At 35.1% G+C, this 57671-nt stretch carries 49 protein-coding genes (1 of these 49 running past the window's edge); 36 read left to right on the top strand and 13 right to left on the bottom strand.

All coding sequences use genetic code 11. The features are described 5' to 3' along the window. On the top strand, positions 1–404 hold the 3' portion of the coding sequence (locus AC3HD6_RS20515) for a lipocalin family protein (RefSeq protein ID WP_488898016.1). The gene continues 31 nt to the left of window position 1, outside the view; the window shows 404 of its 435 coding nt (coding positions 32–435); its start codon lies off the left edge, out of view; its stop codon occupies positions 402–404. A gap of 103 nt (positions 405–507) precedes the next feature. Here the strand turns inward: AC3HD6_RS20515 and AC3HD6_RS20510 are convergent, their stop codons facing one another. The 4 genes from AC3HD6_RS20510 to AC3HD6_RS20495 are packed head-to-tail and all read right to left on the bottom strand — an operon-like array spanning position 508 to position 3763. Beyond that, on the bottom strand, positions 508–1845 hold the full coding sequence (locus AC3HD6_RS20510; protein WP_488898015.1) for a UDP-N-acetylmuramate--L-alanine ligase: 1338 nt from the start codon (positions 1843–1845) through the stop codon (positions 508–510). 6 nt (positions 1846–1851) lie between these two features. After that, complete coding sequence (locus AC3HD6_RS20505; RefSeq protein WP_488898014.1) at positions 1852–2289, bottom strand: hypothetical protein; 438 nt, start codon at positions 2287–2289, stop codon at positions 1852–1854. 10 nt (positions 2290–2299) lie between these two features. Further along, positions 2300–3106: a lysophospholipid acyltransferase family protein gene (locus AC3HD6_RS20500; protein WP_068939518.1), complete on the bottom strand. Its 807-nt coding sequence runs from the start codon at positions 3104–3106 to the stop codon at positions 2300–2302. Between the two features lie 27 nt (positions 3107–3133). Then, complete coding sequence (locus AC3HD6_RS20495) at positions 3134–3763, bottom strand: NUDIX hydrolase (RefSeq protein ID WP_488898013.1); 630 nt, start codon at positions 3761–3763, stop codon at positions 3134–3136. 327 nt (positions 3764–4090) lie between these two features. Here AC3HD6_RS20495 and AC3HD6_RS20490 point away from each other — a divergent pair, with 327 nt between their 5' ends. The 6 genes from AC3HD6_RS20490 (at position 4091) to AC3HD6_RS20465 (ending at position 9552) form a co-directional block, all read left to right on the top strand. Further along, positions 4091–4909, top strand: coding sequence for a hypothetical protein (locus tag AC3HD6_RS20490; protein ID WP_488898012.1), 819 nt, complete (start codon positions 4091–4093; stop codon positions 4907–4909). Between the two features lie 155 nt (positions 4910–5064). Next, the gene (locus AC3HD6_RS20485) at positions 5065–5466 is read left to right on the top strand and encodes a hypothetical protein (RefSeq protein ID WP_488898011.1); all 402 of its coding nucleotides are present in this window, start codon (positions 5065–5067) and stop codon (positions 5464–5466) included. A gap of 12 nt (positions 5467–5478) precedes the next feature. Further along, complete coding sequence (gene csgH / locus AC3HD6_RS20480) at positions 5479–6213, top strand: curli-like amyloid fiber formation chaperone CsgH (RefSeq protein WP_488898010.1); 735 nt, start codon at positions 5479–5481, stop codon at positions 6211–6213. An 11-nt stretch (positions 6214–6224) separates the two neighbouring features. Continuing rightward, on the top strand, positions 6225–6635 hold the full coding sequence (locus AC3HD6_RS20475; protein WP_068939510.1) for a curli production assembly/transport component CsgF: 411 nt from the start codon (positions 6225–6227) through the stop codon (positions 6633–6635). A 26-nt stretch (positions 6636–6661) separates the two neighbouring features. Next, entirely contained in the window at positions 6662–8029 is a 1368-nt protein-coding gene (locus AC3HD6_RS20470) for a CsgG/HfaB family protein (protein ID WP_488898009.1), read from the top strand. Between the two features lie 11 nt (positions 8030–8040). Further along, positions 8041–9552 carry a carboxypeptidase-like regulatory domain-containing protein gene (locus AC3HD6_RS20465; protein WP_488898008.1) on the top strand — a complete coding sequence of 504 codons (1512 nt, stop codon included), beginning with the start codon at positions 8041–8043 and terminating at the stop codon, positions 9550–9552. A gap of 252 nt (positions 9553–9804) precedes the next feature. On the opposite strand, the gene AC3HD6_RS20460 is transcribed toward AC3HD6_RS20465, so the two are convergent. From AC3HD6_RS20460 to AC3HD6_RS20435, 6 genes are all read right to left on the bottom strand, one after another. Continuing rightward, positions 9805–10452, bottom strand: coding sequence for a response regulator transcription factor (locus AC3HD6_RS20460; RefSeq protein ID WP_488898007.1), 648 nt, complete (start codon positions 10450–10452; stop codon positions 9805–9807). Between the two features lie 228 nt (positions 10453–10680). Next, positions 10681–11148, bottom strand: coding sequence for an OsmC family protein (locus tag AC3HD6_RS20455; protein ID WP_488898006.1), 468 nt, complete (start codon positions 11146–11148; stop codon positions 10681–10683). Between the two features lie 168 nt (positions 11149–11316). Then, positions 11317–12720: a T9SS type A sorting domain-containing protein gene (locus AC3HD6_RS20450; protein WP_488898005.1), complete on the bottom strand. Its 1404-nt coding sequence runs from the start codon at positions 12718–12720 to the stop codon at positions 11317–11319. Between the two features lie 77 nt (positions 12721–12797). After that, complete coding sequence (locus tag AC3HD6_RS20445) at positions 12798–14357, bottom strand: Rne/Rng family ribonuclease (RefSeq protein WP_488898004.1); 1560 nt, start codon at positions 14355–14357, stop codon at positions 12798–12800. Between the two features lie 368 nt (positions 14358–14725). Beyond that, the gene (locus AC3HD6_RS20440; protein WP_002984212.1) at positions 14726–15016 is read right to left on the bottom strand and encodes an HU family DNA-binding protein; all 291 of its coding nucleotides are present in this window, start codon (positions 15014–15016) and stop codon (positions 14726–14728) included. 261 nt (positions 15017–15277) lie between these two features. Then, complete coding sequence (locus AC3HD6_RS20435; RefSeq protein ID WP_488898003.1) at positions 15278–15949, bottom strand: LuxR C-terminal-related transcriptional regulator; 672 nt, start codon at positions 15947–15949, stop codon at positions 15278–15280. Between the two features lie 180 nt (positions 15950–16129). Between AC3HD6_RS20435 and tssO the strand changes: the two genes are divergently transcribed. The 25 genes from tssO (at position 16130) to polA (ending at position 47098) form a co-directional block, all read left to right on the top strand. Then, positions 16130–16663 (top strand): type VI secretion system TssO, encoded by a 534-nt coding sequence (gene tssO / locus AC3HD6_RS20430; RefSeq protein WP_488898002.1) that lies wholly within the window; start codon positions 16130–16132, stop codon positions 16661–16663. 12 nt (positions 16664–16675) lie between these two features. Then, positions 16676–17203: a type VI secretion system transmembrane protein TssO gene (locus tag AC3HD6_RS20425; RefSeq protein WP_488898001.1), complete on the top strand. Its 528-nt coding sequence runs from the start codon at positions 16676–16678 to the stop codon at positions 17201–17203. 51 nt (positions 17204–17254) lie between these two features. After that, positions 17255–18166 (top strand): PKD domain-containing protein, encoded by a 912-nt coding sequence (locus AC3HD6_RS20420; protein ID WP_488898000.1) that lies wholly within the window; start codon positions 17255–17257, stop codon positions 18164–18166. Positions 18167–18213: 47 nt separating this feature from the next. Continuing rightward, complete coding sequence (gene tssR / locus AC3HD6_RS20415) at positions 18214–20619, top strand: type VI secretion system protein TssR domain-containing protein (protein WP_488897999.1); 2406 nt, start codon at positions 18214–18216, stop codon at positions 20617–20619. A 416-nt stretch (positions 20620–21035) separates the two neighbouring features. Next, positions 21036–21443 carry a type VI secretion system tube protein TssD gene (gene tssD / locus AC3HD6_RS20410; protein ID WP_488897998.1) on the top strand — a complete coding sequence of 136 codons (408 nt, stop codon included), beginning with the start codon at positions 21036–21038 and terminating at the stop codon, positions 21441–21443. 171 nt (positions 21444–21614) lie between these two features. After that, positions 21615–23546 (top strand): type VI secretion system Vgr family protein, encoded by a 1932-nt coding sequence (locus tag AC3HD6_RS20405; RefSeq protein WP_488897997.1) that lies wholly within the window; start codon positions 21615–21617, stop codon positions 23544–23546. Positions 23547–23549: 3 nt separating this feature from the next. Beyond that, complete coding sequence (locus AC3HD6_RS20400) at positions 23550–24914, top strand: zinc metalloprotease (protein WP_488897996.1); 1365 nt, start codon at positions 23550–23552, stop codon at positions 24912–24914. Then, positions 24914–25591, top strand: coding sequence for a hypothetical protein (locus AC3HD6_RS20395; protein ID WP_488897995.1), 678 nt, complete (start codon positions 24914–24916; stop codon positions 25589–25591). The genes AC3HD6_RS20400 and AC3HD6_RS20395 overlap by 1 nt, the downstream gene beginning before the upstream one ends. Positions 25592–25630: 39 nt before the next feature. Further along, positions 25631–27403: a hypothetical protein gene (locus tag AC3HD6_RS20390; RefSeq protein WP_488897994.1), complete on the top strand. Its 1773-nt coding sequence runs from the start codon at positions 25631–25633 to the stop codon at positions 27401–27403. Between the two features lie 363 nt (positions 27404–27766). Beyond that, the gene (locus tag AC3HD6_RS20385) at positions 27767–28108 is read left to right on the top strand and encodes a hypothetical protein (protein WP_488897993.1); all 342 of its coding nucleotides are present in this window, start codon (positions 27767–27769) and stop codon (positions 28106–28108) included. Positions 28109–28735: 627 nt separating this feature from the next. Then, positions 28736–29344, top strand: a complete 609-nt coding sequence (locus tag AC3HD6_RS20380; RefSeq protein WP_488897992.1) for a hypothetical protein — start codon at positions 28736–28738, stop codon at positions 29342–29344. A gap of 192 nt (positions 29345–29536) precedes the next feature. Next, positions 29537–30805 (top strand): hypothetical protein, encoded by a 1269-nt coding sequence (locus tag AC3HD6_RS20375; protein ID WP_488897991.1) that lies wholly within the window; start codon positions 29537–29539, stop codon positions 30803–30805. 114 nt (positions 30806–30919) lie between these two features. Further along, positions 30920–31591 carry a hypothetical protein gene (locus AC3HD6_RS20370; RefSeq protein ID WP_488897990.1) on the top strand — a complete coding sequence of 224 codons (672 nt, stop codon included), beginning with the start codon at positions 30920–30922 and terminating at the stop codon, positions 31589–31591. 277 nt (positions 31592–31868) lie between these two features. Further along, the gene (locus AC3HD6_RS20365; protein ID WP_488897989.1) at positions 31869–34364 is read left to right on the top strand and encodes an ATP-dependent Clp protease ATP-binding subunit; all 2496 of its coding nucleotides are present in this window, start codon (positions 31869–31871) and stop codon (positions 34362–34364) included. A gap of 67 nt (positions 34365–34431) precedes the next feature. Beyond that, entirely contained in the window at positions 34432–35310 is an 879-nt protein-coding gene (locus AC3HD6_RS20360; protein ID WP_488897988.1) for a lytic transglycosylase domain-containing protein, read from the top strand. Between the two features lie 491 nt (positions 35311–35801). Continuing rightward, positions 35802–36215, top strand: a complete 414-nt coding sequence (gene tssD, locus AC3HD6_RS20355; RefSeq protein ID WP_488897980.1) for a type VI secretion system tube protein TssD — start codon at positions 35802–35804, stop codon at positions 36213–36215. Between the two features lie 204 nt (positions 36216–36419). Then, positions 36420–38588 (top strand): type VI secretion system Vgr family protein, encoded by a 2169-nt coding sequence (locus AC3HD6_RS20350; protein ID WP_488897987.1) that lies wholly within the window; start codon positions 36420–36422, stop codon positions 38586–38588. Positions 38589–38596: 8 nt separating this feature from the next. Beyond that, positions 38597–39628 carry a hypothetical protein gene (locus AC3HD6_RS20345; protein WP_488897986.1) on the top strand — a complete coding sequence of 344 codons (1032 nt, stop codon included), beginning with the start codon at positions 38597–38599 and terminating at the stop codon, positions 39626–39628. Then, positions 39625–40572, top strand: a complete 948-nt coding sequence (locus AC3HD6_RS20340; protein WP_488897985.1) for a hypothetical protein — start codon at positions 39625–39627, stop codon at positions 40570–40572. Before AC3HD6_RS20345 ends, AC3HD6_RS20340 begins: the two co-directional genes overlap by 4 nt. Beyond that, positions 40553–41053, top strand: a complete 501-nt coding sequence (locus tag AC3HD6_RS20335; RefSeq protein ID WP_488897984.1) for a DUF8188 family protein — start codon at positions 40553–40555, stop codon at positions 41051–41053. The genes AC3HD6_RS20340 and AC3HD6_RS20335 overlap by 20 nt, the downstream gene beginning before the upstream one ends. A 337-nt stretch (positions 41054–41390) precedes the next feature. After that, entirely contained in the window at positions 41391–41990 is a 600-nt protein-coding gene (locus AC3HD6_RS20330; RefSeq protein ID WP_488897983.1) for a hypothetical protein, read from the top strand. 66 nt (positions 41991–42056) lie between these two features. Further along, positions 42057–42743: a hypothetical protein gene (locus AC3HD6_RS20325; protein ID WP_488897982.1), complete on the top strand. Its 687-nt coding sequence runs from the start codon at positions 42057–42059 to the stop codon at positions 42741–42743. 42 nt (positions 42744–42785) lie between these two features. After that, positions 42786–43313, top strand: coding sequence for a hypothetical protein (locus tag AC3HD6_RS20320; RefSeq protein WP_488897981.1), 528 nt, complete (start codon positions 42786–42788; stop codon positions 43311–43313). A gap of 355 nt (positions 43314–43668) precedes the next feature. Further along, positions 43669–44082: a type VI secretion system tube protein TssD gene (gene tssD / locus AC3HD6_RS20315; protein ID WP_488897980.1), complete on the top strand. Its 414-nt coding sequence runs from the start codon at positions 43669–43671 to the stop codon at positions 44080–44082. A 181-nt stretch (positions 44083–44263) separates the two neighbouring features. After that, complete coding sequence (gene polA, locus AC3HD6_RS20310; protein WP_488897979.1) at positions 44264–47098, top strand: DNA polymerase I; 2835 nt, start codon at positions 44264–44266, stop codon at positions 47096–47098. Positions 47099–47216: 118 nt separating this feature from the next. Here the strand turns inward: polA and AC3HD6_RS20305 are convergent, their stop codons facing one another. Further along, positions 47217–47615 carry an immunity 22 family protein gene (locus tag AC3HD6_RS20305; RefSeq protein ID WP_488897978.1) on the bottom strand — a complete coding sequence of 133 codons (399 nt, stop codon included), beginning with the start codon at positions 47613–47615 and terminating at the stop codon, positions 47217–47219. A 265-nt stretch (positions 47616–47880) separates the two neighbouring features. On the opposite strand from AC3HD6_RS20305, the gene AC3HD6_RS20300 reads away from it, so the two are divergent. Continuing rightward, the gene (locus AC3HD6_RS20300; RefSeq protein ID WP_488897977.1) at positions 47881–48528 is read left to right on the top strand and encodes an MgtC/SapB family protein; all 648 of its coding nucleotides are present in this window, start codon (positions 47881–47883) and stop codon (positions 48526–48528) included. 36 nt (positions 48529–48564) lie between these two features. Here AC3HD6_RS20300 and AC3HD6_RS20295 read toward each other — a convergent pair whose 3' ends face one another. Continuing rightward, positions 48565–49053 (bottom strand): copper resistance protein NlpE, encoded by a 489-nt coding sequence (locus AC3HD6_RS20295; RefSeq protein ID WP_488897976.1) that lies wholly within the window; start codon positions 49051–49053, stop codon positions 48565–48567. A gap of 286 nt (positions 49054–49339) precedes the next feature. Here AC3HD6_RS20295 and AC3HD6_RS20290 point away from each other — a divergent pair, with 286 nt between their 5' ends. The 3 genes from AC3HD6_RS20290 to AC3HD6_RS20280 all read left to right on the top strand — a co-directional run bounded on the left by AC3HD6_RS20290 (position 49340) and on the right by AC3HD6_RS20280 (position 53629). After that, positions 49340–51478, top strand: coding sequence for a S46 family peptidase (locus AC3HD6_RS20290; RefSeq protein WP_488897975.1), 2139 nt, complete (start codon positions 49340–49342; stop codon positions 51476–51478). Positions 51479–51545: 67 nt separating this feature from the next. Next, a complete protein-coding gene (locus AC3HD6_RS20285) occupies positions 51546–52547 on the top strand; it encodes a polysaccharide deacetylase family protein (protein ID WP_488897974.1) in 1002 nt (333 codons plus the stop codon). Further along, positions 52544–53629 carry a GNAT family N-acetyltransferase gene (locus AC3HD6_RS20280; protein ID WP_488897973.1) on the top strand — a complete coding sequence of 362 codons (1086 nt, stop codon included), beginning with the start codon at positions 52544–52546 and terminating at the stop codon, positions 53627–53629. Before AC3HD6_RS20285 ends, AC3HD6_RS20280 begins: the two co-directional genes overlap by 4 nt. Positions 53630–53695: 66 nt before the next feature. Here the strand turns inward: AC3HD6_RS20280 and AC3HD6_RS20275 are convergent, their stop codons facing one another. Continuing rightward, positions 53696–56575 carry a M16 family metallopeptidase gene (locus tag AC3HD6_RS20275; protein WP_488897972.1) on the bottom strand — a complete coding sequence of 960 codons (2880 nt, stop codon included), beginning with the start codon at positions 56573–56575 and terminating at the stop codon, positions 53696–53698. Positions 56576–57671: the final 1096 nt, after the last annotated feature.

Raw genomic sequence — 57671 nt, 5'->3', positions numbered from 1 at the left:
TTTCTGCCATAGTTTCTTGTAGTGATGATGATGTTGTTCCAGAACCAACCATTGTTGGAACATGGAAAATTGGAAAGTCAATAACCTATCAAACCAGTACAGGGAAAACGATAACTCAGGAACCAAACGGTTGTAGTGTGCTTAATACGATAGACTTCAGAGAATATGATGCAAGAGTAGTAAATTACAGTGCCCAAGATGAAAAATGTGTTGAAGCAGCTGCGGCTACCATGAAGTATACCTATAATCCCCAGACAAAGATAATGATGCTTGAGGATGATGTGAATATTCCTCATATTGTTGTAGAGTTAACCAAGGCAAGTATGGTTATTGAAAGTCGAATGAATATAGATATGGATGGCGTTCCTGACGTTATCAAGACCTATTTTACGAGGGTTAAATAAAATAAAAATTCCTTTCAGCTTGTGAAAGGAATTTTATTTTATACAGAAATCTGAGATATTCTTTATTTTCAAATTCTCAAATTAACTCATTTCTAAATTGAATTTACTTCGTCAGATCCAGTCCTCCAAAGTTTCCTGAGCTCATCATCAGATAAACTCCGTTGGTTTTATCCAAAGTATCCCAATAAGCGTGAAGATCTTCAGCATTGGTAAAAACTCTTAGTTTTTCATTCTTGAATTTTTCTTTAATAAATTCCGGAGAGATAGGTTCCATTCTTTTGATTTTTAAAGCATCTTCAGAGTAGAAAACAATGGCTTCTTCCAATCCGTCCATGGCGTGGTCGTACTGCTCTAAGAAGTCAGGATTTAAGCTAGAGTAGGTATGAAGTTCAAGGAAACCATATTTCTTTTCGTTTTTAAACTGTTCTTTAAAAGCTTTTACGGCAGCCTTTACCTTGCTTGGTGCATGGGCAAAGTCCTTATATAATGTTCCTTTATCTTCTCTTTCTACCTTTTCAAGGCGTTTGGATGCTCCTTTAAAACTCATAATGGCTTCGTAGAAGTCTTCATCCATAATTCCCAGCTGCTGGCAGATATGTCTTGCGCCTTCCATATTCAACAGGTTGTGTGCTCCGAAAACAGAAAGCGGAACATCACCCATTTCCGTTTTTAGATATACTTTCCCGTTGTTGATTTCATATTCCGGGGTTTTGTAGGGAATCTTTCTGAAATAATTTTCAGCATTTTCCACTACTTTTACTACTTCAGGATCCTCTTCATTATAAACCAGAATGCCACCAGGAGTAATGCTTGCTACAAATTTTCTGAACTGCTCGATATAATCATCAAAGGTCTTGAAAACATTAATATGATCCCATGCAATACCACTCATAAGGGCGATATTCGGTTGATATAATAAAAATTTAGAACGGAGATCTATAGGGGAAGAAAGGTATTCGTCACCTTCTAATACCATGAAATCATTATCCTGAGTCAGTTTTACCATACAGTCGAAGCCTTCCAGCTGAGCGCCTACCATGAAGTCTACATCCTTCTGATGAAAATTCAGAACATGAAGAATCATTGAGGTGATGGTTGTTTTTCCGTGAGAACCGGCAATAACCACTCTGGTTTTATTTTTAGACTGTTCGTATAAAAACTCCGGGTAGGAGTATATTTTTAACCCTAATTCTTTTGCCTTTGCCAGTTCAGGATTATCCTGATGAGCATGCATACCAAGGATGACAGCATCAATATTCGGAGTGATTTTTTCCGGGAACCAGCCCATTTCCTGAGGTAATATTCCCTTTTTCTCCAATCTGGATTTTGATGGTTCAAAAATAGCATCATCTGAACCGGTAACCTGGTATCCTTTATCTTTTAATGCGATGGCAAGATTGTGCATGGCGCTTCCGCCAATAGCAATGAAGTGGGTTTTCAATTGTATTTACTGTTTTTTAACATTAGTATTAATGATCTGCTGGAAAGCCTCAAGGATGTTGTTCCAGTTCGTCTGATAATTGGGAATAATCATACTGGCATCCGACTTACTGCCTTCGTTAGGCCCTTTTTTGATATTGATCGAAGTAGAAATATTATCGTACAATTTTTTACGATCTTCCTGTATTCTTCTAAAATTGTTCTGAGAAAGAACCTGATCCAGCTTTTTCAGATCTTCATTGGAAATTTTAAAATCCTGTTTGTATTTTTTTCCCTGACCTTCAAAAGAGTAATGTACATTATTTCCTTTGATAAGCAAATTTTCATATACAGGAGCAAAGCCGCCACTCTTCGAATAACTGATATCAAAATCCGAATATACTTTCTGGCTGTTGCACGAAATTAATACTATGACGGCGAATAAAATTCCGATTATTCTGTTCATAATTTTTACTTTAATTATTTGAGTCCTTTTGTTCTAATTTTTTAGCTTTAAGTTCTTCATCATAATTGTGTAATAGATTGAAGTCTTCTGTCTGCTCAATGGCAGTCATGATCTTCAATAGGATTTCTGGTGCTTTTTCATTATCATAATCGATATCCAGAGGAGCCTTGAATTCCATGGTAGGTTTTACACCGGTAACCTTTACACGAAGTCCTTTTTTATCAAATGCTCTTCTGAATCCGTTGATTTTGATCGGGATCACAATAGGACGCTGATTTTTGACCAATTTGGCGGTTCCTCTACGTCCCTGGGCAAAGGCAGATGTTGTTCCCTGAGGGAAGGTAGCTACCCAGCCATTGTCTAATGCTTTCATGATATTGTCTACCTCACTCATGTCTACCATTCTGTTGACATTTTTACCCTCTGCTCTCCAGGTTCTTTTTACTGTTACTGCACCGGCAATCTTGAAGATTTTAGGAAGAATACCTTTATTCATGGTTTCTTCTGCCGCCACATAGTAAAAATCGATCTTTGGATTCAGCAGGTAGATCGGATTCTTAATCGTATTTAAATATCCATTATTTACAGCGCAGAAAGCATGGTACATTGCCGCTACATCAGCAAAATAGGTCTGATGGTTAGATACAAACAATACATTGGAATCCGGAAGATCCACAAGGTGCTCTGTTCCGGTTATTTTTAACTTATTAAAGCCATTGAACCTTCTGTAGGATACGACTCCTAAAATAAAAATAATAAACCTTTTTAAAAAATAAGGTGTTCCGAATGCATCGGTGAATATATTTTTCTTCGCCATTTTTTAATTAAACACGGTAGTGCAAAGTTACATTTTTTTCAGCAACTGGCTGAATTCACTTAATATCATTGCTGTAGCACCCCAGATAATATATCCGTTGAAATTGATAACAGGAACTTCTTGTCCGCCGGCAGTTGGAAGTGCCATAATTTCAGGGGTGTCTGACAGGTTTAAAAAAGAAGTGATCGGAAATTCAATAGTTTCCACCACTTCAGTCTGCTGGAGAACGAAGAGAGGGTTCTTTTTAGTATACGAAATATAGGGATATACATAAAAATTACTAGGTGGAATATAGATCGGAGACATTTCTCTTATAATTCTCACATAATGCTTGTCTATACCAATTTCCTCGGAAGTTTCACGAACTGCAGTTTCTGCAAAATCCTGATCCATCTCTTCGCGTTTTCCACCGGGTAATGAGATCTGTCCGCTATGTCTGTCATGTTCATTAATGGTTCTTTGGATCAAAGGAAAATACCACTCATTGTTTTTAAGATACAATACAATGTTAACGGCTGCAAACTTGGGATTTTTTGCCAATACTTCATCATATGTAAAAACCGGGCGGTAGGGAGGAGAGAATATTCCATGGGCTGGTTCGCCGGGAAGCTCTACACTTTTTATTTTCCTTAATAAATCTTTTCCAAAATTTTCCATAGCTCAAATTTAACAATATATTCCTGAAGAAATAAGCGCCTTAACATTAATTAACCAATGCCGTGGGCAATAGTCAATTTTACTTCGAAAGTGAATGATGAAAGTGGCTGACTATAAAAATTGACAAGCACAGCGAATTGACTATTCACCATTGATATTCTATACCGTATTTCTACGTAACTGAAATCCGTGATATGTTGAATACCAAAAACCGTTAGCTTAGAAACTGTAAATAGTGACTTTTACAATTTACACTTTGATGGTGGTTTTTCACTTAGGTGTAGCGTATACCTTTGTCTTACTATTAACCAATTAATTTTTACTAAGATGAAAAATTTACTTGCAGGTGTGTTTACACTAATCGCCATGAGTTTCGGTTTCGCTCAGTCTAATATTGATGTGACTACCCAAATAGGAAACTTGAACGTTGCTACTGTAGACCAGACAGGTCTTTTGAACATGAATTCTTTAACACAGAATGGGAACCGTAATACCGCAGATATTGATCAGGTAGGTATCATCAATATGAATACTGCAGTGAGTAATGGAAACAGAAACTCGATAGATGTAGATCAAATTGGTATCGGAAACTCAAATAATGTGAGCCAGACAGGGAACAGAAATGATGCTTCAACCTGGCAGTTAGGTCTTTTTAATTCAACTCAACAAATTCAGCTTGGAAGAAGAAACGATGCTTCATCAGTACAATTAGGTCTTGGTAATGGAGTATTTCAATATCAGGACGGTAGAAGAAATGATGCTTCAGCCATTCAGGTAGGTAGTGGTAATATGGCTTACCAAGTTCAAGTAGGAAGAAGAAATGAAGCTGACGCGCTTCAGTTAGGTGCTAATAATATGCTTGTTCAATATCAGGCTGGTGATGATAACACAGCTAACCACTCTCAATTAGGCAGCAGTAATATCGCCATTGCAGCTCAGGTAGGTGATGATAACACAGCTGTTGGATTACAGGTAGGTAATGCCAACCAGTTATATCAAGTTCAATTAGGAGATTCTAATACAGCTGTTGATTTTCAGGCAGGTAATGGAAACTTTACTTGGGTAACTCAAACGGGTGATGCTCATGTTCATATTGGTACTCAGGTGGGTAACGGAAACTCAATGATTGTAAATCAATCGAACTAAGTTATTTTTTATAATACTGTAATCTTTAAATTGGAAAGGAGGAGCTACAGGTGTGGGTTCTCCTTTTTGATCTAAAGATTGAAGATCCAGGAACATCATAGGTATATTGATTGCTGCCGGATATAAAAATGCTCTTTAATTTAAATATCAATGCCATGTTCACCTTAAAATGGAGTGTTTTAGCTCTTTGTATGGTATTGCCACTGCAGGCTCAGGAAATCGACTGGGATAAGATCAACAGTAATACAGTCTTTAATCTTATTACCAGACAGAATATGGAGATGAATACCGGTTACTCTTCCAATATTGTTCAGATGGGTGACTATAACAATGCAGAACTTTCTCTTAACAACAAAACCATTATTACTGTAAGTCAGCTAGGTGACTATAACGCTCTTTATTTTATCAATTCATTCACAGATAAGGAAACCAAAGCTGCCATTATTACGCAAGGAAGTAATAATATCATTGATGTTACGGGAAGCAATAGCATTTCAGACGGAATTCAGATCAACGTAAGGGGAGATAACAGAACCGTTTTTATGCGAAATTATTAAAAAACACAAATAATGAGACCCCTATCTATCCTGAGTTTACATACTTTTTTTGTCTTCCTGTTTATATTGGGTTATGGGCAGGAGGATAAAAAAGTAACGGCAAGAATTGAGAGCACTACACTTGAAAACCAGATCAAAATAAAGGCTGTAGTTGTGAATAATACAGCTGTCTATAAAGAACTAAATTATCTTTTAGTCTCTATAAAAAAAGGAAATGGAGGAAACCTTTCCAACAATCAGCAAAGTGGTAAGTTTTCCGTAAACCCTAATGAAGTAAAGGTCTTATCTGAGATCAGTGTAAATCTTGAATCAAAAGATGCTTTGAAAGCTTTCCTTTATATCAGAGATGAAGAATCCAAAACTTTAGTAGCAAAAGACAGTCTTGAACTCAATAGTGATCTTTTTAGAAAGAAGACGGCAGCTAAAATAGAAGATGATGCTGTTTATGAACTTAAAGGACTTACCATTGATGAAACCAAAACCAAGGTAGGAAAGGACTTTTATGATATGTTCTACATTCAATACAGCCAGCTTCCGGATAAGAGTACAAGTGCTGTTACGATTTCTGAACTTCCTCTTCGTGGAACAAGCGGTCAGATTAATATCCAGATAGATGATAAAGTTATTTACAGTTTTATGACCAATCCCGGAGAAGATTATCTAAAAGAACAATTAGCTTTCAGCTTAAAATATATCAAAGAATTTACAGCAAAGAAAAACCTTATAAAAAATGAATTTATCTATTAAAAACGTCCGTCATGAAAACTTTTGTTATTCTATTAATGTGTGTTGCGGGTATTTTCTTAGGGAAGTCACAGCAACTCGTTTATAAGCCAGTAAATCCCGCTTTTGGAGGAGATACTTTTAATTATCAATGGCTTTTAAGTTCAGCCAATGCACAGAATCCGTTTGATGAAAAAAACGATTACAGCAACCTGCTTGATAAGGTGAATTCCCTTGATAGTTTTACTCAGAGTCTCAACAGACAAATCCTTAGTGAGCTTTCAAGAAAACTCTTTGATGAGCAGTTTGGAGATGGAAATATAAAACCCGGTAACTACCTTTTTGGATCACTTTACCTTCAGATTACCAATACGAATCAGGGACTTTTGATTAATATTTTAGATACCGGTACAGGCGATCAGTCCGAGATCGTAATTCCAAAATAAAATAAAAAACTTAAACCAAACTTATCATGAGAACTTACACTTACAACAGAATCTTTTTCTGTAGTTTCATGCTATGTGTCTTACAGGCTTGTAGTTCAATATTCGGCTTACCTTCAGATCCCGAAAAGCCTACAATGGGAGAGGTAACCGCTTCCACTGCAGAACTAAAGAAGCTCCCTCCGCCTAAAGAAAAAATAGTGGTAGGAGTTTATAAATTCAGAGACCAGACCGGCCAGTACAAACCTTCTGAAAATGGTAACAACTGGAGTACCGCAGTTCCCCAGGGTACAACAACCATTCTTATTAAAGCACTTGAAGATAGCCGCTGGTTTATTCCTATTGAAAGAGAAAATATCGCCAATCTGCTCAATGAAAGACAAATTATCCGTTCCACACGTCAGGAATATATAAAAGATGCAGATAAAAATACTCAGTCACTTCCTCCGCTTCTATACGCCGGAATTCTTCTGGAAGGAGGAGTCATTTCCTATGACAGCAATATCCTTACAGGCGGTCTTGGAGCCCGTTATTTTGGAATTGGGGCTTCCACACAATATCGTCAGGATAGAATTACCATTTATCTACGAGCCGTTTCCACTCTTAATGGAGAAATTCTTAAAACGGTTTATATTTCCAAAACTATTCTTTCCACCAGTGTAAACGGCAGTGTGTTCAGATATGTAGATACAGAAAGGCTGCTGGAGGGTGAAGTTGGATTTACTCAAAACGAACCCATCCAATTGGCCGTAACCGAAGCTATCGAAAAAGCCGTAAAATCTCTTATTATTGAAGGGATTCAGGATAAAATATGGGGAAAAGCTATAGACGATAGTACAGCCGGTTATCAGACTTTAATTAATGAATATAATAAAGAGCAGGACAATAATAATGGCAGGGTCATTGGTAACAGGTACCCTGAAAATTACAGACAAAAAGTTTCTGTGTTTGCCCAGGTGGAGGCTCAGAAGGTTAAAGATGATTATGTAAACCCTAAAATGAATGTAGGAGGAAAGGTAGGGTTCAAATATTTTCTGAACCCCAATTTTAATGTTGAGGTAAATGGGAATTATTTTACCCTTGAAAATGAAAATATTATCAAAAGAAACTACTTCGGTCCTGAAGTGAACCTGGAATACATTCTTTTTCCGAAATACAGATTCAGTCCATACGTGTATGGTGGGGGCGGAGCCTTGTACTCTAAATATAAACCTCAATACAAAGGGCAGTTCGGAGGCGGGATTGAATATATGATCAATCATAATTTTTCATTGAGAGCCTCTGCACAGTATGATCTTGGATTTAAAGATGATTGGGAAGGACTTGTTAACGGAAAAAGAAAAGATCAGGCCTTGCGTTTTGGATTGGGAATCAACTTTTACCTTGGAAACAAATAAAAACATGAATTATGAAAACCTTAATCAAAATATTCAGCATATTCCTCCTATTTTTTTGTCTGTTTTCATGTAATGAAGACCTTGTAGAACAAGCTCAGACAGGAATGCTAAAAGGAAAAGTAGTGAAAAGAGGGAGCAATGTACCTCTCGCTAATGTAAAGATCTTTACCAATCCCACAACGCAAACAGTGTTCAGTGGTACTGACGGGTCTTTCGAAATTGCAGCAATGCCGGTAGGTAATTATTCTGTGAAAGCTGAACTTTCAGGATATATTACAAGTTTTCAGTCTGTAAACATGCAGAATCAAAATCAGGTGGTCACTGTAGTATTTGAAATGGATGATGATACTTCATTAAATTCACCGCCTACTGCACCGCAGCTTCTTAGTCCGATAGATAATGCGGTCAATCAGCCATTAAATGTTGAACTTACCTGGAGTGCAACAGATCCGGATACAGCAGATGTATTAAAATATAGTTTAACAATTAAAAATAATCTTGACACTAATGTGATTCAGGTTAATGATTTGAAAGTGAATCATTATACACTTTCAAATCTGAAGTTTGGTGTAAGTTACTTCTGGCAGGTGTCTGTTTCGGACGGCATTCACCAGCCAGTTTTAAGCCAAGCCAGTAAGTTTACAACCAATACGGTTCCGGCCAACCGATATCATTATGTGAGAAAACTGAATGGTAACTTTGTCATCATGTCAAGTGATGAGCAGGGAAATAATTTTCAGTTCACAGATTCTTCTTATAACAGCTGGCGGCCACGGAAAAATAATAATGCAGGTCTCATTGCCTTTCTCAGAACTGAAGGTGGTAGTACCCATATTTACACTGCCAATCCAGATGGATCCAATCCTTTTAAAGTCACCACGGTTCCCGTTGCCGGCTTCAATGCCTATGAAATGGATTTTGCCTGGAGTACCAATGGTAAGGAAATTATTTACTCCAACTTTAATAAATTATATAGGATCAATAAAGACGGAAGCGGCCTGACGCTTGTCTATACAACTCCGGATGGAAGCATGATTTCAGAATGTGACTGGAGCTACGACGGAAGTAAAATAGCCATAAAAACCAATGACTATAACGGCTATAATACAAATATATATGTCATAGATATGATGGGAAATATTCTTAAAACGGTGTTGTCCGGTGCTGCCGGAGCCAGTGGAGGCCTTAATTTTTCTGTAGATGGGCAGCTTCTTCTCTTTACCCGGGATCTGTCAGGATACCAGGATGGAAGTGGAAACTATCGCCAGCTGGATTCTCATATCTTCATTTATAATTTAACAGATAATACTGTAAATGATATTTCCGCTGAAAGTGATAAAGTCATGGGAACCAATGATCTGGATCCAAGATTTTCCCCCAACAATGCCCAGGTCATCTTTATGAATACCTCCAATGATAATATCTCACAAAGAAACGTAATGGTAATAGATCTGAATAGTAGTTTGACAGACCTTTCACGATCTACGCTGTTCAGTAACGGCGAAATGCCGGATTATGAGTAGGGTAAAAGAGGCTTTACTTTAAAGCATAGAAAAGTCAATGGTGAATTTTGCTTCGCAAGTGAATTAAGAAGTCTCATGGTATATAAAAAATTGACAAGCGAAGCGAATTGACCATTCGCTATTGACTTCTTTCAATATTAATAATCAGTTGTTTGCCGAACTTTTTATTAATAGGAATTGGGGAGCAGGCAAAAAAAAATTCCAGATCTTAGGGTCTGGAATTTTTCAGGTTAATCATTTGGCGAAATTCAATCAGTCTACAATATGATTTTCAATAGCATATTTTACGACGCCCGCAGTGTTTTTTACATTCAGTTTCAAAAGAATTTTTTTTCGATGTGTTTCTACCGTATTGATACTTATAAATAGTTTTTCAGAGATGTCTTTGCTGCTGAATCCCTCACAGATTAGCTGGAGTATTTCCATTTCACGACGGGTAAGAGGATCTCTGATGTGGAAATTTCGTTTGCCCTGTTCATTACTAATGAAACTCAGCATTCTTTCCTTGGCATGGTCACAAATATAAATTTCGTTCAATAATAAAGCATTAATAGCTTTTAGAAATTCATCATATTTGCAGTTTTTATCCAGATAGCTTTTAATACCTTTATTGAAAAGCTTTCTGATATCTATTACATCATAGCAGCTGCCAATGATGATAATTTTGATATGATGATACTCTGTGATGATATTTTCTACAGATTTGCATATCTCAGTAAGCATGAGGATGTTGGAACTCATGACAAGCATTTCAGGAGGCTTGTCTTTTAATTGTTTGTAGAGCATTTCTAAGGAATTACAGATATCTATTGTATTGAAAATTTTGCTCTGCATTAGTAATCTTGATAAGCCCTCTGTATATAACATAGGTTCATCAAAAATGGTTAATCTTGGTTTCATCATGGTCTGTTTTGTTTATATAAAAATATGAAAAAAACTTAACATAATGAATAAATTTGATAAATAATTTAGATTTTATATGAATATTATGGTAATAAAATATTATTTTTATTGATTATTTGTTAAATAAGTCTCTTTTTGTTGAATTTTGATCCTTAAACTTAGAGTTATTGTAGCTCGATGTTTAATATTAAAGGCGTTTTGGAGTATTTTTATAAAAATATTTTTTTATTTAACTAACACTTTGGGGATATGTTTTACCATACAGTTAACCGAATTGGCAATGAAACAAAATTCATTGGCTTTATGATGAAGTTCTTGGGCTTTTTCCATCATAGATGGTTCAGAAACTGTGACAATAGGGTATAATGTTACCTCTGTGAAATGTCCGCTGCCATTCGCTGTTTCTTCCATAATCCCAGTAGCTTCATCTATATAATTGGTAACAATAATACCTTCCGCAGAACAAAAATGAAGATACCAAAGCATATGACATGAAGAAAGTGAAGAAAGAAAGAGCTCTTCAGGATTGTGCTTTGTTTTATCTCCTCGAAATGCCGGATCAGATGAACCTTCAATAACAACTTTATTGTCTGCTGAAATGGTGTGACTTCTCTCATAATCTCTATAGCCGCTGGTTCCGGTTCCTTTGTTTCCCGTCCATTGAATGGTGGTTTTGTAATGGTGATTTTTCATAATTAAAACTAAAAGATGTTATGTTTATATTCAATAGAGGTGGGCTTTAGTCCGCCTTATAACATAAAACAAATCCTATGGCTTTAGCCTAAACCTTAGCATCGAATAGCTACTTTACTGTGGTACTAAGATAATAAAAAACCTCCGGTAAAATCCGGAGGTTAAGTTTTAATTTTTAATAAGTTTTTTAGTGGTAATGCTTCCGTTTTCAAAAGTGACTGTAGCTATATAAATTCCTTTAGGCAAGTCTGAAACAGAAGTGTTGGATTCTTTGGTGACTTTTAGGAGCTTCCCGCTCGCAGAAAAGATTTCAATTTTAGCTACTTTATCCGGGGTTTTATAAACCAGGTTTTGGCTTACAGGATTTTCAAACGAAATTCCAGTTTTGCTTGCTTTAGAAAAATCTGCGGTAGCCAAAGTAGTGTTGTTATTTAACAGAAATTTAAAAATCTGGTTTCCTCTTGTTGCAATAATACTTCCATCATTGATAATCATGTTTCCTATAAATAAAGTACCTACTGCATTTTCTGAATAATAATTAAAAGCAGGATCTACAGAGCCTGTTGGAGTAAGTTTGGAAATTACAAAGGTTTCTCCACTTGGACCTGTAATCCCGGAAATATAATAATTTCCATTTCTCTCAAAAAGAGAAAGTGATAAATCTCCATCGTTAAAAGGCGGTTGTGTATTATCAAATATAAAAGAATTATCGCGGCTGCCATTGGGATTGAGTCTGAAAATCTCTTTGTTTATATTAGCACATACAATATAATTATTACTGTCCAAAAAAGCGGAATTGATGGCTCCAGGGCTTGATGGGAATGCTGCAACACCATTGTTTCCAAAAGATGAAAACACCTGTCCGTTGGGATCATATTTTTCTAAGGCCCCATAAGGATATGAATTGCTGCTGCCGGTAAGGCTTATAATATTGGATTGATTATCCAGAAAAACATATTTTGCTTTGGTATTGATAGAGCCGTTATTTCCAAAAGTTTGATCTATAGAACCATTTTCATGTAATCTGTAAACCAGAGAATAATCTAAAATATGATAATTATTGTCGAAAGCATTGCCATAGACAATGATTTTGTTGTTTTGTATGTAGAATCCAAAGCTATCTACATTTAGGCTCATTCCGATATAAGGAATTTTAGCCGTTCCATTGGTTCCAAAAGTAGAATCTATCTGCCCATTGGGAAGAATTCTTGTGATAGCGGTTCCATCTTCATAGAAACCTAGCATAACAAGTTTGCCGTCAGCCTGTTTTTTAAGAGTAGAAGGGTATCCGGAAGAAGTATAGGGAATACTTACTACTCCATTGGTCCCGAAAGAAGTATCAATGGTACCATTAGGATTTAGCTTTGATAAAACAACGGCTGTAGTGGCATTTTCTTTTATATAAGTGAAGTAAATGCTTCCGTCTGAATGTTGAAGAATGTTTGTGTAATAAGAGTTAGAAGCCTCTGCAATGGTATATTTTCCGTTAGAGGCGAAACTGTTGTCATAAGATGTAATTTGAGCGGAAATACTCTGAGCTACCAGGGTAACCAGTAATAGATTTTTTTTCATTGTGTTTGAGTTTTATGTAGTTTTTTACAAATGTAACAAAAAAACCTTCAGTAATTACTGAAGGTTTAAATTTTGTCTTAATTAGAGAATTCTATCAATTCTTCCTTTTTGGAATTGTAAATTCTGTATTCTAAATATTTAAAAGAATCCCTTGGTACAATGGTTACCCATTTTTTATACTTCATGAACCATTTCATTTGGATGCTTTTAATGCCTTTTGTAAGGTAGGCTTCCACAAATGGGTGTACATGCAGGTAGATTTTTCCTTTTTCTTTCTGCAGGATGTTTCTCAGCGTTTCACCCATTCTTTCCACGATCACAATAGGAGCTACAATTTCTCCATCTTTGTTCGGGTTTTCTTCTTTGGTTTCGATCTGTTTTTCCGGACGGTTTCTTTGTCTGGTAATCTGGATCAGACCGAATTTACTTGGAGGAAGGATTTTGTGGCGGGCTTTGTCGCGCTTCATTTCCTCTTTCAGGTGTTCATAGAGCTCTCTTCTGTGCTCTGAGTTGGGCATGTCGATAAAATCGATCACAATGATACCTCCCATATCGCGGAGGCGAAGCTGTCTGGCAATCTCTGTGGCTGCCATTTTGTTGACTTTAAGAGCGTGTTCTTTATTAACAGCGGTTCCGGTAGTAATATTATTTCCGGAGTTAACGTCTACGACGTGCAGGGCTTCTGTGTGTTCAATAACAAGATAAGCACCTTTGGAGCTTGGTATGTTTACATGTTTTCCGAAGCTCTGTTTAAGCTGTTTTTCAACATTGTAATATTCCAGAAGTGGAATATGAGAATCATAAAACTGGACAATGTTTTTCTTTTCAGGGGCAATTACTTCAACGTAATTGGTCATTTCATTTACCATTTGCTCGTCGTCGCAGATGATATTCACGAAATCCTGATTGAAATTGTCTCTTAAAATAGCTGAAGCTTTATCTTCTTCGCTTAAAACTTTAGACGGAACTTTATTTCTCTGGATATTTTTAAAAGTGCTTTCCCATTTCTGAATCAGCTGATTCATGTCATTATGAAGGTCGGCTACCTTTTTTCCTTCGGCTACAGTTCTGATAATGACTCCAAAACCTTCAGGCTTAATGCTGTCGATTAGAGTTCTTAATCTTTCTTTTTCCTCAGAACTTTTAATCTTTTTGGAAATGGAAACTTTATTGTCGAATGGAATTAAAACCAAAAAACGTCCTGTCAGTGAAACCTGGGTAGAAATCCTTGGCCCTTTTGTAGAAATAGGCTCCTTAGTAATTTGTAAAAGAACAAGATCGTCTTTTGCAATGACTTTGTCTACCGTTCCGTTTTTATCTATTTCGGGCTGTATCTCGAAATTTTTTAAGCTTGAAGAGTTTTGTTTTTTAGAGATCGTATCTTTTAAAAACTTTCTGTAGGTAAGATATTGTGGTCCCAGATCCTGATAATGCAGGAATGCATCCTTGTCATATCCTATATTGACGAATGCCGCATTAAGGTTAGGGGCCAGCTTTTTTACTCTTCCAATAAACAGATCTCCAACTATAAAATCGCTTTTGTCCTCTTGCTCATGAAGTTCACATAGTCTTCCGTCTTCCAGCAGTGCAATCTTTGTAAGATCATCTTCATGCGAAACTATTAGTTCTTTCTTCATTTTGTTATCAGATAAAAATTGTTAAGATTTTAGGAAATTGGTATTGTTCTAGATTAATTCATCTATTAAATATAAGGATTTAGAATGAAAACCATTATATTTTTATTAAAATAATATTTGAAACCATCCGTTTTCCGCGGAATCTTATAGTTGCAAACAAAAATATAGTCGGTGAACTTTAAAAATTTAAAACCACCAACTATATTATTATATTGTAAATCTCGAGAAAAAGAGATTATTTTTTCTTATGTCTGTTTGCTCTTCTTCTTTTCTTTCTTTTGTGAGTCGCAACCTTGTGTCTTTTTCTTTTCTTTCCGCTTGGCATAATTTTAATTTTTTAGTAACTAGTTAATATTCAGTTAATGTTCTTATTTTACTGCAACTTTCGTTTTTACTTTCTCTACAAAAGACTTTGAAGGTTTGAAAGCAGGAATGTTATGAGCAGGAATCTCAATCGCAGTGTTTTTAGAAATATTTCTTCCTGTTTTAGCAGCTCTTGTTTTAATGATAAAAGATCCAAAACCTCTCAGATAAACGTTATCCCCATTATACATAGAAGTTCTGATCTCCTGCATAAAAGCTTCTACAACTTTCTGTGTTTCATTCTTTTCTGTTCCCAACTTATTTGAGATGGTGTTTACCAATTCTGCCTTTGTCATTTCCTTATTTTAATTTTAAATTTTAGGTGTGCAAATTTAGTTAAAAAAATTGAATACTAGCAAATTAGTGGCAAAATATTTTTATTCAAATAGTTGAGCTATTAATGTATATCCTATGTTAACGCAGGTTGATGATAATTTAATAATAAAATAATATTATAGAATTTTGATAAAAAAACACCAGAAATAGAAAAAATATGAAACACGTAACAGTAAAATTATCAGTGCTTTCTGTTATCTGTTTTCCGAATTTTTTAACTCCTACATGCTGGAGTTGTAGTATCCATTTTCTACACAGAAACGGATAAGATGAAGTTTGGTTTTTAATCCCAGCTTTTCCGTTAGACGATTGATGTAAGTATCAATCGTTCTTGTACTCAGGTTTAGTTTTTCTGCAATTTCTTTATTACTGAAACCTTCATAACAGAATCTCATCAGTTGTATCTCAGCCGGTGAAAGCTCTTCCTGCCCTTTCTTTTGCCTGTCCATATATTCCTGTACGGCAAGTGGCTGTTGTTCCCATTCTTTTGAATAGGCCTCATAATCGAACTCGTCAGAAGCGATACTCCCTTTAATGATATCTTTAATAATGGTACTGTTTTTCTGACAGTAATAGATATTAGGTATTCTCGACAGAATTTCAGCCATATCCTCCTGGTAAGTTCCGGAATAAGTAATAATAGGTGTTTCTGTGTTGTTTTTCCTTATATATTTAATCGCTTCAATTCCACTCAATACCGGCATAAACAGCTCTATGATAAATACATCTTCCTGTCTTCTGTAAATTCGGTTCACAAGCTCGTGGCCATTGTTACAGTCGTTCAACAGCATATAGAAAGGATTTTCCATAAGTGTTTTGATCATTATTTTTTTAAAATAAAAATCACTGTCTGCTATAGAAAAACGCACGGTATTAGATAATATTTTACTCATTCTTAATATCGATTTGGCAAATGATATTTAAAATTCAGAGGCCTAATTTATGAAAAACTTATTAAAGTGAAAATTAATATTAATTTAAACCGGGATTTCACGAAACCGGAGTGGGGAAAATACGTATTGTGCATAAAAAATTTTTTTTATACTTTCACAGGCCAAACAAATCGCAAATATATGTCTTCTAACAGGGAAAAAAAATTGAACAAATCTGACGTCAGAACGGGCATTTGGAAGTTTATCCTTTCATTTGTTGTTTTGTCTATGGTGTCCTTTAGCTGTTTATATCTCTTCTTCAAAAGCTATGATATACAGCGTGAAGGGATAAGTCGTGAAGCTGAAGCTTATAAAGAATTAATGCGTCGAAGTGATATGCTGAAGGAGAATGTGGATGAAATTTATGAGAAAATGACCCAGCTTGATCTGAACAAGGTGGAAAATGAGGCTTTTCTAAGAACCAATATTATGGATAACGTAGGAAATGTGAAAAGTATTATGGGAAAAGACAGTATCACAAGCTTTAAACATTACACTACATTGATGAAACAGATCGGACCTATGCTTACGTTGAAAACCAAAATTAGTGGTGTAGAATACAAAAAGAAAACAGTTCTCAGAGACCTGGATGAATGTATGGGCAAAGTGAGCCGCGCCAATAATGAGCTTAGAAAAGATCCTACAAGAAATTTTACAGGAGGTAGAAGAAGATAAAAAGATAAAGATATGCAAGGACAAATTACACTATCTAAAAAGGAAAGGCATTATCAGTTTTTTTATTTAATACTGATGCTTTTAACTGCCATGATATTTCTGGGAGTTATCTTTTTAAAAGGATTTGAATCACCGTTTTCTGACGAAGACGTAAGAGGAATTCAGAATCTAGAGCAAAAGGCTGAGTTTGAACAGCACCAGAAAATCATTCTTCCTATCATGGACAGTGCGTATACCATGATTAGTAAGCTTACTGATGAGGCTCCACAACCTTTTGTGGAAAATAATATCTTTATGGGGGTTAATGATTTGAACGATTATTTTAAGCGTCATGATAATATTGTTGATATCCGAAAAGATGCTTATCCCCAGATTGCCAAATTCTATAAGATGTACTTTGATGACAAGAAAGTAATCTCCACTACCTCAGAAGATATCAAAAGATTTGAAAAGCAGGTAGAAGAGTGCAGAATAGGATTTAAAGATAAGCAGGATAAGATTTATCAACGTCAGAGTGAGTTGAAGGCTCGTACCCAATAAACGAACAATGAATTTAGGAACTATAAATAAAACACATCACAATTATTAACTATGAATTATTTTCAAAAGAACAAAAAGAACATTATTATCGGTGTTATTGCAACATTGCTCATAGCAGCCCTGGTTGCTCTTTGGTTGCAGAAAAAAGTGATCCATTCTGCTGATGATATTGTTGGAGTAGTCTATCCATCTAATTTGTCGGTAGGAGATACCCTTTTATTTGAAGATAAAACCCAGTTTGCAAAAACCAAAAGATGGAATTTTGGAGACGGAACAACTTCTGATAAAAATAGTGGAATTCACTTCTATAATAAACCTGGATATTATCAGGTAAGTTTGATTGTTGACAACAAGTACACCAAATCATTCCCAGTAATGGTTTCTGCAAGAGGCATCAAACCAGCGAAAGACAGTACAAAATCCAAAACAACTATTGAAGCTCAGGTTCAGGCAATGCAGAATGAGAACGTACAGTTCCGTGCTATATCTGATGCAAAAGACTTTGCATGGAAATTTGGAGAGACAGGAAATACGGATGCTAAAGAGAAAATGGCAATCTACGCTTATAAAAAGCCGGGAGATTACGTGGTAACTCTTTACACTGAGCAAAGCCAGGAGCCTATCTACCATCATATCAAAATTCTTCCTGCTTACAACCCTTTGGAACAGGAAGAAGTTTCTGTAGAGGATTCCTACGCAAAAGTTGACAGTGATTTCAAATATCATTTACAGCAGATTGCCAACGGAAACAGTTTCAATATGCACTATAACTACCTGTTGAAAACTTATTTGTGTAATAATGAGAATACAGTGGTAAAAGTTAATGACAGTAAAGTCAATAACTTCTACATGTACTGTGCAGGTCTTCAGTTTGATAAAAATACGGTCATTCAGACTGTAAAGGTGAATTTAGATGATACACAGAACTGTGTAACGAAAGTAGATATAAACCAAAGCAAATAATACCATTCGGTTCACCGGATGTACCAATCATAAAAAGATAAAATAGGATGAAAAATAAATTTCCTCTAGCAGCATATTATATAGGATTATCAGTATTACTGACGAGTTGCCAGGTAAAGCTTCCGTCAAAAAAAACACCTGAACCTTCTCAATATGGACAGGTAGATAATTCAACAGTTGTCAATGGTTATCCTAAAAAATCCGTTCCATGGATCGTTATTTCAGACAGATCAAGAAATACGGCTTATTTGGATAAAGATGATGAAAAATCATATAAAGAAGTGAAGTTTCTGGAACCCTTAATGGTTCTGAAGCATAGAGACGGAATGGTAAAGGTAGCAGAATATGTACCGGATGCCTTAATGAAAAAAGTCTCCTCAAAATCTATTAAAACCTATGGCTGGATCCATGAATCTGACCTCCTTTTATGGAATCATTCCCTGAAGAGCGAAAGAACAGGATATCCTGTAAGAGTAGCAGTAGTGCCTAATAACAGTGAAGTTATCAGAAATGCTGAAAGATACTACAAAAATGACTCTATTATGGTGTTCAATTCACCAAGCCTTATTGAAGCTGCTAATGTTAAAATTCCTAACGGGCAGATGGTGTATGTTTATAAACAGGCTGAAAATAATAAAAGATTCCTGGTAGGTAAAAAACCATCTGTAGACATCGACAGCATTGGAAAAAGCCTTTACGGATGGGTGAGCTCCAACGTAATTTCTACATGGGGTGAGCGTTCAGCGATAAAGCTTAAAAATACTACAGGAATTACTGAAACAGAACTTGGAGTACGTGAAGGGTATCCAGGTGCATCAGGTTCAGATGCAGAGAACAGAACGGCTATTCTTCTTACAGATGTAAATAAGAGAAAGCCCCTGGAAAATATCTTCCCAGTAGTTCTGCCTCTTAATGAAACTCCAACTCCGGACTCTAAAACAAAGTATTTTACCAATATTCTTGATTATAGTAAAAACTATGTCTTTAATGTTTTAGGAGAGCCTATCTACTTCGACCGTTATAAAGAAATCACAGATAGAGATAAAAACATTAATATTGTTTTTGCATTGGATATAAGTGCTGGAAATGCACCTTACGCGCCTATTGTAAAATCATTATTACAGGATCTTCAGCTTAGATTTGAAAAACCATCGTATTTCAATAACGTAAAATATGGAGTGGTTTTGTATAAAAACAACCCTTGTGGTACCAATACAGCGGTTTCTAACCTAAGTGCAGATTACAGTAAGATTACGACGTTTATCGATCAGAAAACGAATGAGATGAACTGTACCAGCAATAATGGTTATCAACCGGTAGGAGAAGCTCTTACTGCAGCAGGAAATCTTCTTTCCAATGTTCCGGATGAAACCAATATTGTGGTTACTGTAGGGACCTCTGCTAACCAAAGCGGAAATATGTACAGCGTTATTGGTTCTCTTACTCAGGCGCAGGCAAGATTGATTATGTTCCAGACCAGTGCAAGATCTTCAGATACTTACAATGATTTTGTATTAATGGCTGAAAATGTGGTAACCAATACGGCTAAAAATATCGCTGAGCTTAAAAAGCAAAAGATCATCAATCAATCTGATGTTCTTACCAAAAACAACTTCAGCCTGGTAGAAGGTGATGAAGGCTTCTTCTCTTTAGCTTACCCTAAGCAAAGTATGTCTCAGGGATTTGTAATCTTCCCTAAAAAAGGAGATGTAGCAACCCCAGGATTCCTGAAGAAATCAGTAGACAGCCTTATTGCACAGGTTACTTTAGACAACCAGAGTGTTGATAAATCCCTAAATGCTTATTTCCACTCCTCTGTAGGGGCAGGAAAAACTGATGTGGATTTGAAATATAAATACTTGTATCCAGGACTTACCAATCCTGTTTCTGCAGGAATCGCAGCACAGTTGATTAATTATGGAAATCCATTCCTTGTAAAAGGGTATTTACCAAAAGAACTGAAAGAAATTACTCCGAGTATAGAAAAAGGAATTCTGATCTCTGAATCGGAATTTGATAATCTTAAAGCATTCTATTCTGAAGTATACAGAAATACAGAGCCAGATAAACCAGGTTTCAGCCAGTCAAAAGCGATCAAGGAATATGTAAGACTGTTAAAGAAATACAATCCAACGATCAAGTTCCTGGATAAGGGAGACCTTTATGAGTTGCCAATGTCTTATGCGATCGGAATGAGTACAGGATTCGATCTTTCCGAAGAAGAGATCCTGGCTAAGTATAAGCTTAAAGGATGGAAAAAATCAAAAATAGTTCGTAATGAAACAGTAAGAACTTATTTCCACCACTATAAAGACTTAGCAGAAAGAATGCTGAATCACAGAAATAATCCGGCAGTGAAGATTCAGCAAAACGGACAGACGTTCTATTGGCTGAGCGAGTTCTTTACACCAACGATGACTCAAACAGAAGCTCCGGAATATACTAAACATTAATGGTTAGTTTTATCATAACAAAAAGCAGAAGTAACCTTACTTCTGCTTTTTTGTTACAGAAATTTCTACTGAGGATTTTCATAGTATTTAAAACAGGAATTTTTCTTCTAACTTTCCGATGTGACATCTTAAGATAAAAATCTTAGACTTTTGAATATATGAGGGCTGTTATTTCTCGTTTAAGTGTAAAAGTCTGTTTTTCTCCTTAATTAGGGATAAAGCTTAAAATGCTTTATTAATGCGAGTTATGATATTGTTTATAAATCCATTGTCGTAGAATTACTACAAAAAGTCGTAGAACTACTACAATTTTTCAAATTTATGGTGAAAAGTTTTTTTTAGCCGAAAAGACCCTTTATATTTGCTACACAATCACTGAATCACAAAATATTACTAACGGTTAAAATTTACAAATCATGGCAGAAAGAAATTCGAGAGGAATCTTAAAATTCAACAACGGAGAAGGTCAGAAATTATTAAAAATGAACTACAGCGTATCAAGATCTACAGACGTATCAGGACGTGTAGCATCAGACCCTTCTAACGCATTAATCAAAGTTACAGTAGAAGCTACTGAAAAATCAGATATCTTAGAAAGTTTACTGAACGGAAAGTATAAGCCGACAGTAGGAGAAATTACTTTCAACAAATCTCACGAAGAAGGAACATTAATCACTTTGAACTGGCAAAATGGATATGTAATCCAACACCAGGTAGAATTTGATGCTGTAGACAGCAATAGTATGTATATTAGCTTCGTAGTGAGTGCTGAAACTATCAGCTATGGTAATTCTGAGTATGCTGGACTTTGGCCAACAAGCTAAAACTACTACACATTATCAACATTCATACAAAAAAAAGACTGTCCACTTTGAAGACGGTCTTTTTTTGCCTGACATTAAAAAAAAATATTGATTAATTATTCATATCTCATTGATATGATGACTATTTCATAAAATATTGCTATCTTTAATACAAAACTAAACACAAAGCATATGAAAACCGAAACAAAGACAAAGGGGTCTTCTTTCCGTCCATCACAGAATGCTGATGGAATATCTGAAAACCATCATGCAGGGATCAACCGGTTGGTAAAACTTTCGCTGGTTGTGGAGGGAAAAATTATTAAGTATTACAAACATTTCACGCTTAAGCAAAAAACGAGTAACCATCACGAATTTAGTCTTACCCTTGCTCATGATGCATTGGGTGACAGGCAAAGCCATACCCTTGAGGAAGCCAATAAATTTTTGGGAAAACGCCTTACGGCAATTATTTCCTATAAAGATATTGATAACAGTCCCGAAAGAAATTTCGTAGGGCTCATTACCAAAGTAGGATTCAGCCAGGAAAAGATGAGTCTTGGAAATATTGTCCTTTCAGGATATAGTCCAACCATTCTATTGGATGGTGCTCCGCACATCCAGAGTTTTGGAGGCGGACAGCCCGTTAATATGGGAATCATTGCTGAAGAAGTAATTAAACAGGGAATTGATAAAGGCCGCTTTGATATCAGAGTGGATACCAACGATTATTCTCAGATTATCTATAGCAGCCAATACAACGAGACCCATTATAACTATCTTGCAAGAATGGCAGAAGCCTATGGAGAACAATTTTACTATGACGGTGAAGTGCTTCATTTCGGAAAACTTCCACCTCAGAACAAACCTATAAAACTTACTTACGGAAGTAATGCTGATGACATCAGGGTAGAATTAAAGGCAGTTCATACAAAGCCACAATATTACGGCTACAACAGCAGTAAAAATGAAAAGCTGACTTCCGGTGAAACTCCGGTTAACCATTTGGGAGATCTAGCGAAAACAGCATACAGCCATAACGATAAAATATATAAAACTCCGGCGCTTCAGGTAGCTCCTATTAAAGCATCCACTCACTTAGATGTGGAGAACTCCCAGAGAAGTACTGCAGGGAGTGAAGCGGTAAGTGTATTTTCCGTTTCAGGTTCTACTACAGTGCCATTCCTTCATCCGGGATGTGTGGTTGATATCCACATGAGAAAACCTGACAGTAATGAGACTTCTTATTTTACCAAGGTGATGGTGACAGAGGTAACTCATGAAATTGATACTATTGGTCACTATAAAGGAAGTTTTGAATCTATAGCGGCAGATACAGGATTTTTACCAAAACCTGAATTTACAGTACCTATTGCACAGCCTCAGATTGCAACGGTAATTGCCAATGCAGATCCTGAAGGACAGGGAAGAGTACAGGTAAGATTCGACTGGCAAATGAACGATACTACTCATTTTGTGAGAGTAATGACCCCTGATGCAGGGGGAACCGATCAAATTACCCAAAACCGTGGGTATGTAGCCATTCCTGAAGTAGGAGATCAGGTGATGGTGAATTTTGTACACAGTCATCCGGACCGTCCATTTGTAATGGGAGGAATGTTCCATGGTGGAATTGGCCTTGGCGGAGGAGTAGATAACCGGGTAAAATCTATCCAGACAAGAAGCGGACACAGAATTGTTTTCACAGAAGATGAAAGTATCATCATCACAGATAAAAGCGGTAATCAGATCCATCTGGATACGACAGGAAGCAATATCAATATCACTGCACCGGAAACCATGACCCTGAATTGTAAAAATATGAACATCAATGTAGGTGAAAATATGACAACAACGGTAGGTATGAACAAATCAGACAGCATAGGACTGAATAATACTGAAAGTGTAGGAGCTATGAAGTTTACTTCAGTCATTGGAAATGCAAGCACGTTTATTACAGGAAAACTGACAGAGATTATTGAAGGGGATGTGCTTAGCGAAACCAAGAAAGAGAGAAATGAGGTCAGTGAAAAAGATATGAATATTCAATCCGGAAAGTTTGTTCATAAACATGCCCAGGCAGAAGTACAGAACAATAGCGGAGAGAAGTCGAAAGCACATTAACCCATGAGCAGAACGAGAATCGTAAAAGGAACTTATACCAAGATTTCTCAGGAAGGACACAGCATGTATTCTAATGAGAATATTATCACCACCGCTGGGTCTGCGATTACTGAAACCGGAGTCAAGGATGGATTAAGTTTTGGAAATCCCTCAATGCCACCTGCCGGAAAAGTGGTGGCTAAATGCATGGTGAAATTCAGGCCTCATGATAAGTATAAAGATAATCCTGATTTTGGTTTTGACTGGCTAAGAGAAGGGGATTCCGGACAGCTGGGAGACAACTGGTTCGGAGCCGTTATGGGAAAATATTATGAGCCGGATAATGTCACGGTTTTTAAAAACGGGAATAGCTGGAATACCAACTTCCACAAAGATCCTAATATGTATGATAAGAAACTGAAAAGCTATAAAAGCCTTTCTATTTCATGGAAAAAAGTGAATAAAACCCCTTACTTGTATCCTATACCTGTTTTGACATTATTAAAAGGAAAGTCAGCACTGTTAACCCTTAAAATTGAAATTAAAGAGAAACCTCAAAAACTGACTTTTGAATTTAAAGATAAAGAAGCAGAAAAATACTTATCTCTTAATCTTAAAGAAATAGGAGTGATTAAGGTAGGAAAGTATGATAAATCCAATTATCTGAAAATAACCTGTAAAGAACAGTTCTCCAAAGAACAGTTGCTGTATGTAAAAGCAGATGGTGAGATTTGTGGAGCTTTGTTTATTCATCCCAATTCTGTGGCGCATGTTAAAAAGATTTCTGCGCTTTTTATTTCCGTAAAAACAGATATTAATGACATCATTAAAGTAGGAAAACCCAAACCTGGCAGTCAGCAGTATTTTACACAATGTCTGAATCAGGCGTTGGTATCTCCAACCATTCAGAATTCCTTTTCTATTGACTGTACGGGAAACCTCATCTATAATGCCTTCAGATTCAAGTTTTGTAAAAAGATTGACGGAAAGTATTATATAGACAGCTCTAGTGGATTGAGAGACTACCTGGAAGAAAAATTCCGGGATAAATATGGTAGCCAATACGATTCGCATTTCAAAGTCTTTTTTATAGAAGATATATATCCGGGGTGGAAGAATGGTAAAATTGCTTCCTATACCAATGGCTTTTCATTTTTCAATACCACTTTTACAGTTCAGTTTTATACCCATTCAAAAGAAACAGTTGCCCATGAATTAATGCATGCGCTGGGACTTCCCCATACTTTTGATGGAAATGCTCCGGCAAAGTATACCTATGAAGCCTATAAAACAAATAATCTTATGGACTATTGTCATCATATACAAATCCCGAGAATTACTGTTTTTAAGTGGCAATGGAAAGTGTTGAACTCTAAAATTATGCTGTAATGAAAAAAATATTAATTTATTTTTCCATATTATCTTTTGTAATATGCTCCTGCCAGTCTAAAAAAGAAGAAACTCAAAAGAATCACAAAACGAGTACTATGGTTGAAAAATTTGATTTTGATTTATTTAAAAAATATCAGGAAAGCAATGGCACACTGGAGTTGAAAAATGGTCATACTGTGTTGTCTATGTCTGCTCCTGAACAGAAGGAAATGGGAACTTCTGAAGAATTACTCCCAAAACCATCATTTCTGTATATTTATAAAGAGTTTTATCCTAATGGTAGTCTGAAGAAAAAAGAAACCAGAATAAGCGAGACGGTGAAAGTTGAAAAATCCGAATACTATGATAAGGATGGCAAGCTTGAGAAAACGGTAGATGAAGAACAAAACTACGGAAAAATAAAGTATCAGGATGTATTGAATTTTCTGGATAAAAAAGGATATATTAATCTTAAAACTGGAGCCGGAAGATTAAATGATGATGGGACCAATAAATACGATATTGTATATGATCAGGATGTTCCTGTCTGGAATATTATGATTATGCAGGGAAAAAGGATTTCGGAAAAAGAACTTATGGAAATCATGAAAACTTCCCCTGGTGAACCCAGTGCCTGGAGACCTGTTGTCTATAAGATGGATGCCAATACGGGTAAAATAATTAGTGAAAAATAATATTTGAGGCCATTGCGGAAAATTTAATTTCAGTAAGCTATGAGTAGGACGAGAATTGTAAAAGGAACTTATACCAAAATATCTCAGGAGGGACACAGTATGTATTCTAAGGAAAACATTATTACCTCAGCTGGAGAATCTGTAACAGAAACTGGTGTAGAAAAAGGGGTAAAATATGGAGACCCCGAAGATTCTCCTAAAAGAAAAGGGAGAATTATTGATATTCTTATGTTTGTCGCTGGGACTACAGACCCTGGAAATACTGAAGGAACGAAACATAAGGCCAATACAAGCTATTGGAAATATATTGATGAAAAGACCAAGCAAGAAACAAAGGAAAGTTTAAATAATTTATGGAATAAAATCAAGGAACTTAAACCTCAATTTACTGATTTGCATATCGAAGGAGACTTTTTCAGCTGGTCTGGTGATAATGATACCAAGGAAAGAATCAAAGCTTCCGAGAGATTATTTGATCTGCTGTTAAGGGTATATCCCGGCTGGAAAAATCAAGAGGTACATTTGCATCTCATTGGTCATTCACATGGTGGTAACGTTATAAATCAGTTTACAGAGCTCATCTCCAGTAAGGATATGATTGCAAAATCCAGTATTTTGAAACCTCGTAAGATTACAGAATTTCCTAAAGAATGGAAAGTTAAAAGTATCACGTATTTATCAACTCCTTTTTTCCAGAAGAAACATCAGTTGAATCATGGAAAATTACATAAAGAATGTAAGATCATTAACGTTCATAATGAGTATGATCTGACCCAACAATTGATTGCAGACTTCAGTTTGACCAATTTAGAAGGCTTATTGAAGTCTTTTCAAATGGAGAAATTTAAAACGGGTATAGAGACACTGAAAGGTGTAAATAACAATACTATTTTAACTTATCTTAAGGGGATAGGTCTTCCCAGCAGCCATAAGAAAAGAGCAGTTCCGGCATGGAAAGAAATGGCAAAAGCTTTTTTGGGAATAAATATGATGACGAAAGAGTTTATCCTATATATTGATTCTCTAAAAATTGAAAATTCTAATCTGCAAAAAGAAAAAGATTCGTTTATTAGCCTTTTAAATAATCTCTTACGATGGACCTATGATGTCTATAATAATTATAATGCTGGCATAGCAAAAGGGTATGATAAAGTAACATGGGCACAAAATTTAAATCTGACACAAGGGTTGAGGGTTTTAAATATTTTGTTTGACATTAAAAGCAGTCCAAAGGATAGTTATTTACTAAGTTTATTAGCAGGTGTATTTGGAGAAAATAAAGGAATCACTGATAGTATTGACGAAACATCCTGGACACCCAAAAAGCAAACCAAAGGACTGTCCATTATAGATGTGCCTATTTTTGAAAGTGATCCCTATAATTCCAGAAATAAGAGAAAAGAATTTGGTGGTTTTTTAAAAGGAGCACAAGGTGCAGTACATGCCCGGGAGCTGGAAGATTTGTTGATGAGGTTATTCAGTCAGTTTATTAAACCCCTTGAATTGAAAAAAATTATTGGCTATATTGATGATGCTGAATATATCGTAACAGGAAATTTAGACGCACAACTTAAAATTTTAAGAGGAAATCTTAGACGATATGATACCTTTGTCACAAGATATTATGCGGGATTAGTTACTGAACAAGATGAAATAACATTTAAGGATGATATGATAAAACGACCGGGTTCGCTAGCATATTTAGCTATGGCATCTCATAGTTTAAGTCATACCCAATTGTGGGGGAAAGTTGAAGAGGGGTTAAAGAATTCTTTCAGTTCTGAAAAGAAAGCGAAATATAACAAGAAATAAATATATGGGAAATAGTAAGAAAAATATTATTATAAGTTTATTGATATTTGTTTTATGTACAATTATTTTGTCTGGCTGGTATATTTTATTACATAGATATGAAGAATTGATAAATGTAAAAAGTATTGGTAAAGTTGTTATAAATGTTGGTCTCATTGGAGCAATTATTCCTGCAGTAATATTTTCTCTCATATATTATCTATCGAAAATTATATTAAATAGGCTATTACTCACTTTCCTGATCTTTATATTGTTCATTTTTTTACTATTTTCAGTCTACTGGCTTACCGTAAATATGGTATTCTATCATATAGATGATTCTAAATCTTTTTTACAATCATTATTGGAAGTATTCTAACATATATGAAAAATATAACACAAATTATTAGTAAAGCGCTATTTGTCTTTTTACTGGCTAATTTACTGGTTATTATTTATTTTATATTTAGTTACAGCAGTATTATTGAATCTGTTAATACAGAACTCATTGAAAAAATAATAAAACAATTTGGCTTGATTATAAGTATTCCCACAACTATTTTATTTGTTCTTATAGATACTATTCTCATAAAAATAATTAAAAAAATATGGGCTTTATATTTGATTCGGGCTATTGCTTTTTTAGGATTACTTTATATAATGTGTCTGATTTTTTCTTTTTATATCATAACAAGTGCTTTAATAGATAATCCTTTGGCTAAATAGTAGAAGTTTTTTAGATAAACAACTTAAAATCTTAAGCGGAAATTGCGGAAATATTATGTGGGGTTTACTACAGAACAAGATTAAAAAAGATGTAACTATATGTTGAAATGACCTATCATACTTTGTTATGGAATCTTATACGTTTAAGTCATACCCAATTATAGGGAAGGACTGAAGAATGGGTGAAAAATTCATTTAGTTCAGTAAAAAATCCGGGATACGAAAAGAAATAGAAATGGACAACATTCGAAAGTTCATAATAGTTAGTTTATTGATATTGATATTTATTGTATTAACAATAGGAATTACATGTTGGTACATTTTATCTTTAAATTATTTAGAAAAATATGATCTAAAAAATATTATAAAAATAGTTACACAAATTGGATGCATTGGGGCAATAATTCCTTCTTTAACCATTTCATTAATGTATTATTTTATAATAAAAATAAAAAGTAAACTCTTGCTTTTATTTTTGATGATCATTTTAATTATTTTTTTAATATTTCAGGTATATTGGATTTCGCTAAATTTATTCTTTTATGATATAAAGGGTTCTGAATCTTTTTTACAATCATTATTAGGAGCATTTTAACCGCAAAGTTTATTAATCAATAAAAAATAATTATGAAAAAAATATCATCATCCATTGCTATATTCCTTCTCTTGGCCAATGTGAATTTATATTCACAAAAAGCTGCTGATAAAAACAATTATACATCTCTGATACAAGAAGAAATGGGGGATTTGAATAATGATAAACGCAATGACAGGATTATGGTAGAAATGGATGTGACAGATGATACCAGACCCGTAAGAGTACAGATATTCCTCTCCCAGCCTGATAAAAAGCTTCAACTGATCGTTTCTTCTACAAAACTTATTGAAAACGAATATCCGGCTTATAAAAATGGGAAACATAATGGTAATGTAATTCCAGATTTTTTTATTGAGGATGGTATATTAAAAATGCTTACTGATATTAATAACCGGAAAAGCAGCTATGAATTCAGACTGAATAAAAATAATTTTGAGTTGGTAAAAATATCACGGGTATTATGGGATGGAAAAGATACCACTTTTGAAACGAGAATTGACTTAATAGCCAAAACGAAAATTGAGTATGAACAGGTGACAGGTTCTGAGAAACTCTTAAACAAAAGGAAAAAAGAGATCAAAATCAATACTTTACCCAAAATACAGGATTTAAGTTTTTCCGATTTGGAAAAATTTTAAAACTTCTGAGCTAATATGTAATTTGTATTTATTTCGGAAAGCCACTGGAGTGCAATTCTTTCATTCGGGATATGTAGTTGATGTTAAAAAATACAACGCAGAGCTGTAATGGCAAAAGATGAAAAAGAATCAAGGGTATGATGAAGTGGCCGACAGCATTACCTTCCCTTCAAAAGCTTAATAAAAAACCAAATGACTATTTCCAAATTAAAAACTATTCTGTTAATAGGATTTATTTTCATATGTTTTAGCCTGGTTATCGGTTGCTATTCAGGTGATCCGAAGATGGATGAGAACAATAGAGAGGTAGAAAAATTTAATGATACAGAACTTTATCCGGATCAGAGAACGGCTTATTTTAAAAAAGGAAATACCATTCTATTTTACTCCCCAACGGCAGATCATAGCCTGTATCTAACAGCCGATCTGGACAAACATATCTTTATCCTAAAGGATCCGGAAGCAATAAATCTTGCAGGATTATTAAAAATCAGTGATTTCAAATATATTGTACCCAAAAAATATGCAGATTTTCACAAATTTGCACTCGGAGCAGTGGGAACTGGTGGTGGAAACTTTTTTACCCATATAGAATTGAATGACCTGGGGCTCATCAAAACCATGGAAATAGATGCTCCGGAAGATAAACACAAATATCTGTATCAATATAACAAATATGGACAGCTTTTGAAACTAGTCAAAGAAAGATTGTTACTAAATAAAGTTTTATTGGAAAATAGGTATGATGAAAAATCAAGATTGATTTTCAGAAAACAAAACGATGAAAATTTAAAATCAGAGATAACCTGGGTGTATGATAAAAACGGCCATATACAGAAAGAAAATACCTGGGAGAAAGAGATAGCGCCCAACGGAAATATAATCAAAGATGAAACAAAGACATTTTTCTATGAGTATAACAAACAGGGGCAACTGATAAAAAAATATACCCAAAACCGTAATGATATCGTTGATTTTACTTATAACAATGAAAATAAATTGGTTGGTATTCTTGAATATTCAGGAACAATAGATAAGGATCATCAGGAAAATGTCATGAATCATTTTGTTGAAAAAACATATACCTATCTTAAAGATGAGGTGATTGATGCGGTAAGCTATGAGTATGATATTATAAATTCTAGTGTTTTAGTCAACGGAAAATGGGAGACAATTCCCATTGAAGAACAGAAGAAGCACGCGTGGAAAAAAATGAAAGATCAGTCAGCTGTTCCTTTACGGATTTTGGAAACAAAATATATTTATCAGCCTTCGGAAATCAATATCTCACTTCATCAATATAGTATTTATAGTAACTCCAATGAACAAAACAAGCCAATCAAACAACTCGTTGATTCAGATTCAATAATATATAAATGTGATGGTAGAGGACGGTTTGTTAAAAAAGAAACGTATAATCCTGATGCTAAAGAAATGGAGGTTCAGGAAATTTTCTATTAAAAATATGGGATTAATACGGATTCTTTTACAATTAAAATATTCATTATATTGTAAACTCATAAAGTAGATTTTTTATCTACATACACAAAAACCATGTTATTAAATTAAACAGTAATGAATAAAATTACCGATCACCTGAAATATTTTTCAAAATTATCAGCTGTATTTATTTTCAGTTTATTTAAAATTTATGCCATAGGAATTCTTTCTACGGTCATTACTTTCTGTCTTGGAATTTATATCATGGCTGAAAGTTTAGGTGCATCATTAGGGCATAGCGGAGCAGTTGCATTTCTGGTGGCTACTGTTATGGCAAAACCTTTATCAGCAAGCCTCTTCTACTTGTTAATGATTGCTGCACCGTTTTGTATCGGTATTTTCTCTACAAAATATGGCATGTCAAGAATTATCAGCAGGCTTGTACAAGCCCATTCCAAAACAATTCTGGTTCCTTTTATCGATAAAATTATTAATAAAATTAAAAACAACGAGCCGGTAGTCGTCCGCAACAGTACAGATTATGCACTGGCAAAAGTAAGATTGCTGAATGAATTCAAAAACAGTTCTGAAAATAAAATCCTTAAACGTGTTTTGGGATATGCCCTGAATAAAGTGAAATTTGATGAATTGAATTTAGGCGATGAAAATGTAGATTTTTATGAAATCATGAAAAATACGTTGATAGAAAAATTACATGAACTGGCAGAACCTTCAGCTATGATTTTTTATATCTATATCGGTCTTCAGTGGTTAAGCCTGATCCTGCTTTATTTTCTGAATATATAAGAGATATTAGGCTGTGGGAGAAGAAATACGGGATTTTATAAGTAGTTTAAAAGCGACCAAAGGATAAAAAAAAACGCTTATTACTTCTCTAATTGAAGAATTAACTATCTTTATCACATTTAGAATAAAATATTTAATTTTAGCAAAATAAAAGAACCCTCTTGCTTTATGAATCACCAGTAATAAAAGTAAAGGGTTTAAAAAAAGAAAAGAACATCAAATCATCCGAAAACAATAGGTAAACAGAACGCAAATATTAATATAAGAAAAATTATAAATGGGAGTACTAGTAACCAACGAAACAGTAAAGCAGCTATTTCATATTGCTCAGTCGATAGCGAGGGAAAATTATAATGGCACTTACGGAGGCCCGCATATTTTGCAGGCGCTGATGCATAAAGATATTGGTCTTAATGAATTTTTAAAAAGCATAGATAAAGATCCCGGTTATTTCTACGAATGGGCAGATGTGCGTATTGAAGAATATCCTAAAACCAGTCATCTTCCGGATGAAGTAGGCCAGGATGAAGCCGTAGATACACTTATAGAAGAAGCAGACGATATCCGTTTAAAGCTAGGGTTGGATGAAATTACCCCAATTTGTATCCTTACTGCCATTGTAAAGCCTCAGGTTGTGTTTTCTCTTCAGCAATTGAAGTCATTACCGCTTAGAGAGCATGAAATCTTTAACCTATATAGAAAAGATACTCCATTTACCGTTTCTGAAAATGGGGATTTTGCTTCATTATTTTCCAATGGATCAGATTTTGCAGACGCATCTCTTCCATCCATTAAAAGCTACTGTGTAGACAGAACAGCACAGGCTAGAAAAGGAGACCTTGAAAATATTATCGGTAGAGACAAAGAACTGAGAATGCTGGTAGAAATCCTTTGCCGAAGAAGCAAACCGAATGTAATCATCATTGGAGAACCGGGAGTAGGTAAAACAGCATTGGTAGAAGGGTTTGCTATAGAAATTACAAAAGGAAATGTTCCGGAAATGCTGAAGAACGGAACCCTTTTAGAGTTGGACACTGGAGCTTTATTAGCCGGAACATCTTACAAAGGTGAGATAGAAGACCGTCTGAAAAAAGTAATCAATGAATGCAAAAAAATTGAAAAAGCGATTCTTTTCATTGATGAGATCCATACCCTTTTAGACCCGAAAGGAAGCATCGGAAATGTTGCTAACCTTTTGAAGCCTGAATTGGCAAGAGGGGAAATTACGGTAATCGGTGCTACCACTCAGGAAGAATACAGAAAAATCATTGAGCCGGAACAGGCTTTCAACCGTCGTTTCGAAGTATTAACGGTCAATGAACCGGATGAAAAAACTTGTGTGAAAATGATTGACGTTCTTCTGGAAGGCTATAAAAAACATCACGGAATTGAAGTGGAAAAAACAGCCCTTCCGGAATGTGTACGTCTGGCAAAAAGATATGCTAAAGGTAAAAAATTACCAGATGCAGCCATTGATTTACTAGACAGAACCATGGCAGCCATCAAAATGTTGGATGAACTTTCTGAAAAAGAACTTGACAGTTGGAAAGAAAGTTATGATGCTATCTTAAAAGAAGAATATCTTGATAATAAAGATAAGGCAGACGAACTGATCTGGACTTATAATTTATTGAGAGACAAAATAAGCCCTATTTTATGGGGATCATTGAGTGAACAGCCTGCTCTGGACAACTCAATGCCGGTAGATCAGATTCAGAAGATCATTGAAGATACCTATGCAGAGCTTTTACAGCATGCTGCGAAAAAAAGAGAAAAAGTAGACCGTTTGGAACTGGCTGCTGTAATGGCTGCTAAAACCAATATTCCAATCGGAAAAATCCAGGCACAGGAAAAAGAAAAGCTCCTGAATATGGAATCCCTTCTATTAAATAGAGTTGTAGGTCAGGATCATGCATTAAAGATCCTTTCCGATGCTATTGTTGAAAATCGAAGTGGGTTAAACAAACCAGGACAGCCCATTGGATCCTTCTTCCTTCTAGGACCTACCGGAACAGGAAAGACAGAGCTTGCCAAATCAATGGCAGAGCTATTGTTCAACGATGAGAAAGCAATGGTTCGTTTCGATATGTCGGAATTTAAAGAAGAACATTCAGCGGCATTACTTTATGGAGCGCCTCCGGGATATGTAGGATATGAAGAAGGAGGGATGTTGGTTAATAAGATTAGACAACAACCGTATACTGTGGTTTTGTTTGACGAAATTGAAAAAGCTCACCATTCCGTATTTGATGTATTCCTTCAGATCATGGACGAAGGAAAAGTACACGATAAGCTTGGTAAAGAAGGAGATTTCAGCAATGCTCTGATCTTATTTACTTCTAATATTGGAAGCGAAGAAATTGTAAAGCAGTTTGAAGAAGGGAAAATACCTGAATCGTCTTCACTGATGCAGATTATGTCTAATTCAGGAAGATTCAGACCTGAATTTTTAGCCAGAATTACAGAGATTATTCCTTTTGCCCCAATCACGGAATCTATTGCAGAAAGAATTTTTAATATTCAGTTAAAATCACTTCATACTTCATTAACCAGACTTGGAATTGCTTTAAAAATCAGTGATGATGCAGTAAGAAATCTTGCTCTTGGTGGGTTCAGCAGTAAATATGGAGCCAGACAGATTTCCGGAGTGATCCGTGCACAGCTGGCAAGGCCTATTTCCAAAATGATCGTAAGAGAAGAAGTGAAATCCGGGCAGACCATTCATGTAGACTGGAATAAGGAAGAAGAAAAACTAAGCTGGAAAGTAGATTAGTAAGAAAGTAAATAGCGAAAAGGCTAATGATATCAATTGGCCTTTTTGCTTTATAAATAACAGTAAGATGAAAACAATTGTCAGAAATATCTTTACAGGGATAATGCTTTTGGGAACTGTTGCTTTGGTAAACGGACAGTTTCTTGCTGCATCAGATACCTCAGAAAGCAGTGTGAGAAAATACCAGGGAATTATTAACTCCAATAAAGATCTTGTTGAATTTATTGAACAGCTGCTTCTGCAGAAAGGGCTTCCCAAGCATTTAAGAAACTTAGCCCTTATTGAATCCCATTTTGACAAAAATATTACCTCCGGAGCCGGAGCCGTAGGAGTATGGCAGCTGATGACAGCGCATGCCAATCAGTATGGCCTTGCAGAACATCAGCGTACAGATGTGTATAAAAGCACAAAAACAGCAGTTATTTCACTGGCAAATCTGTACAAAAAATACAATAACTGGGTGACAGTAGTAGCTGCTTACAACTGTGGTGAAGGAAATATTGCCAAAGCTATGCAGGCTGCAGGTTCCAGCCAATACCATGAATTCTACAAATATCTTCCTGCGGAAACCATTAATCATGTGAAAAAATATCTGAATGCTTGCTATGCAACAGGAGAATTGCAGAGTGTGTTAAATAATTACAATTCTGCAAGGATTAACAAGGTGTTTTTTGAAGATGGAAATAGAAAAATACCCAATGAAACATTATCAGAAACAGAAATCAATGCAGGATTTAGTCTGAATGTAATTGCTGATGAACTGGATGTGGATGTTGATAAAATTCTAGCCTGGAACCCTGGAATTACAGAAGAGCTGCATAAAAAAGGCGAAAGTACTTTTTTTCTTCCTACTGATCTGATGCCGGATTTTCTTCTCAGAAAGAATAAGATTCTCACCAGATCGATCAAAGAAAGTGCTGGAACTGGTGCAGGGGTACAACCTTAAACAAACTAACTTTATTAATATGTAACCAAACCACTTGAAGGTTTGGTTATTTTTTTTGAATTTTTGTGTCTTTTATTTTTAATTATGATACGAAATTCAGCAAGGTTTTGTATTTCCATAGTAAGGAATAAAATTCATTACAAATAAGAATCAGTTTTTAAACAAAAATTGGTGTACTTTATTACCATATATTGTGCTTTTAAGCAAAAGTTAAGAAATGTTAATTTTAACTTAAAAAATATTAATATTTCTCATTAATGTGTAAAATACTCCTTTTAGTCAGTGTTTTATGCTTTTCAAAAATGCTTTTATCTAGAGCGTTTGAGTGGAGTTATTAAATCCAATGTCGTAGAATTACTACAAAAAGTCGTAGAACTACTACAATTTTTCAGATTTATAGTTAAAAGTTTTTTTCCCGGAAAAAGACCTTCTATATTTGCTACACAATCACTGAATCACAAAATATTATTAACGATTAAAATTTACAAATCATGGCAGAAAGAAATTCGAGAGGAATCTTAAAATTCAACAACGGAGAAGGTCAGAAATTATTAAAAATGAACTACAGCGTATCAAGATCTACAGACGTATCAGGACGTGTAGCATCAGACCCTTCTAACGCATTAATCAAAGTTACAGTAGAAGCTACTGAAAAATCAGACATCCTTGAAAGCTTATTGAACGGAAAGTATAAGCCAACAGTAGGAGAAATTGTTTTCAACAAATCTCACGAAGAAGGAACTCTAATCACTTTGAAATGGGAGAACGGATACGTTATCCAGCACGAAGTAGACTTTGATGCAGTTGATAGCAATAGTATGCTAATCAGCTTCGTAATCAGTGCTGAAACTATTGACTATGGTACTTCTCAGTACGCTGGACTGTGGCCTTCGGCAGGTAAATAAGCCTATTCATCATCTTAGTAAAAATAAAATTGGTACAGGACAGTGCGCTCTAAAGAGTATGCTGTCCTGTTTTTTCATAAGGGCATTTAGATTTCGGGAATTCGGCTTTTAATAAAGAAATGTTGTAGATCTAACCTTATATTTTTTGATTCTGTTGCTGTATAATCAGCAGATTATTTAATTTTTAACTTAAACACAAGCACTATGTTTCAGGATGACAAAACAATTAAAGTAGAGAGCCCAAAGGTTGATATGAAAAGCAGCAAAGAGCAATTGAAAAATGTAAAGGAAAATGTTGCTAAAAAAGTAGAAGATAAGCTGAGCAATGCGGGCAGTAAAGTAAAGAAAGCTGTAAAAGCTGAACAGCAGGGCATGAGCACTGCACAAGGGGCCAATATGTTTATGAACCAAAATTTTGTTCCAAACACCCCTTCTATCATTGAAAATAAAGTGTGGGCTAAACAGCCGACCTCAAAAATACACAATGCCGAAGCTATTCCTCAAAGTATTATTGCCGGAATCAACCGTGTGGTAAAACTGGATGTGGTCATTGAAGGGCAAATCATCAAGCATTTCAAGCATTTTAAATTGGTACAAAGTGCTACCAAGCATCATGAATTTAGTCTTACACTGGCTCATGATACATTGGGAAGTGCAGAAAATCATAATCTTCAGGAAGCACAAAACTTTCTTGGAAAAAGAATCACTGTTGTTTTCAAATATAAAGACATCATACAAGGTGCTGAACGTAATTTTGTAGGCGTAGTCACTGAAGTTGGATTCAGTCAGGAAAAAGGCAGTCTTGGGAATATTGTTCTCAAAGGATATAGCCCCACTGTACTTTTGGACGCGGCTCCCCATATTCAAAGCTTTGGAGGAAGCCAGCCAATCAGTCTGAATAGCATTGCATATCATGTTATCAGCGAAGGACTGGGACAGAATAAATTTGATTTCAGAGTAGATGCTCAGCATGGAAACGTTTCCTACAGCTCACAATATGAAGAAACCCACTATAATTATCTGGCAAGAATGGCTGAAGCTTATGGTGAACAGTTTTACTATGACGGTGAAGTATTGCATTTTGGAAAACTTCCCCCTCAGGAAAAGCCTGTGAAACTTACCTACGGAAGCAGTGTAAGTGATATTGCGATCAAAATGAAAGCCCAACACGTAAGTCCTAGTTTTTATGGCTACAACAGCAGTAAAAACGAAAAAATGACGGGTGGAAGCTCAAAAATCACTCATACTTCGGATATTGCAAGACGTGCTTACGAAATTTCGGAAAAAACTTTTACGACTCCATCTTTAAGAGTAGCTCCCATAAAAGCTTCATCTTTCATGGATATTGATGCTTCTCAAAAAGGAACTGCCGGAAGTAAGGCCTCAGAAGTTTTTATCACTTCCGGAACTACTACCGTTCCTTTCTTATATCCGGGATGTACAGCAGATATTGAAATGCGTAAATCCGAAAGCAATGAAACTTCTTATTTCACAAAACTGATGATTATTGAAGTTACCCATGAAGTAGATGCCAGAGGATATTATGACGGTAAATTTGAAGCTATTGCCGCAGATACCGGCTATATCCCACGTCCGGAATTTGAAACACCAAGAGCAGAAGCTCAGTTTGCTAAAGTGGTATCCAATACAGATCCTCAAAACCAAGGAAGAGTTCAGGTACAGTTTGACTGGCAGAACGGACCGGATATTACAGAATTCATCCGTGTGATGTCTCCAGATGCCGGCAGCAGCGATAAAGTAAGCAAAAACAGAGGATTTATGTCTATTCCTGAAGTAGGAGACCAGGTCATCATCAACTTTGTACATCAGCATCCGGACCGCCCGTTTGTCATGGGAGGAATGTTCCATGGTGGCATTGGTGCCGGAGGAGGTACCGGGAATAATGTGATGAGCTTAAGCAGTAAGAGCGGAAATATTATCCAGTTTCATGATGGATGTGGAATTGAAATAAAAGATAGAAGTGGCAATCATGTTACTTTAAGTGGAACAGGAGATATTAAAACAGAGGTAAGTAATAATAGTGAAGAATTTATTGGAAATAATCTTACAATAAACGTTGCAAGTAATACTACAATAGATGTAGGAAAAGGAAAATCCAAAGTTACCATGGATAATGCCGGGAAAGTAAATATTACAAGTGCTAAAGAAATAAAATTTGAAACAGGAAGTAGTTCTATTACTCTGCATGAAGATGGGTGTATCATTATAGAAGGTAAAAATATTACAGTTAAAGGAACACAAAGTGTTTGCAATACTTCAGATAAGGAAGTTCATATTAAAGCATCTGGAAAGGCAGAGGCTAAGTTCAACGGAATCACTGTAATCAATGGTGATCAGGTCGATATAAATTAATACTTAAAATGGGATTAAAAGAATATAGAATTCAAAAAGGAGATAATTTAAAAAAAATAGCTGAGCATCATTACGTTTCTGTAGAGGAATTACTGAAATTCCATAATGAAAACTGTACACTGACACAACAAATTATAGGAAATGAGATCCCTCTACATATAACAAAAATTTTAGTTGAGTTTACCAATCATAAGACTGGAGAAAGGAAATTATCCGACTTTAAAAATCGCAAGGCAAGATATCGTACCAAACAGATAAATATCGTAAAAATTAATGATGTTATTAATACCCATACGAGTGTAAGATGTGAATATTTATTAGAATTAAAGAAGAATCAAGCTAAAGTAATATTACAGGATAGTGTTTATAATTTTTATGCAGAAGGGACACAGGATTTAGAACAGTTTGTAAGAACTTCAGATTCTTTGAAAAAAGAAGTCGATTATCAGTTAAATAGTAATGGTGAAATTGTAGAGATTCTTAACCTTGAAGCTTTACAGCAGGGTTGGCATCGGTTCAAAAAGCAATTACCATTGAATAGCTTAATTAAAAATAGCAAACCAGAAATTATTAAACAATTAATTGATGCCGGGAATATAGAATTTGGTTCACCGGATATTCTTTTAAAAAATTGTAAAAACAATTTATTTAATCAAATTATATTTGGTCAATACCTAAAGAGGCAATTTGATGAATTTACCAATGAGCAGTTTGAAACTTTATCCCATTTTTTTCCAGAAATTGCTTTTAAGGTTGAATGCGAAACTACAATTCGCAATACGACTGAAACTCAGACTAATTTTCTTAAAAAAGGAAGACCATTATTTGTCGATATTGATAATATGATTTTATTATATGAAAAATATTACAAACCTCAGATTCAGTTTAAATTTACAGATCATATCTATGAGTACGAAGTATTTTTTACTGTCTCAAATGAAGATGGTTTAATTGATGAAGCTACAATTCATCTGAGTGAAAGAATTAAAAACAACGTGGAATCTCAGGTAGTATATCAGCTAAAAAGAGTAGAGCTATGAAAGGTTATATAGAAGATGGAGCATGGTTGTCTTGTTCTTTTGACTTGGCAGGAACTCCAAAACAACTTAAAAGACATCTTGATAAAGAAGATAACAAGGTGCAGTATTCGAGTGGTAAAAGATTGCTTACAGTTGCAGATAAAAATACTTCAGAATGTTTTAAATGTAAATTGGCAGCAAAAAAATGGGGTGGACTTTTGTCTCTGGTAGGAGGAATTGTTGTGGGAGTTGCCCTTGTATTCTCAGGTCCTGTAGGTTGGATTGCCTTAGGAGCATTAGCGGTTGTAGCAATAGGAACAACTATAGCCGTTTTTGCACATGATTGTGCTGATCCTCAAAGCGGAGGAAATTGGATCAATTTTCACCAGACTACTTTTATTAAAGGAAAAGAAGCTATCTTGTACAATAAATCGATTTTGGAATGCAAAGATTTAGGTTTGTTGATTGCCTCAGAAACGGAAGCTCAGGCACAGGATGTCTCTGATAAAATGAAATGGCAGGCAAGAGGTGAGCTTGGCTTACAAATTTTATCTAATTCTTTAATTGGCTTTGTTACAGGATATGGAATGTTTGACAGAACACCTCAAGGATTGGATATGGATTTATCGACAGGGCCTCTAGCAGTTGCAAGTTATATTCATACTGATTTTGTACATCCTGAATATAGTTGGCAACAAAGTACTTTGGTTGGTTTAGGATATACTTCTGCTAATTTTGGGTTAGGATCAGTTCATCGTATCAACCGGATGCCAGATTGGTCAAAAAATCTTGGAACAGAAATATCTCTACAGGATTTAGGAGTTGCGGCATTAACAACGGGAATTGGTGCCGGATCTGATTATCTTGAAGGTGAGTTGGCTAATTCTTCCAATAGTGTAGTCCAGGAATTATCAGCTTCTGTTTCTGGTACTTCAGGTAAAAAGATTGTCTCATCAAATTATTAATATAGTGAAAGGTTTAAATGTGTTAAAAATTGTTGTTATTTCTATTGTAACTCTTTTAATCATGTATTTGTTGTATGGATTTATTAAGGGATTTTTTGTAAATATTGATACTTATATAAGCAATTCTAAAAAAATAGAACTTAATAATGTACATTTAATTTCAAAGCAGAGATTGGGTTATGGGTTAGGAACGGGAAGCGGAACAGGAAAACAAGTGGTGAAGATTTTTGATGGAAAAAAATATTATAATTTATGTTATTACGAAAAAAATAAAGCAGATAATCAATTTCTGAAATTTGAATATAACAATATTCCCAGTCACATATTTGTTATCGTTAATTCAGATGAAATGAAAGACAATAAAGGGACCTTAGAAAATCCTATTCCTGTATTCAATTTCTCTGTAGATCCAAAGGAGATGATTTGGGATGATCAATCGTATCAAGAAAATATCAGAAAATATTTGACTTATGAAAAATAAAAGATTGAATAATAACAAAGGAGTAAGACTTTCATCCTTCAAGTCAATGAATTAAGCAATATAATTATTTAAGATAAAATGTTTATGATTTGTTATATCCATTTTTATATCTAAAGGAGGTGAAGGTAAGCAACTGCTATTATAATAAAAAAAGCAAGTCTTCATGATGATTTTTATTTTAGTGATAACAACAAAATATTCTGTATAAGTCCTGAAATTCTAAATTCATCCAACAATATTTATCATGATTTATGCCTGATATGTTTAACAGTATTAATAGTAATAGGAACTTAGTTCTATGAAAAGGATAAACACTGCAAAATTCCATCTTTTTACATTGTATTTTGGCTTAACTTATTTTTTATATTCTTTAATCCTAACAGGCTATGATTTTTTCCATTTGAAACATGAAAATTGGCTTCAGGCTGAAAACCAAACAACAATTTACTCCAGCAGTAGAAGTACTACTGTTACTTATAATTTTGTCAAAGATGAAATAAGACTGAGCAGGAAGTATCCAGGAATTTTTGAAGGCTTTAATACATGGTTTTGGGGTATTGATAAGAAGAAAAATAAAGTGGATATTTCTTTTTATATCCGTCAAAAAGATAGTGATAGAATTAAGAATAAAGAAATAAAGCACCGGAAAGATATTTTTGGCGGAGAACTCAATGAAATAGAACCTATTCCTTATTTTGGGGTAAGAAAAATAGATTCGGAATCAAATCAATTACTTTTACTTTTAGATATTTGGAAATATAATTACTCTATTCTAGCTGCTTTTATCTTACTTATGCTGCCTTATATCATTCTTTTTATAACAAGGAAAATTCTAAAAGACTCATTAGAGGAAAATCAAGATCCGCAATTAGAACATAAAGTGGGCGGAATTATGCTTTTTTGCTACATTCTTTTGTTTATCAACTTAATCGTTTAAAAATGGGGGAAAAATATAATTTGGATAAATCCTTTTTCCAATATAACTGCTTTACATGGATACTTTATGAAAGACAGAGTATTTAGTTTCCAGGGCCTGGATTTCAAAACAGAACTGAAACTTGCACTGGTATTAATTATTCCGGGATTATGTACCATGTTGGGTGTCCTATTTGGAGGAGAGCTTCTTTTCCCCAATATTCATTTTCTGAAATCGGTTTCTTTTGCTGTTATGATGACAATTGGAGTATGCATGATCACGCTGAAGCAATTGAGCAGACTAGTGAAAGAAAAGACCTGGGCTATTCATATAAAAGATAATCATTTTCATATTAGATTCAGACATCTGAACTATCAATTCCAGACATCTGAGATTAGGATGATTAAAAACCTGGGCAATACTGGATTACGCTATCTAACAATTAAAACAGCAGATCAGACCATTAAAATAAGAGTAGGGGATACCGGCCTGGCTCCCTTTTCATCACAAAAAGATATAGATGAGGTAGATGCTTTTGTTCAGTATATGAAACCCTATATTGATAAAAACTTTAATAAGAAAGAACTCAGAAATATTCTCAATCCCTCCATCATTCCTAACTTTGGAGTGTATGTAGTAAAAGGGGAAAAAATAAAATATTCATTGATCAACAAAATGAGACCATGGCAGGTCATTATACTCATTTTAGGAATTGCAGGAGTGGTAATGACTCTTTTAATGACAGGTTTTTTTTATTGTATTGATCATAAGTAATCTTGTGTTTATAAAGCCTGTTTGGGATTTTAATGTATAGATATGGCAAGAAGAGAATTCATCTTAAAAAATGTTCTCCCGTTTCACACAGGCTGGACGGTGATGGTTATCATCCCTTGCATGGTACTATATGGAACTTTATATTATTTTTTATTGGATTTCAGTGTTTCTTTAATGGCTCTTGTAACCTTGTTGTATTTCGGAACATGTTATCTTATTTTGAAAGCTATTTCTGTAAAAGTGACTATCTGGCTTGATGATAATTATCTTTATCTGAAAAAGAATAACAGCAGATATGTAAAGTATCTTAAATCTGATATTATAGGATTTTGTTCTTATGATTATGAAGTAACAACGCCATCATTACAAAATTCAAAAATATATTTTAAATTTTATCTGAAAAATAAACAAAGCATTTATCTGAACGATATAGAATATAGAAGTCGTTATGACGAAGAAAAAGGAGCCGCACTGAAAAGACTTTTAAAAGAATTCCAAAAAAGTTTACAGTTTACAAAAATTAAAACGAAGAATAAGTTCCAAAATATATATTGGTATTCCGATCATTGAATGAATCTAATTGATTCATATGGATCATGAAAAACCACTCATTCATATCGATACAAAAACAATGAGGCTCGATGTTTTTTTAACCATCATAAAGTGGGTTTATAATGGGATATTTCTCTTTGATGTGTAATAATTAATGTTTTTCTGTTATTTCTTGATTATGGTTAAAATATTTATTAATAGCAAGTTGGGTGTTGGTTTAACTCCATTGTCGTAGAATTACTACATAAAATCGTAGAACTACTACAATTTTTCAGATTTCCATCCAAAAGCTTTTTTTTCAACTTGAAGGCCTTTATCTTTGTCTTACAATTATTGAATAACAAAATATTATTAACGATTAAAATTTACAATCATGGCAGAAAGAAACTCAAGAGGAATCTTAAAATTCAACAACGGAGAAGGTCAGAAATTATTAAAAATGAACTACAGCGTATCAAGATCTACAGATGTATCAGGACGTGTAGCATCAGACCCTTCTAACGCATTAATCAAAGTTACAGTAGAAGCTACTGAAAAATCAGACATCCTTGAAAGCTTATTGAACGGAAAGTATAAGCCAACAGTAGGAGAAATTGTTTTCAACAAATCTCACGAAGAGGGAACTCTAATCACTTTGAAATGGGAGAACGGATACGTTATCCAGCACGAAGTAGACTTTGATGCAGTCGATAGCAATAGTATGCTAATCAGCTTCGTAATCAGTGCTGAAACTATTGACTATGGTACTTCTCAGTACGCTGGTCTTTGGCCATCTGCTGGTAAATAAGCCAGAACAACACTTAAAAAAACTAATGGAACAGTATGCTCATAGAGTATACTGTTCTGTTTTTTTATCCCGAAACCATTCATTATTCTATCCCTAACCTTGCATCCCGAATCTCGAAGTTAGCATCCCAAAACTATCAACTTATCCTCCTATTTTCTTATATTTGTTCATTATAGATACTATGGACGCAACACAAGATAAAAGGCTGTTTCTCATCGATGCTTATGCGATGATTTTCAGAGGATATTACGCATTGATCAGAAATCCAAGACTAACCAGTACAGGTTTGGATACTTCCGCCATCTTTGGATTTACCAATTCTTTGATCGAATTAATCAGAAGAGAAAAACCAACCCATTTGGCCGTTGTTTTTGATGTAGGAAGAGCAAGCGTAAGAACTGATGATTTCGCTGATTATAAAGCAAACAGAAGTGAGACTCCTGAGGCCATCCAAATTGCAGTTCCATATATTCACAGGATTCTGGAAGGAATGCATATTCCCATTCTTGGAGTGGAAGGATATGAAGCGGATGACGTAATTGGTACTATTGCCTGCAAAGCAGAAAAAGAAGGCTACACCACTTTCATGGTAACTCCTGATAAGGATTTTGCACAGCTGGTTACGGATAAAATCAAAATCTATAAACCGGGACTAAAAGGCGGAGATATAGAAATTCTGGGTGTAGAAGAAGTAAAAGCTAAATATGAGATCGAAGATCCTAAACAAGTGATTGATTATTTGGCGATGATGGGAGATGCGGTAGATAATATCCCTGGATTGGAAGGAGTAGGAGAGAAAACGGCTATGAAATTCCTTAAAGAATATGGCAGTATTGAAAACCTACTGGCTAATACCGATAAACTTAAAGGTAAACTGAAAGAAAAGGTTGAAGCTTCTGCAGAACGCGGAATTATGTCTAAAAAACTAGCTACCATTATCTGTGATGCTCCTATAGAATTTCACCAGGAACAATATGATCTTGAAACTCCGGATTTTGAAAAAGTGAAAGAAGTTTTCGAAGAAATTGAGTTCAGAAGACTGTATGAAAACCTTTACAGAGCCTTTGCTCCGGCTGCTGCTGAAACAGTAGTGGTAAGTGAAGTAGAAGTAAAGCAGACCCCATCTGGAACAGAAGTAAAAGGACAAGTGATGCAGCTTGATCTTTTTGCAAATTTCGAAGAGCTGGATCAGGCAACTTCTACAAAATCGTCTATTGAACATAATGAACATTTGTATCAGTTCATAGACAACCCTAAAGCTCAAAAAAAACTGGTAGATAATTTACTGAAGCAACGTGTTGTTTGTTTTGATACGGAAACCACATCATTGAATGAGCTGGAAGCTGAATTGGTGGGAATGAGTTTCTCCTATAAAAAAGGATTAGCTTATTATATTCCTTTATCCGAAAACAGAGAAGAAGTATTACAGACTCTTGAAATTTTCAGACCGTTTTTTGAAAAAGAAGACTTGCTGAAAGTTGCCCATAATCTAAAATTCGATTACAAAATATTAAAACAGTACGACATTACTGTTAAAGGAGCAATGTTTGATACGATGATTGCCCATTATCTGCTGAATCCTGATGGAAGACACGGTATGGACTATCTTTCTGAAGTATACCTGAACTATAAACCCGTTTCCATTGAAACCATCATTGGTAAGAAAGGGAAAAAGCAAGGGACATTCAGAGATGCAGATCTTAGGACACAGACAGATTATGCAGCGGAAGATGCCGATGTAACCTTCCAACTGTATGAGTTGTTTGCTCCACAACTTAAAAAAGAAAATCTGGAAGAGCTTTTCTTCAATATTGAAATGCCTTTAATGGAAGTTTTGGCAAAAATGGAACTGGCAGGGATTTCTTTAGATGAAAAATGGCTGGCACAGGAAAGTATTGATCTTGAAAATGACCTGAGAAATCTAGAAAAAACAATTTTTGAACTTTCAGAAGAAGAATTCAATATGAATTCACCAAAACAGCTGGGAGAAATCCTGTTTGAAAAAATGCAGCTTGATCCAAAAGCCAAAAAGACAAAAACAGGACAATACGCTACTTCGGAAGATGTACTTCAGAAACTAGCTTCAAAGCATGAGATCATCAAACATATCCTGGAATACAGGACCTATCAGAAATTAAAATCAACTTATGTAGATGCATTACCATCGCAGATTGATAAGCTGGATAATAGAGTACATACCAATTTCTCTCAGACTACAGCGGCTACAGGCCGTTTGGCAAGTGTGAATCCGAACCTTCAAAATATTCCGATCAGAACATTGAGAGGGCAGCAGATTCGTGGAGCCTTTGTTTCTGGAGAAGGAAAGAAGATCATCTCTGCCGATTATTCACAAATTGAACTTCGTTTGATCGCTGAAATTTCTGGAGAAGATAATATGATTAAAGCTTTCCAGGATGGAGAAGATATTCACGCATCCACAGCAGCTAAGCTCTTTAAAATTCCTTTGGAAGAAGTTTCAAAAACTCAAAGAAGCCAGGCTAAAACGGTAAATTTCGGAATTATTTACGGACAGGGAGCTTTTGCTTTAGCTGAACAAACCGGATTATCCCGTACAGAAGCTAAGCAGATGATTGAAGCCTATTTCGAAACCTATCCGAAACTGAAGGAATATATGGCAGAACAGGTGAACAAAGCCCGTCAGATGGGATATGTTGAAACCATTCTGGGAAGAAAACGCCACTTAAAAGATATTAATTCTAATAATTTCGTAGTAAGAGGCCATGCAGAAAGAAATGCAGTAAATGCCCCTGTTCAGGGAAGTGCTGCAGATATCGTGAAGATTGCTATGATTAAAATAGACCGTGAACTGGAAGAGCAGCAACTTAAAACAAAAATGCTGCTTCAGGTACATGACGAATTGGTATTCGAAGCTCCGACAGAAGAAATTGAAGCCGCTTCAAAACTCATCAAAACCGAAATGGAAAATGCCTTGAAGACACAGGTTCCGTTATTAGTGGAAATAGGAGTAGGAGATAACTGGCTGGAAGCTCATTAATAAACAAAATTTACCTAAATAATAAAACAAAACTTCTGCTTACGGGCGGAAGTTTTATTTTAGATAGAACCCAGGCTGTAAAGAAAAATACAGTCAGGGATTATTGCTTTTATAATATTTAAACTTCAAATTCAATCTCACCAATATAATACAGTTTGTTTTCCTCTCCATCCACTGAAACAGGATTAGGGATCACAAATCTGCTGGCAAAAACAATAGCGTTTACCGGAGTATCCAGGCTCAGATCATTAAGCTTTTGTTCAAGAATAGGAAGCCATTGGTCTGCATATGAATATTCTGAAAACTTTTCAACCAGTCCTAGTCTTTCATCTTCAAAACCATATTCTATAAAATCATCATCAAACCATTTGATGTTCTGAGACTCTGCAAATTTTGAAACATACTGATCATCATTTTCCTCTTCCAGATAATAATTTTCATCCTCTTCTACGAAAGCATAGAATTCTTCTTCATTTTTAAAATACCCCAGCCAGAAGTGAGAAATTTCTTTGTCCATAATGTATTGTTTGTTGTATTATTTACTATAATTATTTAGAATAAGCTCTTTATGTTATATATTATCAATCTCTATCAAACTTTCACACGCTCATTTTCTGTTGAAAAAGTAGATTCAAACACTTACTTTTCCATTTGAAAGTGTAATATTACAAAAGTTTTCCGTTACATCTGTTTTTTTAGTAACAGTACACAAACTCTGAACATCAAAAATAGTTCCGTAAAACTTTTTTATTGTAAATTTATTCTATCATTAAATCTTGAAAATGGAATTTCTACAGGACCATTATGTGGTTAAGAATGAATTGTTGCTGATTTTTATTTCCGTAGTCCTCGGATTACTGATTGGTGCTGAGCGGGAATACCGTAACAAATCTGCTGGACTTCGTACTTTTATTCTGGTTTGCTTTGGGGCCTGTTTATTTACGATCCTTTCCATTAAAATAGGGGTTGCCAACCCGGATCGCCTGGCAGCCAATATCATTACAGGAATAGGTTTTTTGGGCGCTGGAGTTATCTTTAAAGGTGAAAATAAGATTGAAGGGATCACAACAGCTACTACTATTTGGGCAACAGCTTCTATAGGAATGGCAGTCGGTTCAGGATATGTTTATTTTTCCCTTCTGGGAACAGCTTTGGTTCTTATTATTCTGAGTGCCTTAACTTATCTGCAAAGTTTTATAGACAATTATAATAAGATCAGGGAATATAAGGTAGGTGTGACAAACTCAGCAGATTTAAAACATTGTGAGGACCTCTTTAAAAAACATCATTTAAAATATCTGCTTATCAAGCAGCAATACACACAGGGAAATATTACCGCTACATGGAGGTTAACAGGTAAGAATACCCATCATGAAGGCCTGATAAAAGACCTGGTTGATGATACTAAAATTATAGCCTACCAGTTTTAGGATAGAGCAAAAAAATAAAGGCCGAAGCCTTTATTTTTATTTTTTCTTGAATATATATAGATCCTTATTAGGTCCATCAATTTCTTTTCCTTCCATATCCAGTTGGATCAGCATATTTTCTCCAACTTTATATTTATAGTTAGCGCTTTTACCTTTTAAAGTGATAATGCTTCCTGTAGCATCCCAAGTGAAAGATCCCTTGTCTTCATTTTTTGATTTTCTCTCTAGATATTCTTCAGTGATACTGAAAGTCTTATCATTGTTCAGGGTTAATGAAGTTTTGATTCCCGGACAGTCAGCACATGGAACAACTGCTTCGTAAGTACCATTCCAATCCAAAGCATTTTCAGAAGTGTCACCTTGTGCACTTGTTACTGGGTGAGCTGTACTATCTGTAGCAGTAGGTTGGGCTGTTGCTGTAGAATCCGTAGCCGAAGTTTTGGTGTCTACCGTCTCTTTTTTAGAACAAGAAGCAAGAAATAAAGCCGCTCCGATTCCCAGGATAAGTGTTTTGTTTTTCATCATAATAATTTATTTAAGTTTATTTTTAAAACTGACAAGTTTTAATCAAAAATTGAGCCAAGGGTGAGCTGGTGAGTTTGAGGAGAAGAGAGTTTGAGAGAAGGGGAGAGATGTCAATAGTCAATTCGATTGGCAATTTTTGTAGAGTATAAATTCACCATTCACTTGCGAAGCAAAATTCACTATTGACATTTCATTTGCGGAGCAAAAACTCACTACTCACATTTTTACCCCCGTTTTATGGGTCCTATTCTTATTTTTCTTCGTAAATTCGGGCAAAATTTTGATTATGACAAAAAAGATACTTTTATCCGTATTTCTTTTGCCTGCTGCAATGGCATTTGCACAACAATATGGTGGAATGTGGATTCCTACAGAACTGAATGAAAAGGAAATGAAGGATTTGGGAATGAAAATTTCTGCAAAAGATATTTTCAACCCTCAAAAGCCTAGCATAAAGGATGCTGTGGTACAGTTTAACGGCGGATGTACCGCAGAGATCATCTCTCCGAAAGGATTGTTGCTGACTAATCACCACTGTGGATTTGGTCAGATTCAAGCCCATTCTACGGTTCAGAACGATCTTCTTTCAAATGGTTTCTGGGCTAAAAATATGAACGGCGAGCTTCCAAATCCGGGAGTAAAAGTAGATTTTATCGTAGACATAAAAGATGTGAGCTTCCAGATTTTAGAAGGAACAGACCATCTTACAGAGCCTGAACTTACTAAAAAGATCAACAATAATATTGAGGTTTATAAAAACTCTCAGAAAATAGAATCTTTCCAATCGATTATGATAAAGCCGATGTACTATGGAAACAAGTACTATGCTTATACCATCGAAACTTATAAAGATATCCGTCTTGTTGGGGCACCACCTCAAAGCATCGGAAAATTCGGAAGTGATACAGACAACTGGGTTTGGCCTAGACACACCGGGGATTTCTCCATGTTCAGAATCTATGCAGACAAAGACAATAAGCCTGCTGAGTATTCAAAAGACAACGTACCTTACGTTCCAAAACATTATCTACCGGTTTCCATCAAAGATAAAAATGAAAATGATTTCACATTTGTATTCGGATTCCCGGGAAAAACAACAGAATATCTTCCGGCAGTAGCAGTAGAAAAGATCATGAAAGATATTGATCCTGCAAGAATTGCTGTACGTGATGTAGCTTTAAAAACTTTGGACGAGAAAATGCGTGTAGACAATGAAACACGTATTAAATATGCTTCCAAATATGCATCTGTAGCTAATTACTGGAAAAAATGGATCGGTGAAGTGGAAGGATTAAAGAAATCCAATGCCGTTGAGAAAAAAGTAATGTATGAAGGTTCTTTAGTTTCTAAAAATCCTGAAGTTAAAACAACTTTAGACCAGCTGAATAAGCTTTACAATGAGCAGGCTCCTTATGCTTTAAACAACGCATATTACACAGAAGTGGTAAAAAATGCAGAAACTTTGAAGCTGGCAGGAGACTACTATGACTTTGTAACAACTGTAGAAGCTGGAAGAATGGATGAGAAGGAGCTTACAAAGCTAAAAACAAAACTAACTTCTTTCTATAAAGACTATAGCGCAGAACTTGATGCTAAAGTAACCGCAAAACTATTGGCTTTATATACTAATAAAACAGCTCCACAGTTTTTACCAGCCGGATTCAATAAGTATAAGGATGAAAATGCAAACATCCCTGTAGTGGAAGATATGTCTAAAAACTCTATTATTACAGGAAGAACAGCTGTAAACGGAGGAACATTGACTGCAGATATTGATAAGGCATTCTCTAATCAGGATAAGTTGATTAAAACGCTGAAGAAAGATCCAATTTATCAGTTATATGTTTCTATGAAAGAGACATACGCGAAAACAGCTGATCCACAATATACTTCACTTCAGGCAAAAATTGATGCTTTACAGAAGAAGTTTATGGCTCAGCAGATAGAAACCGATAAAGACAGAAAATTCTTCCCGGATGCTAACTCAACACTTCGTGTAACTTATGGTAAAATAAAAGGATCTGCTCCAAGAGACGCTGTTTCTTATGGATACCAGACTCACCTTGCCGGGGTAATGGAGAAATATATTCCTGGAGATTATGAATTCGACGTTCCTAAGAAACTGATCGAGCTTTACAATAAGAAAGACTTCGGAATCTATAAAGATAAAACAGGTGATGTTCCTGTAGGATTTACCGCAACCAACCATACTACAGGAGGAAACTCAGGAAGCCCGGCACTTGATGCGAACGGAAACCTGATAGGTCTTAACTTCGACAGACAGTGGGAAGGAACGATGAGTGATATCAACTATGATCCGCGTTTCAGCAGAAACATCATGGTAGATACAAAATATATCCTTTTCGTCGTTGAGAAATTTGCAGATGCTAAATGGCTTGTTGACGAAATGAAAGTGATAAAATAATTTTAAAAGTTATACCTTTAAAGAATCTATTTGAATTCATTTCGAATAGATTCTTTTTATTTTTAGGATGAAAGATCAGCTCATTAATCTATTTACAGCTTTTGAAACAGATGATTTCGGAAAAACTTTTCCGCTGAATTACTGTTTACCTGTTTATCATTGTGTTTCCGATGAGAATCTTCCGCATATCAGACAGGTGATTCAATACAAAAACATCAGACAGTTTGAAGAAGATATAGATTGCCTTTCAAAGCATTTTCAATGGGTAAACTGGCAGGAATTCAAAGATTTTACTTCTGGGAATTTCAAGCCTCAGAAAAAGATTGCTTTACTTACTTTTGATGACGGCTTAAGGGAATTCTATGATATTGTTGCACCCATATTAGAGCGTAAAGGAATTTATGCCTGTAATTTTATAAATCCGGCTTTCATTGATAATCATGATATCATGTTCAGATGCAAAGCAAGCCTATTAATAGAGGAGTTGGAAAAGCAAAAGCAGGTATCCCCTGAAATATACAATATCCTTTCTTTGGATAACCATAGTGCACCAGAAACTTTAAGAAACGAAATTTTAAAAATCAATTACCAGGAAAGGCGTACCCTGGATCTGCTTGCTGAAAAACTTGAATTTGATTTTAAATCCTATTTAAAAGAATACAGACCTTATTTGACTACTGAAGAATTAGAAAACCTTACCAATAGAGGTTTTGGAATATCTTCTCACAGTTGGGACCATCCAAAATTCGGGACCCTATCTCTGGTACAGCAGATGGAGTCTATCCATACAACCTTCACTTATCTAAAGGAAAACAATTTTCTTTATGACAGTTTTGCCTTTCCTTTCACTGATTTCGGCGTGAAAAATAGCTTTTTTGAAGAACTTTTTAAAAATAAAGAAATCTACTGTAGTTTTGGAGCAGCAGGAGTTAAACTAGATAGTGTAGAAAGAAATTTTCATAGAATTCCAATGGAAATGGGTGAAAATGCAGAAAGAATACTGAAAAAAGAAATTGCTTATTTCAAATTGAAAAAGCTGATCAATAAAAATAGGATTGTAAGAAAATGATACAACTGAAGACCTTCAATAAAAAAGAACTCGAAGACTTTGTGCTATCTGGTAAATTTAAAGAATATGATTTTCTTCCCATCACAAAGCATCGTGCCTTATCCCATATTCATAATCCAAAGGCAACAGAAGAGCAAATACTTCTTATTCTGGCTTTTTATAATGATAAATTAGCAGGATATTTGGGATGTTTTCCAGATTATTTTGAGATTGAAGACGTAATAATCAGATTTTCCTGGCTGAGCACACTGTATGTAGGCAATGAGTTCAGAGGTAAAAAAGTGGCGAAAGCACTTTTGCAAAAAGCTTTAGATGAATACAACAGTCATGTTATCATGGCAGAGTTTACAAAAGAAGCTGAGGTTTTCTTTAATCATATAGGAAACGTTGAAAATATTTTCCCTAAAAATGGGAAACGCTATTATTTCAGAGTAGATTCCGCAAAGGTCCTTTCAGAAAAGAAACTATGGATGAAGACTTTTAGCCCTCTTCTTCATCTTTCAGATAACATAGCTAATGCTCTGATAGGAATTAAAAATATCGGAATAGGTGAGCCTGATTTCAGATTTGAAATTTTGGATCAGATGGATGCAGAGATAAAAGGCTTTGTCTCCTCATTTCCAAGTCAGCGAATGGCAGATGAAATAAATTATTTTATAGAAAATCCATGGATTTTGGTAGGCAGAAAAAGAGATGAGAATTACTTCTTTTCAAGCTATGCTAAGGTTTTTAAATATGTTTGGGTGAAGATTTATGATGATCAGGGTAATCTGGAAACTGTATCGTTATTACTTGTAAGGGATGGTCATCTTAAAATTCATTATATTTTTTCAAATGAAGGTTCAGACCGTAGCAGATTTGTTCAATTTTTAAACATTTTCATCATTAAAAGTAAGGTAAAAATGATGACTGTTTATGATGAAACATTAAATCAGAATATAAAGAATTCCAAATCGTTGTTCAGAATTTATGAGAAGGACTTCAAACGCGATTATCTCTTCCGTAAAGAGTTGCTGCAAAGTCTTCCCAAGGACTTTAATCCTCATTTACAGGATGGAGACGGAGATTGCATGATGACATAAGGCAATTACAGGATTCAGATATAAAATAAAAGCCGCTCAAAAAAGTATTGAGCGGCTTTTTAAATTTTAATGTCCGAAAATATCTTCCAGACTTACCTCTGTAAATGTTCCCATTTTACTCACAGCTTCCATGTTCAGGTTTTCTCTTTTCCCGATAATGGCAGTATTAAAATGCACAGATTGAATTTCCGATTGATAAAACTCTCTGATATCGTCAAATTTCAATGCTTGTATCTGTTCATAGATATCTTTTCTGAAATCATGATAAATACCCAGTTTCTTTAATCTTAAAGTATTGAAGAATATATTGTTTCTGGTTACTCTGGTAGATGCAATCTGTTTTAAAGCTGCATTTTTAGCATTTTCAAACTGGATGGTAACTTCAGGAAGTTCATTCATGAGTTCATTCATAGTATCAACAGCAATCATCAGCTTGTCTGGCTGTGTTCCGATATAAGTGCTGATATAATCCGGGTGATTTAATTCTGCACTGGCAGCATAAGACACATAAGCAGAATAGGCCAAACTTTTGCTCTCACGAATTTCCTGAAATACAATAGAAGACAATCCCCTTCCAAAATATTCGTTGAAAACATTTACTTTTCCAAAATAAGCAGGGTTAACCATATTTCCTTTACCCACTTTACTCATTTCCATCTGAACCATGTCGTAATCGATAAAGTATACATTTCCTCCTGTCGCAGGTTCGGGATATTGTTTGGGTTCAGGAATCTGAAGGCTTTCCGTTTCAATATACTTACCAATATACCCTTTGAAAGCCTCAAAATCTTTTCCATAAAAGAAAATATGATAAGGATATTTAAACAGTTGTCTCATTCGGTCCGTGAATACTTCAGGTTTACTGCTTTCCAGTTCTTCCTTAGAGATAACATCTGTAAAGCGAGAAGTATTTCCCAATTTGGTATAAGTAGTGAGCGCCGTCATGATTCGGTTTTTATCTTTTTTAACAGCCTGGCGATTTTCCAGAACCGTTCCTACAAATTGATTGTAAATCTCCTGATCCGGCTGCACGCGGTACATCCACTGCTGCAGAAGGACGATTCCTTTTTCAATATTCTCCTCCAATCCACTCAGGGAAATTAATAACTGGTTATTGGTTGTTTTAAAATCATTGCTGACTCCAATTTTAAAAAATTCCTTTTTCAGATCTTCAGGAGAAAGCTCATCCGTTCCTAAATACTGAAGAAGCTGAGTCGAAATTCCCAATTCACGATCATGATCACTTCCAAAAGGGAAAATAAAATGAACCTGGGCAATATCGTTGTATTTATTTTTTACAAAACTTAATTTCTTTCCTTTGATCTCATCAGTTGCGATTTCCTTTTGATAATCAATAAACTCAGGCTTGATATCTTCTGTTTTATCAGATAAGATCTCCTTTAAAAACTCAGATTGTGCATCACGGTTAATCTTAACAGGTGTGATTCCTGGATTATCTACTCTCAATAATTTATCATTAACTCCTTTTTCTTTATTAATCACAACATAATTGTTTTTAAAGAAATCATTGGCAAAGTTGATAATATCTTCTTTGGTGAAACTTGCATATTCATCCATTTCATTCAATTCTTGTTCCCAGCTTATCCCTTTTATATAAATATCGTATAGAGTAGTAGCTAAACCTTCTGCTGTTTCAAGACCTTTCATTCTTTGAAGTTTGAAATCATTAATGATTGCAGGCAGCATCCAATCTGGGAAATCACCTTTCTTGATCAGTTCAATCTCCTCAAGAACCATATTGGTTGCTTCTTGTAGGGTTTGAGTCTCTTTCGGAACAGCTACAATAGAAAAGTAGCCATATTGTTTTAATCCAACGGAGAATGCTTGTGCCCAAAGCATTTTTTGAGTCTGGTTGATATGAAGATCCAGTAAGCCGGCCTCTCCTCTGTTGCTCAGAATATTCACAACAATATCAGCAAGCATTGCTTCCCTTGTTCCATAGCTATCCGTTCTCCATGCCAATTGAACCCGTGGAGTCGTAGGGCTTTTCACTGTTTTCTCCACAATTTCTGTCATAGGTTGCTCAATGATCGGAGTCTTTTTAGGAAGTTCTCTATGAGGAAGAATCCCAAAATACTGGTCTACCAATTGAATTGTCTCTTCAAAATCGAAATCTCCAACCAAAACCATTGCATAATTATTGGGAACATAGTATTCATCAAAATACTTATGAATTGCCTTCATAGAAGGATTTTTCAAATGTTCAGGTCTGCCCAGCGTTGTTTGCTGTCCGTTAGGGTGAGTTGGAAAAAGGGCTGCCATCAGCTCATAATTTACCAATCTCGTATCATTATCCTGAGCCCTGTTGAATTCCTCATAAACCGACTCTAGTTCTGTATGGAAAAGGCGAAGAACGATTTCAGAAAATCTTTCTTTTTCTATTTTCAACCATTTTTCAAGTTCATTATTGGGGATATTATTTTTATACACCGTTTCATCAAACCAGGTATGAGCATTGGTTCCTGTTGCTCCTAATGAAGAAATTGCTTTGTCATATTCATTGGCAATAGCATATTGGCTGGCTTCCTGAGAAACTTCGTCTATCTTTTTATAGATTTCTTTTTTCTTTTCAGGATTTTGTTCAGCTTTGTGTTCCTCATAAAGTACAAAGATTTGATCCAAAAGTTCTTTTTCTTTCGCCCAGTTTTGAGTACCAATCTTAGAAGTCCCTTTAAACATCATGTGTTCCAGATAGTGAGCCAGTCCTGTGTTGTCTGCAGGATCATTATTGCTGCCTGTTCTTACAGGAATAAAAGTTTGTATCCTTGGTGCATCAAAGTTTTGAGCAAGAAAGACCTTCAGGCCATTCTTCAAGGTATAAATTCTTACTTTATTTTTATCGTGGGTTACCGTAATATATTCGTAGTGGTTTTTATCTGTATGAACCGTTTCTTTATATCTTCTGTCTGTCATATATGAATTCATTTCATCCTTTTATAATAAGAATGTACTACAAATGTAAGCAATCGAAAAAAAATAGATTCCGCTTTTATGACTATTACATCTATTATTATAGTTGAACAGATGAATCAGGGAAAATAATATTCATAAAATTGTGGTAGTAGGATACTTATCGCTTCATTCAATTTCTTCAGGAGCTATTTCCCGCTATCCACTCATACTCCTCACACTGAGCTGGCCGCCCTCAAACCCTCCTCCATTCCAACTCTTGTTGCGGGGTACCCGTTTCTATCGGGGCTAGGGTAGGGGATGAATTTATAAATGATGAGTAATAGGTAATAGGTAATAGGTTGGCATTAATTAATATGATCACGATTATCCATATGGGGCGGCTTCCATCATTCCCATCCTTTGGAGGGGTGTCAAAAATTCAAAAAATTTTTGACGGGGTGGTAACTTTCCAATATTCATCATTCTCAGTCCTCTGTGAAAATCCGTGTCCTCTGTGGGGAAATAAAAAACACTTCCCTTCAGTCATGTTTATAATCTATACTAGAATCTATCATAATAATCCTTCTTCTTATATATTATATAATATTATATAATCTCTTTATTTCCTCTCTCTTATTCTTCTTTACACAATCTTTGTCATCCTGTAAGGATCTAAACAATGCTGTACTCTATCATTATCGTCCAACAAATAGAAGTTCATCAATAGGAGTGGGCAATAATCCTGAACTTAACCGAAGGAAGCCCGTTTACATAAACAAATCTTCTTCATCCATTGGCTTTAGCCAAAACCTATTTTCATTTTTTTTGAAAATCCCACATGTATTACAATATGTATATCTTCCATTACTCATTACTCATTACTAATTACTCATTACTCATTACTCATTACTCATCTATAATAACGTCCATTTCCCTCCACACTCATACGCTCGAACCCTCCACTGTCTCTCTCCAAACAAATGTTTAAAATTTTTCTCTCAAGGTATCAGCGTGTTAGGTGTAAAATATTACATGAATATAAAATTTATGTTAAGTTTATTTGTTTTGCGTGGTATAAAGTCTCTATCTTTGCCCTACTGAAAACGAGAGTATCAGTAAGCGCAGAAGA

Source organism: Chryseobacterium sp. II3a (assembly GCF_057815135.1).
Note: the sequence above shows the minus strand (reverse complement) of the source record. Positions and strands in the feature narration are given on the sequence as shown.

What these genes read in the sequence shown, in the direction of transcription:
- AC3HD6_RS20405 (WP_488897997.1), top strand. Translation starts at nt 21,615, where the DNA reads ATGAAAACCGAAACAAAGACAAAGGGGTCTTCTTTCCGTCCATCACAG.
- AC3HD6_RS20490 (WP_488898012.1), top strand. Translation starts at nt 4,091, where the DNA reads ATGAAAAATTTACTTGCAGGTGTGTTTACACTAATCGCCATGAGTTTC.
- AC3HD6_RS20360 (WP_488897988.1), top strand. Translation starts at nt 34,432, where the DNA reads ATGAAAACAATTGTCAGAAATATCTTTACAGGGATAATGCTTTTGGGA.
- AC3HD6_RS20445 (WP_488898004.1), bottom strand. Translation starts at nt 14,357, where the DNA reads ATGAAGAAAGAACTAATAGTTTCGCATGAAGATGATCTTACAAAGATT.
- AC3HD6_RS20365 (WP_488897989.1), top strand. Translation starts at nt 31,869, where the DNA reads ATGGGAGTACTAGTAACCAACGAAACAGTAAAGCAGCTATTTCATATT.
- AC3HD6_RS20505 (WP_488898014.1), bottom strand. Translation starts at nt 2,289, where the DNA reads ATGAACAGAATAATCGGAATTTTATTCGCCGTCATAGTATTAATTTCG.
- AC3HD6_RS20345 (WP_488897986.1), top strand. Translation starts at nt 38,597, where the DNA reads ATGGGATTAAAAGAATATAGAATTCAAAAAGGAGATAATTTAAAAAAA.
- AC3HD6_RS20340 (WP_488897985.1), top strand. Translation starts at nt 39,625, where the DNA reads ATGAAAGGTTATATAGAAGATGGAGCATGGTTGTCTTGTTCTTTTGAC.
- AC3HD6_RS20450 (WP_488898005.1), bottom strand. Translation starts at nt 12,720, where the DNA reads ATGAAAAAAAATCTATTACTGGTTACCCTGGTAGCTCAGAGTATTTCC.
- AC3HD6_RS20460 (WP_488898007.1), bottom strand. Translation starts at nt 10,452, where the DNA reads ATGAAACCAAGATTAACCATTTTTGATGAACCTATGTTATATACAGAG.
- tssR (WP_488897999.1), top strand. Translation starts at nt 18,214, where the DNA reads ATGAAAAATAAATTTCCTCTAGCAGCATATTATATAGGATTATCAGTA.
- AC3HD6_RS20465 (WP_488898008.1), top strand. Translation starts at nt 8,041, where the DNA reads ATGAAAACCTTAATCAAAATATTCAGCATATTCCTCCTATTTTTTTGT.
- AC3HD6_RS20400 (WP_488897996.1), top strand. Translation starts at nt 23,550, where the DNA reads ATGAGCAGAACGAGAATCGTAAAAGGAACTTATACCAAGATTTCTCAG.
- AC3HD6_RS20425 (WP_488898001.1), top strand. Translation starts at nt 16,676, where the DNA reads ATGCAAGGACAAATTACACTATCTAAAAAGGAAAGGCATTATCAGTTT.
- tssO (WP_488898002.1), top strand. Translation starts at nt 16,130, where the DNA reads ATGTCTTCTAACAGGGAAAAAAAATTGAACAAATCTGACGTCAGAACG.
- AC3HD6_RS20280 (WP_488897973.1), top strand. Translation starts at nt 52,544, where the DNA reads ATGATACAACTGAAGACCTTCAATAAAAAAGAACTCGAAGACTTTGTG.
- AC3HD6_RS20295 (WP_488897976.1), bottom strand. Translation starts at nt 49,053, where the DNA reads ATGATGAAAAACAAAACACTTATCCTGGGAATCGGAGCGGCTTTATTT.
- AC3HD6_RS20370 (WP_488897990.1), top strand. Translation starts at nt 30,920, where the DNA reads ATGAATAAAATTACCGATCACCTGAAATATTTTTCAAAATTATCAGCT.
- tssD (WP_488897980.1), top strand. Translation starts at nt 35,802, where the DNA reads ATGGCAGAAAGAAATTCGAGAGGAATCTTAAAATTCAACAACGGAGAA.
- AC3HD6_RS20440 (WP_002984212.1), bottom strand. Translation starts at nt 15,016, where the DNA reads ATGACAAAGGCAGAATTGGTAAACACCATCTCAAATAAGTTGGGAACA.
- AC3HD6_RS20320 (WP_488897981.1), top strand. Translation starts at nt 42,786, where the DNA reads ATGGCAAGAAGAGAATTCATCTTAAAAAATGTTCTCCCGTTTCACACA.
- AC3HD6_RS20395 (WP_488897995.1), top strand. Translation starts at nt 24,914, where the DNA reads ATGAAAAAAATATTAATTTATTTTTCCATATTATCTTTTGTAATATGC.
- AC3HD6_RS20495 (WP_488898013.1), bottom strand. Translation starts at nt 3,763, where the DNA reads ATGGAAAATTTTGGAAAAGATTTATTAAGGAAAATAAAAAGTGTAGAG.
- AC3HD6_RS20420 (WP_488898000.1), top strand. Translation starts at nt 17,255, where the DNA reads ATGAATTATTTTCAAAAGAACAAAAAGAACATTATTATCGGTGTTATT.
- AC3HD6_RS20380 (WP_488897992.1), top strand. Translation starts at nt 28,736, where the DNA reads ATGAAAAAAATATCATCATCCATTGCTATATTCCTTCTCTTGGCCAAT.
- AC3HD6_RS20390 (WP_488897994.1), top strand. Translation starts at nt 25,631, where the DNA reads ATGAGTAGGACGAGAATTGTAAAAGGAACTTATACCAAAATATCTCAG.
- tssD (WP_488897998.1), top strand. Translation starts at nt 21,036, where the DNA reads ATGGCAGAAAGAAATTCGAGAGGAATCTTAAAATTCAACAACGGAGAA.
- AC3HD6_RS20470 (WP_488898009.1), top strand. Translation starts at nt 6,662, where the DNA reads ATGAGAACTTACACTTACAACAGAATCTTTTTCTGTAGTTTCATGCTA.
- AC3HD6_RS20385 (WP_488897993.1), top strand. Translation starts at nt 27,767, where the DNA reads ATGAAAAATATAACACAAATTATTAGTAAAGCGCTATTTGTCTTTTTA.
- AC3HD6_RS20435 (WP_488898003.1), bottom strand. Translation starts at nt 15,949, where the DNA reads ATGAGTAAAATATTATCTAATACCGTGCGTTTTTCTATAGCAGACAGT.
- AC3HD6_RS20455 (WP_488898006.1), bottom strand. Translation starts at nt 11,148, where the DNA reads ATGAAAAATCACCATTACAAAACCACCATTCAATGGACGGGAAACAAA.
- AC3HD6_RS20350 (WP_488897987.1), top strand. Translation starts at nt 36,420, where the DNA reads ATGTTTCAGGATGACAAAACAATTAAAGTAGAGAGCCCAAAGGTTGAT.
- polA (WP_488897979.1), top strand. Translation starts at nt 44,264, where the DNA reads ATGGACGCAACACAAGATAAAAGGCTGTTTCTCATCGATGCTTATGCG.
- tssD (WP_488897980.1), top strand. Translation starts at nt 43,669, where the DNA reads ATGGCAGAAAGAAACTCAAGAGGAATCTTAAAATTCAACAACGGAGAA.
- AC3HD6_RS20375 (WP_488897991.1), top strand. Translation starts at nt 29,537, where the DNA reads ATGACTATTTCCAAATTAAAAACTATTCTGTTAATAGGATTTATTTTC.
- AC3HD6_RS20290 (WP_488897975.1), top strand. Translation starts at nt 49,340, where the DNA reads ATGACAAAAAAGATACTTTTATCCGTATTTCTTTTGCCTGCTGCAATG.
- csgH (WP_488898010.1), top strand. Translation starts at nt 5,479, where the DNA reads ATGAGACCCCTATCTATCCTGAGTTTACATACTTTTTTTGTCTTCCTG.
- AC3HD6_RS20285 (WP_488897974.1), top strand. Translation starts at nt 51,546, where the DNA reads ATGAAAGATCAGCTCATTAATCTATTTACAGCTTTTGAAACAGATGAT.
- AC3HD6_RS20305 (WP_488897978.1), bottom strand. Translation starts at nt 47,615, where the DNA reads ATGGACAAAGAAATTTCTCACTTCTGGCTGGGGTATTTTAAAAATGAA.
- AC3HD6_RS20475 (WP_068939510.1), top strand. Translation starts at nt 6,225, where the DNA reads ATGAAAACTTTTGTTATTCTATTAATGTGTGTTGCGGGTATTTTCTTA.
- AC3HD6_RS20485 (WP_488898011.1), top strand. Translation starts at nt 5,065, where the DNA reads ATGTTCACCTTAAAATGGAGTGTTTTAGCTCTTTGTATGGTATTGCCA.
- AC3HD6_RS20325 (WP_488897982.1), top strand. Translation starts at nt 42,057, where the DNA reads ATGAAAGACAGAGTATTTAGTTTCCAGGGCCTGGATTTCAAAACAGAA.
- AC3HD6_RS20300 (WP_488897977.1), top strand. Translation starts at nt 47,881, where the DNA reads ATGGAATTTCTACAGGACCATTATGTGGTTAAGAATGAATTGTTGCTG.
- AC3HD6_RS20275 (WP_488897972.1), bottom strand. Translation starts at nt 56,575, where the DNA reads ATGAATTCATATATGACAGACAGAAGATATAAAGAAACGGTTCATACA.
- AC3HD6_RS20500 (WP_068939518.1), bottom strand. Translation starts at nt 3,106, where the DNA reads ATGGCGAAGAAAAATATATTCACCGATGCATTCGGAACACCTTATTTT.